This is a genomic window from Collinsella intestinalis DSM 13280 (assembly GCF_000156175.1).
Classification (GTDB): domain Bacteria; phylum Actinomycetota; class Coriobacteriia; order Coriobacteriales; family Coriobacteriaceae; genus Collinsella; species Collinsella intestinalis.
Genome location: NZ_GG692711.1, coordinates 141,399 through 199,069, shown reverse-complemented (window position 1 = coordinate 199,069; position 57,671 = coordinate 141,399). Strand labels below are relative to the sequence as shown.

General features: G+C 63.4%; 42 protein-coding genes, 3 tRNA genes and 1 other RNA gene (2 of these 46 cut by a window edge). 35 read left to right on the top strand and 11 right to left on the bottom strand.

Features of this window, described 5'->3' with window-relative positions:
• Both COLINT_RS07420 and COLINT_RS07415 read left to right on the top strand, forming a co-directional pair.
• Positions 1-883, top strand: the 3' portion of a protein-coding gene (locus tag COLINT_RS07420; protein WP_006723850.1) for an MFS transporter. Its footprint begins 731 nt before the window's first position; 883 of the gene's 1,614 nt are visible here — the last part of the coding sequence; its start codon lies beyond the left edge, outside the window; it ends in the stop codon at positions 881-883.
• Between the two features lie 7 nt (positions 884-890).
• Entirely contained in the window at positions 891-2,504 is a 1,614-nt protein-coding gene (locus tag COLINT_RS07415) for an amidohydrolase (RefSeq protein WP_006723849.1), read from the top strand.
• Between the two features lie 98 nt (positions 2,505-2,602).
• Here the strand turns inward: COLINT_RS07415 and COLINT_RS07410 are convergent, their stop codons facing one another.
• The gene (locus COLINT_RS07410; RefSeq protein ID WP_006723848.1) at positions 2,603-4,438 is read right to left on the bottom strand and encodes a BglG family transcription antiterminator; all 1,836 of its coding nucleotides are present in this window, start codon (positions 4,436-4,438) and stop codon (positions 2,603-2,605) included.
• 163 nt (positions 4,439-4,601) lie between these two features.
• Between COLINT_RS07410 and COLINT_RS07405 the strand changes: the two genes are divergently transcribed.
• Complete coding sequence (locus tag COLINT_RS07405) at positions 4,602-6,236, top strand: MFS transporter (protein WP_233418439.1); 1,635 nt, start codon at positions 4,602-4,604, stop codon at positions 6,234-6,236.
• Positions 6,237-6,281: 45 nt separating this feature from the next.
• On the opposite strand, the gene COLINT_RS07400 is transcribed toward COLINT_RS07405, so the two are convergent.
• Entirely contained in the window at positions 6,282-7,166 is an 885-nt protein-coding gene (locus COLINT_RS07400) for an MBL fold metallo-hydrolase (protein ID WP_006723845.1), read from the bottom strand.
• Positions 7,167-7,278: 112 nt separating this feature from the next.
• On the opposite strand from COLINT_RS07400, the gene tilS reads away from it, so the two are divergent.
• The 6 genes from tilS to COLINT_RS07370 all read left to right on the top strand — a co-directional run bounded on the left by tilS (position 7,279) and on the right by COLINT_RS07370 (position 15,260).
• Positions 7,279-8,844, top strand: a complete 1,566-nt coding sequence (gene tilS / locus COLINT_RS07395; protein ID WP_211204004.1) for a tRNA lysidine(34) synthetase TilS — start codon at positions 7,279-7,281, stop codon at positions 8,842-8,844.
• A 57-nt stretch (positions 8,845-8,901) separates the two neighbouring features.
• Positions 8,902-9,450: a hypoxanthine phosphoribosyltransferase gene (hpt, locus tag COLINT_RS07390; RefSeq protein WP_006723843.1), complete on the top strand. Its 549-nt coding sequence runs from the start codon at positions 8,902-8,904 to the stop codon at positions 9,448-9,450.
• 1 nt (position 9,451) lies between these two features.
• Positions 9,452-11,695 (top strand): ATP-dependent zinc metalloprotease FtsH, encoded by a 2,244-nt coding sequence (gene ftsH / locus COLINT_RS07385; RefSeq protein ID WP_006723842.1) that lies wholly within the window; start codon positions 9,452-9,454, stop codon positions 11,693-11,695.
• A gap of 283 nt (positions 11,696-11,978) precedes the next feature.
• Positions 11,979-12,791: a hypothetical protein gene (locus COLINT_RS07380; protein WP_039910771.1), complete on the top strand. Its 813-nt coding sequence runs from the start codon at positions 11,979-11,981 to the stop codon at positions 12,789-12,791.
• Positions 12,792-12,955: 164 nt separating this feature from the next.
• Positions 12,956-13,759, top strand: coding sequence for a phosphatase (locus tag COLINT_RS07375; protein ID WP_006723839.1), 804 nt, complete (start codon positions 12,956-12,958; stop codon positions 13,757-13,759).
• A gap of 142 nt (positions 13,760-13,901) precedes the next feature.
• Positions 13,902-15,260, top strand: a complete 1,359-nt coding sequence (locus COLINT_RS07370) for a lipase family protein (RefSeq protein ID WP_039910716.1) — start codon at positions 13,902-13,904, stop codon at positions 15,258-15,260.
• Positions 15,261-15,357: 97 nt separating this feature from the next.
• Here COLINT_RS07370 and rlmD read toward each other — a convergent pair whose 3' ends face one another.
• Positions 15,358-16,623 carry a 23S rRNA (uracil(1939)-C(5))-methyltransferase RlmD gene (gene rlmD / locus COLINT_RS07365; protein WP_006723837.1) on the bottom strand — a complete coding sequence of 422 codons (1,266 nt, stop codon included), beginning with the start codon at positions 16,621-16,623 and terminating at the stop codon, positions 15,358-15,360.
• Positions 16,624-16,882: 259 nt separating this feature from the next.
• On the opposite strand from rlmD, the gene COLINT_RS07360 reads away from it, so the two are divergent.
• From COLINT_RS07360 to COLINT_RS07330, 7 genes are all read left to right on the top strand, one after another.
• Entirely contained in the window at positions 16,883-17,830 is a 948-nt protein-coding gene (locus COLINT_RS07360; protein WP_006723836.1) for an amino acid ABC transporter substrate-binding protein, read from the top strand.
• A gap of 90 nt (positions 17,831-17,920) precedes the next feature.
• Positions 17,921-18,574: an amino acid ABC transporter permease gene (locus tag COLINT_RS07355; protein ID WP_039910715.1), complete on the top strand. Its 654-nt coding sequence runs from the start codon at positions 17,921-17,923 to the stop codon at positions 18,572-18,574.
• Between the two features lie 82 nt (positions 18,575-18,656).
• The gene (locus COLINT_RS07350; protein WP_006723834.1) at positions 18,657-19,421 is read left to right on the top strand and encodes an amino acid ABC transporter ATP-binding protein; all 765 of its coding nucleotides are present in this window, start codon (positions 18,657-18,659) and stop codon (positions 19,419-19,421) included.
• Positions 19,422-19,537: 116 nt separating this feature from the next.
• Positions 19,538-21,922: a tetratricopeptide repeat protein gene (locus tag COLINT_RS07345; protein ID WP_006723833.1), complete on the top strand. Its 2,385-nt coding sequence runs from the start codon at positions 19,538-19,540 to the stop codon at positions 21,920-21,922.
• Positions 21,923-22,214: 292 nt separating this feature from the next.
• Positions 22,215-24,281 carry an elongation factor G gene (locus COLINT_RS07340; protein ID WP_006723831.1) on the top strand — a complete coding sequence of 689 codons (2,067 nt, stop codon included), beginning with the start codon at positions 22,215-22,217 and terminating at the stop codon, positions 24,279-24,281.
• Positions 24,282-24,525: 244 nt separating this feature from the next.
• Entirely contained in the window at positions 24,526-27,192 is a 2,667-nt protein-coding gene (locus tag COLINT_RS08215; RefSeq protein ID WP_050750579.1) for a metallophosphoesterase family protein, read from the top strand.
• Between the two features lie 906 nt (positions 27,193-28,098).
• On the top strand, positions 28,099-29,139 hold the full coding sequence (locus tag COLINT_RS07330) for a hypothetical protein (RefSeq protein WP_169302882.1): 1,041 nt from the start codon (positions 28,099-28,101) through the stop codon (positions 29,137-29,139).
• Positions 29,140-29,148: 9 nt separating this feature from the next.
• Here COLINT_RS07330 and COLINT_RS07325 read toward each other — a convergent pair whose 3' ends face one another.
• On the bottom strand, positions 29,149-30,207 hold the full coding sequence (locus COLINT_RS07325; protein WP_006723827.1) for a ribonucleotide-diphosphate reductase subunit beta: 1,059 nt from the start codon (positions 30,205-30,207) through the stop codon (positions 29,149-29,151).
• Between the two features lie 172 nt (positions 30,208-30,379).
• Here COLINT_RS07325 and COLINT_RS07320 point away from each other — a divergent pair, with 172 nt between their 5' ends.
• On the top strand, positions 30,380-33,121 hold the full coding sequence (locus COLINT_RS07320) for a ribonucleoside-diphosphate reductase subunit alpha (RefSeq protein ID WP_006723826.1): 2,742 nt from the start codon (positions 30,380-30,382) through the stop codon (positions 33,119-33,121).
• 350 nt (positions 33,122-33,471) lie between these two features.
• On the top strand, positions 33,472-33,936 hold the full coding sequence (locus tag COLINT_RS07315) for a helix-turn-helix domain-containing protein (protein WP_039910713.1): 465 nt from the start codon (positions 33,472-33,474) through the stop codon (positions 33,934-33,936).
• Between the two features lie 87 nt (positions 33,937-34,023).
• Here the strand turns inward: COLINT_RS07315 and COLINT_RS07310 are convergent, their stop codons facing one another.
• Positions 34,024-35,070: a hypothetical protein gene (locus COLINT_RS07310; RefSeq protein ID WP_006723824.1), complete on the bottom strand. Its 1,047-nt coding sequence runs from the start codon at positions 35,068-35,070 to the stop codon at positions 34,024-34,026.
• Between the two features lie 217 nt (positions 35,071-35,287).
• Here COLINT_RS07310 and COLINT_RS07300 point away from each other — a divergent pair, with 217 nt between their 5' ends.
• Both COLINT_RS07300 and COLINT_RS07295 read left to right on the top strand, forming a co-directional pair.
• Complete coding sequence (locus COLINT_RS07300; RefSeq protein WP_006723822.1) at positions 35,288-36,274, top strand: SPFH domain-containing protein; 987 nt, start codon at positions 35,288-35,290, stop codon at positions 36,272-36,274.
• A gap of 93 nt (positions 36,275-36,367) precedes the next feature.
• A complete protein-coding gene (locus COLINT_RS07295; protein ID WP_233418430.1) occupies positions 36,368-36,769 on the top strand; it encodes a hypothetical protein in 402 nt (133 codons plus the stop codon).
• A 364-nt stretch (positions 36,770-37,133) separates the two neighbouring features.
• Here COLINT_RS07295 and COLINT_RS07290 read toward each other — a convergent pair whose 3' ends face one another.
• The gene (locus COLINT_RS07290; RefSeq protein ID WP_156780381.1) at positions 37,134-38,156 is read right to left on the bottom strand and encodes an acyltransferase family protein; all 1,023 of its coding nucleotides are present in this window, start codon (positions 38,154-38,156) and stop codon (positions 37,134-37,136) included.
• A 141-nt stretch (positions 38,157-38,297) separates the two neighbouring features.
• Here COLINT_RS07290 and proC point away from each other — a divergent pair, with 141 nt between their 5' ends.
• The 7 genes from proC (at position 38,298) to COLINT_RS07255 (ending at position 47,507) form a co-directional block, all read left to right on the top strand.
• On the top strand, positions 38,298-39,086 hold the full coding sequence (gene proC, locus COLINT_RS07285) for a pyrroline-5-carboxylate reductase (RefSeq protein ID WP_006723819.1): 789 nt from the start codon (positions 38,298-38,300) through the stop codon (positions 39,084-39,086).
• A gap of 296 nt (positions 39,087-39,382) precedes the next feature.
• Positions 39,383-41,224 carry a carbon starvation CstA family protein gene (locus COLINT_RS07280; RefSeq protein WP_006723818.1) on the top strand — a complete coding sequence of 614 codons (1,842 nt, stop codon included), beginning with the start codon at positions 39,383-39,385 and terminating at the stop codon, positions 41,222-41,224.
• Positions 41,225-41,430: 206 nt separating this feature from the next.
• On the top strand, positions 41,431-41,811 hold the full coding sequence (locus COLINT_RS07275; protein WP_006723817.1) for a YtxH domain-containing protein: 381 nt from the start codon (positions 41,431-41,433) through the stop codon (positions 41,809-41,811).
• A 43-nt stretch (positions 41,812-41,854) separates the two neighbouring features.
• Complete coding sequence (locus tag COLINT_RS07270) at positions 41,855-42,628, top strand: PRC-barrel domain-containing protein (protein WP_233418428.1); 774 nt, start codon at positions 41,855-41,857, stop codon at positions 42,626-42,628.
• Between the two features lie 45 nt (positions 42,629-42,673).
• Positions 42,674-44,059, top strand: a complete 1,386-nt coding sequence (locus COLINT_RS07265) for a polysaccharide deacetylase family protein (RefSeq protein ID WP_039910710.1) — start codon at positions 42,674-42,676, stop codon at positions 44,057-44,059.
• Positions 44,060-44,369: 310 nt separating this feature from the next.
• Positions 44,370-46,250, top strand: coding sequence for a magnesium transporter (locus tag COLINT_RS07260; RefSeq protein WP_006723814.1), 1,881 nt, complete (start codon positions 44,370-44,372; stop codon positions 46,248-46,250).
• Positions 46,251-46,265: 15 nt separating this feature from the next.
• A complete protein-coding gene (locus tag COLINT_RS07255; protein ID WP_039910709.1) occupies positions 46,266-47,507 on the top strand; it encodes an Nramp family divalent metal transporter in 1,242 nt (413 codons plus the stop codon).
• 30 nt (positions 47,508-47,537) lie between these two features.
• On the opposite strand, the gene COLINT_RS07250 is transcribed toward COLINT_RS07255, so the two are convergent.
• Positions 47,538-49,631 (bottom strand): acyltransferase family protein, encoded by a 2,094-nt coding sequence (locus COLINT_RS07250; protein ID WP_006723812.1) that lies wholly within the window; start codon positions 49,629-49,631, stop codon positions 47,538-47,540.
• A gap of 192 nt (positions 49,632-49,823) precedes the next feature.
• Positions 49,824-50,378, bottom strand: coding sequence for a LemA family protein (locus tag COLINT_RS07245; protein ID WP_006723811.1), 555 nt, complete (start codon positions 50,376-50,378; stop codon positions 49,824-49,826).
• 264 nt (positions 50,379-50,642) lie between these two features.
• Here COLINT_RS07245 and COLINT_RS07240 point away from each other — a divergent pair, with 264 nt between their 5' ends.
• Positions 50,643-51,251 carry a TetR/AcrR family transcriptional regulator gene (locus COLINT_RS07240; RefSeq protein ID WP_006723809.1) on the top strand — a complete coding sequence of 203 codons (609 nt, stop codon included), beginning with the start codon at positions 50,643-50,645 and terminating at the stop codon, positions 51,249-51,251.
• Between the two features lie 220 nt (positions 51,252-51,471).
• On the opposite strand, the gene COLINT_RS07235 is transcribed toward COLINT_RS07240, so the two are convergent.
• Positions 51,472-51,561, bottom strand: a tRNA-Ser gene (locus COLINT_RS07235).
• Positions 51,562-51,679: 118 nt separating this feature from the next.
• Here COLINT_RS07235 and tadA point away from each other — a divergent pair.
• The 5 genes from tadA (at position 51,680) to COLINT_RS07215 (ending at position 54,671) form a co-directional block, all read left to right on the top strand.
• The gene (gene tadA / locus COLINT_RS07230) at positions 51,680-53,545 is read left to right on the top strand and encodes a tRNA adenosine(34) deaminase TadA (protein WP_233418422.1); all 1,866 of its coding nucleotides are present in this window, start codon (positions 51,680-51,682) and stop codon (positions 53,543-53,545) included.
• 89 nt (positions 53,546-53,634) lie between these two features.
• An RNA gene (ffs, locus tag COLINT_RS08385) (signal recognition particle sRNA small type) lies at positions 53,635-53,730 on the top strand.
• Between the two features lie 208 nt (positions 53,731-53,938).
• Positions 53,939-54,286, top strand: coding sequence for a hypothetical protein (locus tag COLINT_RS07225; RefSeq protein WP_233418416.1), 348 nt, complete (start codon positions 53,939-53,941; stop codon positions 54,284-54,286).
• Between the two features lie 93 nt (positions 54,287-54,379).
• A tRNA-Arg gene (locus COLINT_RS07220) sits at positions 54,380-54,456 on the top strand.
• 138 nt (positions 54,457-54,594) lie between these two features.
• Positions 54,595-54,671: transfer RNA gene (locus tag COLINT_RS07215), tRNA-Arg, on the top strand.
• A gap of 169 nt (positions 54,672-54,840) precedes the next feature.
• On the opposite strand, the gene COLINT_RS07210 is transcribed toward COLINT_RS07215, so the two are convergent.
• The gene (locus tag COLINT_RS07210) at positions 54,841-55,815 is read right to left on the bottom strand and encodes a DUF5692 family protein (RefSeq protein ID WP_006723806.1); all 975 of its coding nucleotides are present in this window, start codon (positions 55,813-55,815) and stop codon (positions 54,841-54,843) included.
• A gap of 122 nt (positions 55,816-55,937) precedes the next feature.
• On the bottom strand, positions 55,938-56,537 hold the full coding sequence (locus COLINT_RS07205; protein ID WP_233418414.1) for a TetR/AcrR family transcriptional regulator: 600 nt from the start codon (positions 56,535-56,537) through the stop codon (positions 55,938-55,940).
• A 223-nt stretch (positions 56,538-56,760) separates the two neighbouring features.
• Here COLINT_RS07205 and hypB point away from each other — a divergent pair, with 223 nt between their 5' ends.
• Together hypB and COLINT_RS07195 are read left to right on the top strand one after the other, a co-directional pair.
• Positions 56,761-57,450: a hydrogenase nickel incorporation protein HypB gene (gene hypB / locus COLINT_RS07200; RefSeq protein ID WP_006723804.1), complete on the top strand. Its 690-nt coding sequence runs from the start codon at positions 56,761-56,763 to the stop codon at positions 57,448-57,450.
• A gap of 64 nt (positions 57,451-57,514) precedes the next feature.
• A protein-coding gene (locus COLINT_RS07195; RefSeq protein WP_006723803.1) for an FAD-dependent oxidoreductase crosses the window boundary here: on the top strand, positions 57,515-57,671 show its start. It continues 2,630 nt past the right edge of the window; 157 of the gene's 2,787 nt are visible here — the first part of the coding sequence; it begins with the start codon at positions 57,515-57,517; the stop codon falls past the right edge of the window.

Sequence of the window (57,671 nt, the reverse complement as noted above, 5' to 3'; positions counted from 1 at the left end):
CATTTCCCCGTGCCTGCCCATGGCCGTCCTCGGCCTGGTGATCCTGGCCGTCATGGTCAAGGTCGAGAAGGGCGTCGAGGAGAAGAACGGCTTCGCCCTGCTGCCCCAGTCCTTCCTCAAGACCCCGCAGGTGCTCGCCGGCCTTGCCGCCTCAGCCATCACCTTCTTCTTCATGGGCGTCCAGTCCATCCTGATGGCTCCCTACCTGCAGCTCGTTGCCGGCTGGTCCCCGGCCATCGTCGGCGTCCTCTCCATCGTCGTCGGCATCCCGACCTTCGCCTTCTCCATCGGCATCCCCAAGTGGATGCCCAACGCCAACCCCCGTCGCGTCATCGAGGTCGGCTACATCGTCCTGGCCGCCGCCCTCGCCACCATGGCCTTCTCCGTGACCCTCGACTCTGCCTCCCTGCCCGGCATCGTCGTGGGCTGCATTCTCGCCGGCTCCGGCGCGGGCATTGTCTCCGCCCAGGCCAACAACGTCGTCGCCCTGGCCGTGAACGAGCGCGACGCCGCCCAGTCTGGCGGCATCCAGACCACCATGCGCAACGTGGGCCAGGCCATCGGCATCGCCCTGCTCGGCGCCGTGCTGCTGTTCGGCATCACCAACAACGTCATCGACGGTGCCAAGAACGACGACCGCATCTCCGAGGCCACCGTCGAGGCCATCTCCGAGCGCAACATCGACCTCACCTCCGATGACGCCTTCCGCGCCTCCATCGAGGACATCGAGATGTCCGATTCCGAGCGCGACGCCCTGGTCGAGGTCAACGCCGAGGCCCGCTTCAACTCCACCCGCTTCGCCTACGGCGTCGGCGCGGTCATCATCCTGCTTGGCCTGCTGACTACCCCCGCTATCAAGATCTTCAAGAAGGAAGAGGCGTAAACCCATCATGAAGAAGCTGTACTTCAACGGCGACTTCCTGCCCATGACGAACGAGGGCGACTCCTTCGAGGCCCTCGTCGTCGAGGACGGCGTCATCGCCTTCACCGGCACCCTTGAGGACGCCCGTGCCTTTGCCGCGGACGCCGACCAGATCGACCTCGACGGCGCTTGCCTCATGCCCGGCATCATCGACCCGCACAGCCACATCGCCGGTTCCAACCAGTACGTCGTGGCCGCTCAGCTCGAGAACTGCAAGAGCTTCGATGAGATCGTCGAGGCCATGCGCGCCTTCGGCGAGAAGAACAACATCGGTCCCGATAGCGTGATCATGGGTGTTTCCTACGACCAGAACTCCCTGGCCGAGGGCAAGCATCCCAACCGCCACATCCTGGACCAGGTCTCCACCGAGATCCCCTGCGTGGCGATTCACGCCTCCAGCCACATGCTGGTCGCCAACACGAAGCTCCTCGAGCTGGCCGGCATCAATGCCGAGACGGCCGATCCCGAGGGCGCTCGTTACGGCCGCGAGGCCGATGGCGTGACGCCGGACGGCTTCTGCGAGGAGCCCAACGCCATGTGGCCGGTCTTCGGTCAGGTGCAGCCGCGTCAGAAGTTCGACATGGACAAGATGATCCTGCAGATGCAGGACGTCTACCTGGAGCACGGCATCACCACCTGCCAGGAGGGCGCCACCACCGCCGACTACGCCGCGCTGTTCGCGGGCATGGCCAAGAAGGGCCTGCTCAAGATGGACGTGGTGAGCTACCCGATGCACGGCGAGGACGTCGACAAGATCCTGTCCGACTACGCCGAGTTCGACTCCCATGAGTACACGAACCACTTCCGCTTCGGCGGCCTGAAGATGTTCTTCGACGGTTCTCCCCAGGGCCGCACCGCCTGGATGACCGAGCCCTACGCGCCCGGCGACGAGGGCGAGGGCTACTGCGGCTACGGCACCATCTCCGACGACGATGCCTACGACTACATGCGCAAGGCCATCGACGGCAATCACCAGCTGCTCGCCCACACCAACGGCGACGCCGCCGCCGACCAGTACCTGCGCGTGTACAAGCGCGCGCTCGAGGATTCCCCGAATCCGAACAAGCACGAGCTGCACCCGGTCATGGTCCACTGCCAGACCGCCCGCCGCGACCAGTACGAGCAGATGCCCGAGATCCACATGATCCCGACCATCTTCACCAACCACATCTGGTACTGGGCCGACGTGCACCTGAAGAACTTCGGTCCCGAGCGCGGCGGCCGCGTCTCCGCGGTCCGCGATGCCCTCGACTTCGGCCTGCGCCCGACCTTCCACACCGATTGCCCGGTGCTGCGCCCGAATCTGTTCGAGAGCGTGTGGTGCGCGGTCAAGCGCGTCACCAAGAACGGCGTCCAGCTGGACGAGTCCCAGAAGATTTCCGTCTACGAGGGTCTCGAGTGCATCACCAAGAACGGTGCGTTCCAGTACGGCGAGGAGGACCGCAAGGGCACCCTCGAGGTCGGCAAGCTGGCCGACTTCTGCGTCGTGGAGCACAACCCGCTCAAGGTCGATATCGACGACCTGCGCGATCTCAAGGTCCTCAAGACCATCAAGGAGGGCGAGATCGTCTGGGAGGCCTAATGCCGCCCACGCGCTCGCGCTTTTGAGCTTGTGAGCTCACATGGAAAGACGCCTGGCATGTTGCGTGCCAGGCGTCTTTTTTGTCTCTCTATGAGGCGTTACAGCTCCGCGGGGGCGAGCCCGGCCGCTGCCAGCTTGCGGCGGAAGGTCTGGGAGAGCGCGCCCAGCGCGCGCTCGTCGGAAGTTGACACGGCGAGCACGGCGGCATGGGTGAGCCGCGTCCGGCGGAAGGGGATCTGTGCATCTATGGAGAAGAGCGCGCTTCCCGTGCGTCCCGCCTCGTGCGAGAAATACGTGAGGATAAGCGTGGTGCCGCAGGTGAACGAGCACATCTCGAAGATCTTGCGGAACTCCTCGTCGGTGCCCGCCCACAGGCTCTCCGCGGTGAGCGCGCGATGCAGGGCATCGCGGAGCGATTCGCCCTCCATCTGGGGCAGCTCCCGCACGGGGAGGTCGTCGTCGACGGGCCCGTCGCCCTGCGCGCGATGTTGCGCGATGGCGAGGATGGTGTCGTTGATATAGCGACGGTCGAGCTCGGTGATCGCGCTCGAGATGACCGCGACGGGCAGGGCCGTTTCGATTGGGTCGAATGAAATGAGGAAGTCCAGTCCGTCGAGCGCGGTGCTCCCACCTGCCTCTTCGCTTTCGGGAATCACACGGGCGATGCGGATGAATGGCAGGAAGCGCTCGATGCGGTCGCGCGCGAACAGCACCTGCTCGACGCCGCAGTTCACCACGAGGCCGGCGCGCCAGGTGTCGCTCACCGCGATGCCGTCCATGAAATCGAGCAACAGCATGGCGATGCGCGTGAGGTCGGTTTCGTACAGGTCGACCGAAGAAAGGCTCGGCGTGTCGCGCATGAGCTGCGCGAGGCGCATGAACAGCGTCATATTCTCGAACCTCACGGTCCATGAGATCTCGGGCGGCAGGGCGATCGCTCGATCGAGCTTGCGATGCGTGATGCCTGCCTCGAAGAGCATGGCGAGGGGTTTGCGCAGGTGGGACGCCGGGCGCGTCCCGTATCGGTCGGAGAGCGCGCGGAAGAGGTCGTCGGCGAGGTGGGCCGACTCGCGGTCGGGGGTGTAGGTGTCTTGGAAGTCGGGCGTCCAGCGGCGCGCGGCAACCGAGAACAGCTCGATGGCAACGGCCTTCTCGCCGGATCCCAAGGTTATGCCGTAGTGTTTTTCGATGCGGCCGAGCATGGCGGCAAACGCGGGCGGGATGGCGGTGGCGCGCGCGGGGACGCTCTTGCCCTTGCGGATTCGCAACGTCATGACCTGCAGGTAGATGGCCAGTTCGTGGCGAGCGTTATCGGTGAAGGGGCAGTCGAGGGTGCGTTCCACGGCCTCGATCTCGTCGAAGAGGAACTGCCGGTCCTCGCCGAAGAGCTGGGGCTCGACGCGACGCTTCATGGCGGTGGGGGCGAGCTCGAACAGGCTGTGCGTGACGAAGAAGCGGATGTGCTCTTCGGGCCCCACCACGGTGAGGCGATGCCCGCGCTCGATTCGGGCGCCATAGGGGTAGAGCATATCGTTCCAGGAGCGGATGTCCTCCTGGGCCTGCTGCTTGTTGGTGAGGATGGCGCGGGCGAGGGACTCGACCGTGTAATCGCCGTTGTAGTCGCAAATGAGTAGAAGGATGCCGCGGTAAAACCGGTCGAGCGCTGGGTCCATGGCGAGTGCGCGCTCTTTGACGAGGCCGAGGATGCGCTCGCGTTCCGCGGGGCTCGGGTTGAGCTGGATACCCGTGCCGCGCTTGGAGGCGGTGTGGGCGGCGAGGCCGTTTTGCTCGAGGAAGGCGTTGATGGCCGCGACGTCGTTGCGCACGGTCCGCTCTGAGCACGAGAGCTCTCCGGCGAGGGCCGCGGTGGGTATATAGCTCGTGGTGGACACGAGGGTTTTGAGAAGGTTTGCCTGCCGGCGATTGATGCTCATGGCTTGTGCGTCCCCCGATGGTCGCGACGGTGGTTTCCAATGTCGCGGAATTTGCCGCATATCAGGCAAACTCGCTGCACATAGATGGTAGCGATATTCATATGATGAAGATACCTACTTTTTCGTTATGGCGTGAATAAAGCGCCGTTGGATGGTGATGGACATGAGTTCCACGTGCGCGTGCAAGGAACGGGTCGAGGTGGCGCGGGGGCAGGGCGGTTCCGTCGGCTCCAAGGCCACGATCTCCCTGGCGGTCCTGGCGCTGGCACAGCTGGGCGTTTCCGCCGACAACGGGGCGTTTTCGGTCGCGATGTCCGAGATGATGAGCGTCTTTGGGTGCTCGGTCGCCGACGTGCAGCTGGCAAACACCGTGTATGCACTCATGGCCGGCACCTTCATGCTGGCCAGCGGCCTGCTCGGCCTAATGGTGGGGTGGCGCCGCACGTTCGTGGGCGGCATGGTGCTCATGGTCATCGGCGAGATCGTCACCGCCCTCGCCCCCGTGGTCGAGCTGCTCATCTGGGGCGGTCGCCTTGCGGTCGGTGTCGGTGCGAGCCTGGTGATCCCCTCGGTTCTCGGCATGGTCCCGCTGTTGTTTGAGGGGGATAAGCGCAAGCAGGCCTACGGCGTCATCGCGGGCTCCGCTGCCCTGGCGACCATCGTTCCCATCCCGCTCGGCATGCTCGTGGACAATTTCGGCTTCCGTTTCACGTTCGGTGCGCTCGTCGCCTATTTCGGTGCGCTCGTCGCCGCGAGCCTGGCGCTGCCGGCTTCCCAGCCGCGCGCATCTAAGAAGTTCGACCTTGTGGGCGCGGCCCTCGCCTCGATGGGCCTGTTCGCCGTGATGTTCGGCCTGTCACGCATCTCCGCTTGGGGCGTGGCCGATCCGCTGCCCACCGCACCGTTCACCATCTTCGGCCTCTCACCGGCTCCGCTCATCGTCATCGCGGGCGTGGCGCTGCTCATCGTGCTCGTCCCGGTCGAGTTGTGGATGGAGCGCGCGCACGACGTCGCCATCCTGCCCTCCAGCTTCATCAAAAGCGCGCAGGTTCGCTCCGGTGTCGTGGCGATCGCACTGCCGTTTTTCTACATGGGCGCACAAGGCCTGGTGGCCACGTCCTTCTACCAGCTCGTGGTCGGTCTCGGCGGCACCAGCACGGCGCTTTTGGGCATCGTTTCGGGCGTGCCGATGCTCGTGCTCGCCATGGGTATTCCCCGCAAGTTCCCCCAGGCGAATTCCTGGCTCGTGGTGCGATGCGGTTACATCGCTATCGCCCTCGGCGCGATTATGGCGGCCTTTGGCGTTCGGAGCTCCGAGTTGACTTCCATAATGGTGCTCGGCACGTTGTTGGGCGGAATTGGCGTTGGTATGGTGAACTCGCAGTCGAACAACCTTGTCGCCTCCGCCGTCCCCGCACACGACGCGCAGCAATCGGGCGGCATCCAGGGCGCGGCGCGAAACCTCGGTCTCGCGCTCGGCTCGGCTGCCATGGGCTCGGTCATGCTCATCGCGGTGAACATGGGTCTCGACGCGAGCGTCGAATCGATGGCCGTTCTCGACGAGCCCGTCCGCACGGCGCTCGAGCAGACGGTCTACACCTATGAGGGTGACGCGGCCTTCTCTGCCCGTATGGACGGCATGGGCGTTTCCGATTCCGTCGCCGGCGAGCTGATCACGGCCAACCGCGAGGTCCGCGCCAACGCCGGTGCCATTGCGATGTCGACCGTCGCCGCGCTCGCGGGGCTCTCCCTGTTCACCACGTTTCCAAAAAAATCAAAGGACGCTGCGAGGGGGTAACTGTTGCGCACCGTGCCGTCATGAGTGGCCCGTCGGCCTCGGGTGCTACAGGACGGAGAAGGGGCGGTTCTGACCGGCGGGGCGGATGTGAAGGTCGGCGGTGTCGCCCGGGCGCCAGAGCGTGGCGCTTGAGCCGAGCTCGTTGTCGAGTTCGGCGCCGATGGCCGCAGCGAGCGCTCGCACCGCCAGGCTCGGCCGGTTGTTCTCCTGGGAGATGTGCATGGCCACCACATGCTCCGTGCGCTCGCTCACGAGGGCGGACAGAGCCTCGGCGGCCTGCGCATTGGAGAGGTGCCCGCGGTCGGAGGCGATGCGGTCCTGCAGGTGGCGCGGATAGGGGCCGCAGCGGAGCATCTGCGTGTCGTGATTGCTCTCAAGTGCGAGGATGCGCGCATCCGCCAGCAGCTCCATGGCGCGCGGTGGCAACATGCCCGTATCGGTGGCGTAGCCAATCGCGTCGCCCGCGCATGAGAAGCGGAATCCCACCGGGTTCACCACGTCGTGCGAGGTGGGGAAGGTCTCGATGCGCACGCCTGCGACCTCAAGGGCGTCCCCGGGGGTGAAGGTCTCAAAATCGAGGCAGCTGAGGTACTTGCGTCCATCCACCGTGCCCTCACTGGCAAACAGGAGGCCGTTGAAAATCTTGACCCACACGGATATGCCGCTCACATGGTCGGTGTGCTCGTGCGTGAGGATGAGCGCTCGCACATCGCGCTCGTCGAGTCCCAGCTCGTGCATGCGGTCGAGGACCTTGCAGCGTGCAAAACCATTGTCGATCATGATGAGCCCCTCGGGCCCTTCCACTAGCGCGCAGTTCCCGCGCGAGCCGCTGCCGAGGATGTGCAGGTGCAGGGCGTGCCGACGCTCGCTTTTGGCGTCTGCGCCCGGCGTGCGCTGCTCGGCTGGGGATGCGCTTGTGGAGTGGGTCATGTCTGGTCCAATCAGTACAATACAAGGCGGATGAGATGAGCGTGCCGCACGCGGTGCCGCACGCGTGGAAATGACGGGCAGAATCGTCGCCGCCCGTCGCGAAAGGCGATACATGCCAACGGTTTCACAAAGATATGGGTCCGGGCACGCGCCGCATGCGCGCGCAGCGGGCGAGCGGGGGCAAGCCCTCGCGGCGCCGGTGGTCCTCATGGTATCAGGAGGTGCGGACTCAACGGCGTTGGCCTTGATGGCCTGTACCGGCGAGCTCGACATCGACGACGGGCGCGGCTGCGCCCGTATTGCCCGCGAGCGGCTGCACGTGCTGCATGTGAACCATCATCTTCGGGGTGAAGCCTCCGACGGCGACGAGGCCTTTGTGCGCGATTTGTGCGAGTGCCTGGGGCTGCCCCTGTGCGTGGAGCACGCCCACTTCGCCGATTTGGACGGGCGCAACCTTGAGGCGGCCGCGCGTGATGTGCGCTACGCCGCGGCGCGCCGCTACGTGCGCGAGCTCTCGCGACAATCCGGCACGCCCCGCACCGCGGCGCGCATCCTCACCGCGCACACGGCGAGCGATCGCGCGGAGACGTTCTTCATGAACGCCATCAAGGGTTCGGGCGCCGCGGGTCTTTCGAGCATTCCGCGACGCCGCAACATCATCGTCCGCCCCCTGATGGACCGCACGCACGGCGAGCTTGTGCGCTATCTGCAGGTCGCCGGTCAGCCCTGGCGTGAGGATGAGAGCAATCGAGATACGAGTTACCTGCGCAACTTTGTGCGCCACCGCCTGATGCCGCTCGCCGCCGAGCGCAATCCCGGCGTGGCGCGCAGCGTGGGCGCGGCCTGCGACATCCTGGGCGATGAGGACGCCTTCATGTCCCAGCTCGCGGCGACCGCGCTGCGCAGCTGCACGCGGCGCGAAGGGGCGGGCCTCGTCGTGCTGGACGCCGCCCGCCTCGCCGCGGCAGAGGTTGCCATCGCCCGCCGCATGGTACGCCTGGCGGTGAAAAGGGTCGCGCCTGAGGCCCGTTTGGAGATGCGCCATGTCGAGGCGGTACTCGCCTGCGTGGCGGCGGGGGAGGGTTCGGTCGCCCTGCCCGAGGGCGTCGACGCGCGCATCGAGTTCGGTACGCTCTCCTTCCGCACCCCCACTGAGCGCGAGCGCGCGGCGACCGGTTGGCTGCCCGTTCCCGGCTCCATGGTCGTCGCGGGCGGTCGGGTACTTGAGAGCGCGTTCGTCCGCGTCCCCGAGGGACACGACGCCGTTAGCCTTGCCCGTGGGCTCAGCGCCGAGGCGGGTGGCGGAACGGTGGCCGTGATCGACGCTGCGGCGCTGGGATATGCATCGCGCGACCTGCAACGACTCGCCGAGGACCAGCGTTGGGGAGCTTCGGCAGCCCAGGGAGGGACGGACGGCGTCCGCCTGTGGGTGGACGGCCCGGCGGCGGGCGACGTGATGTGCCCCTTGGGGATGCAAGGGCGTAGCAAGAAGCTCTCCGACCTCATCAACGAGGCTCGCGTCCCGCTTGCCGAGCGCGCGGGCGTCCCGGTTGTGCGCAGCTCTCCGGGGGGCGCGATCGCGTGGGTCGCGGGAGTTCGTGCGGACGAGCGCTTCAAGTGCACCCCTACTAGCTCTATGCTGGTAAAATTAACGATTCGTCCCATTGGCGACGTGTAGCGTCCCCGAATGCGGGTATGCTTCAACCATCTTGTACATGCATGTGAAAGGGAAGTCATGGAAACGATGCATCCTGATGTCGAGAAGGTCCTGTTCTCCGAGGAGGACATTGCGGATATGGTCAAGCGCCTGGGCGCTCAGATCTCCGAGGATTACAAGGGTAAGGATCTGGTCCTCATCGCCGTCCTGCGCGGTGCCGTCGTGTTCATGGGCGACCTGATGCGCGCCATCGACACCGATCTGGCCATCGACTTCATGGCCGTGTCCAGCTACGGCAACGGCACCAAGTCCTCCGGTACCGTCCGCATCATCAAGGACCTCGACATCGACATCAAGGACCGCGACGTCCTGATCGTCGAGGACATCCTCGACTCCGGTCTCACCCTCAAGTATCTCATGGCCAATCTCGCCAGCCGCGGCCCGGCTTCGCTGGAGGTCTGCACCTTCCTGTGGAAGGACGTCGAGGGCAAGCAGGCCGCCATCGATCCCAAGTACGTGGGTACCCACTGCCCGGACGAGTTCGTGGTCGGCTACGGCCTGGACTATGCCGAGCGCTACCGCAACCTGCCGTACGTGGGCATCCTCAAGCCGGAGGTCTACGCGTAGCATGACCGACTGCAACGACGAGTGCATTCTGGGCGCCGCCACCCTCATGGCCGAGGGTGGCGGCGCCGGTTCGAATGGTCAGGGCCCCACGCCTCCCGGTGGCGTGAACGGGGGTCCGGCCGCCGGCGGCCCCAACCGTCCGACTGGCCCGAGCCGCACGAACTACATTTACCTTGCCATCGCCTGCATCCTCGTGGGTTCCCTTTTTTGGAATCTGGGCCGCGGGGCGGGTCTTGGCGACAAGCCCGCCGAGTTGGCCACGAGCGAGTTCGTGGCCGCCGTGGAGGCCAACCGCGTCGACGAGGCGACCTACACGGTGCTCGATGGTACGGTCGAGGGCGCCTATTGGCCCGAGGGCGAGAAAAAGACCGAAGGCAACCTTGAGCGCTTCTCCTCCACCTATGTGGGTTCCGATGCCCTGGCAGAGCTCATGGCCGCCCACCCCAAGACCACGTATAAAGTGGACACCGAGGACCCCGACATGCTGATGAACCTGCTGGTGGCGATTCTGCCCACCGGCCTGCTCATCTTTGTCATGTTCTACTTCATGCGCCAGATGACCGGTGCCAACAACAAGGCGATGCAGTTCGGCAAGACGAACGCCAAGACGACCGAGGCCACGCGTCCCAACGTCAAGTTCAAGGACGTCGCCGGCATCGACGAGGCGGTTGAGGAACTCGAGGAGGTCCGCGACTTTTTGGCCGACCCCGAGCGGTTCCGTAAGCTCGGCGCCAAGATTCCACGCGGCGTGCTGCTGGTCGGTCCCCCCGGCACCGGCAAGACCCTGCTTGCCAAAGCCGTCGCCGGCGAGGCGGGCGTGCCGTTCTTCACCATCTCCGGTTCCGAGTTCGTCGAGATGTTCGTGGGTGTGGGCGCCTCGCGCGTGCGCGACCTCTTCAAGAACGCCAAGGAGCAGTCGCCTTCGATCATCTTCATCGACGAGATCGACGCGGTCGGCCGTCAGCGCGGTGCCGGCCTGGGCGGCGGCCACGACGAGCGCGAGCAGACGCTCAATCAGTTGCTCGTCGAGATGGACGGCTTCGAGGAGAACGAGAGCGTGATCCTCATCGCCGCCACCAACCGCCCCGACGTCCTCGACCCGGCGCTGCTGCGCCCGGGCCGTTTCGACCGTCAGATCACGGTGGACCGTCCCGATGTCCGCGGTCGCGAGCAGATCCTGCGCGTGCATGCCGCGAACAAACCCCTCGACACCGATGTCAGCTTTGAGAAGCTCGCCCAGCTCACCGTGGGCTTTGCCGGCGCCGACCTGGCGAACCTCCTCAACGAGGCCGCGCTACTTACCGCCCGCCGCAACCGCTCCCTCATCTCGATGGACGAGATCGAGGAGTCCATGGAGCGCGTCATGGCGGGCCCGCAGCGCAAGAGCCGCGTGATGACCGAGACCGAGCGCCGCATCATCGCCTACCACGAGAGCGGCCACGCCCTGGTGGGTCATGTGCTCGAGAACTCCGACCCCGTGCACAAGATTTCGATCATCAGCCGCGGCCAGGCGCTCGGGTACACGATGCAGCTGCCCGCCGAGGATCACTTCCTCAAGTCTCGCCGCGAGATGCTCGACGACCTCGCCGTGTTCCTGGGTGGCCGTGTTGCCGAGGAGCTCATGTGCGACGACATCACCTCCGGTGCGAGCAACGATCTGGAGCGCGCCACCAAGATGGCCCGCGAGATGGTCACGCGCTTAGGGATGAGCGATGAGCTCGGTACGCAGGTGTTCGGCGAGGCGCAGCACCAGGTGTTCCTGGGTCGCGATTACGCCGATCATCAGGACTACTCCGAGGAGACGGCGCGCCGCATCGACGCCGAGGTCCAGCGCATCATGCGCGAGGCCCACGAGCGCGCGGTGGAGATCATCTCCGCCCGGCGCGAGCAGATGGACCTCATGGCCCGCGTCCTGCTCGAGCGCGAGACGGTCGAGGGCGATGCCGTGACCGCCCTGCTCGACAATGAGTGGGATGCCTACCTTGAGCGCGAGGGCGATATCGTCGCCGCCAAGGAGGCCCGCAACGACGCCGCCGCCAACGGTGCCGATCCGGCCGTGGTGGATGCCGAGCGCGCCCGTCGCGCCAAGCCGCGCCAGAGCGACGAGGAAATCGCCGCAGAGGCCGCCGCGTTCGCGCAAGCTGCCGTCGCGGGGGATCGAAATCCCGGGGGCGACGAGGATGCCGAGTGTGGTGCGGATGCCGAGTCCGACGAGGGCGCCGAATGTCCCCGGAGCGATTCGTAATTCATCGATGTGACACAATGTGCTGGCGGTGCGATATGTGCTCGCCAGCACATTGCTTTTGCCCGCGGCAAAATGCCCATATCTGCATCCGCATCGTCTGCGATTGCACCGGCTTTCTCCATGGACGGCCTAAATTGCCTATGGGAATCCGATATATGGCGGGTGTCAAAAAGAAGACAAGCATAGGCAAATGCCCTGGTCCATGGATAATGATTCAAGCGAGAGAGTAGATTCGAAGATCGGAGTGCCCGTGGCCGGATTTTTCGCACGTGCGAAGCGGACCATGCGCCAGAAACGTCAAAACGAGCCCATGGTCTTTTACCTGTACTTCATATTGCGCGCCCTCGCGCTCATCACGCTTGTGCGCTCGGCGTTTATCGGCCATTACGAGCATATGATGCTGTGCGTCCTCACCCTTGTGCTTCTGCTGGTGCCGTCCTTCCTTGAGCACACCCTCGATATCGAACTGCCCGACCTGCTCGAGTCGATCATCTTGCTGTTCATCTTCGCCGCGGAGATCTTGGGCGAGATTGACGCCTTTTATATCAGCATCCCGTTTTGGGACACGATCTTGCATACGACCTGGGGATTCATGTGCGCGGGTATCGGCTTTGCGCTGTTTGACATCCTGAACCGCAGCGAGAATTCCAGCATCCACCTCACGCCGCTGTATATGGCGGTTTCGGCGGTGGCGTTCTCCATGTGCATCGGTGCGTGCTGGGAGATCTTCGAGTATTTCGCCGACTGCTTCATCGGCGTCGACATGCAGAAGGACACGCTGGTCCAGGCCATCAACACCGTGTGGCTCGACCCTACCAACTCCAACGTGACCATCCCGGTGCGCGACATCGTCTCATCGCAGATCACGCTCGCTTCGGGCGAGGTCATCTCGATTCCCGGTGGCTACCTCGACATCGGTATTCACGACACCATGGCCGACCTGATCGTGAACCTCATCGGTGCGCTCGTGTTCGCCGTGCTTGGCTTCGCGTACGTGAAGACGCGCGACAACAACTCTTTTGCGGCGCGTTTCATCCCGCGCGTGCGCAAGCGCGTGTCCGAGGCTGTGGGCAAGGCCGGCTCCTCGGCGGAATAGGCTGCTCTATGATCAACGAGGCCATTCATCGTGCCCTCCGATGACTTCGGTGTCGGTGGCTGGGTGCGCGTGGGGTATTGTGTGGGGTATGAGACCGTCGTGGATTCGCTGCCTGCCGGGCAGTCGCTGATGGACGAATACCGGAGTTGAGAGAGGGGACCGTGATGGGTTATACGATTTTGGGCGATGTGCATACGCATACGCTGTACTCGCGCCACGCCTATTCGACGATCGAGGAGAACGTCCGCGCCGCTGCTGAGGCGGGTTTGGAGATCCTCGGCTCGGCCGATCACTTCAGCGGCATGCTCTATCCCGAGCAGCACCTGCGCAACTTCCAGTACTTGATCAACATGGGCGTGTGGCCGCGCACCTGGCACGGGGTCACGGTCCTGCATGGCTGCGAGGCCGACGTGGTGGGCCTCGACGGGTCGCTGTTCGGTCAGGATATCGTGGTGCATTGCGATATCACGGGGCGTGACCTGGGCGTGGAGCGCACGTTGTTCGACCGCGCCACAGGCGATGCGGATTACGTGATTGCGAGCGTGCACGATGGGTCGTTCGCCGAGGGGGCGTCGGTGTCCCAGGTGACCGATATGTACGTCGCCGCTCTGGAGCAAGAGAAGGTGTTCATCCTCGGCCACACGGGCCGCTCGGGCCTGCCCTACGATATCGACACGGTGCTGACCTGCGCCAAGGAGCGCCACAAGCTCATCGAGATAAATGAGCATTCTCTCGAGGTGGGCGATCGCTATCACGGCGTGTGCCGCACGATCGCGGAGCGTTGCGCCGAGCTCGGTGTGGGCGTGGTGGTGTCAAGTGATGCGCACGTGGCTCCGCGTATCGGACAGTTCCCCACGGTCGAGCGCATGCTCGAGGAGATCCACTTCCCCGAGGAGCTCATCATGAACCGCGGCCGCGAGCCGTTCCTGCGCGAGCTGGCCGCTGCCGGCGTGCGGGATTTGAGGTAGTGCCGGGGGCTTGCGCGCGGCTGTGATCGCCGATCCGGTTCGAGGCTTCCATCACAGAAACGTAAGGGTTTCGTCACATGCGCATCGCGCTCCGTTGGTATTCTTGGGCGAACGATTCTGCCCGAGGAGGGGAGGGGTGCGCATGGATGGACGGAGAGATTGCCGTAGGTCGGTGCTGCGGCGTATGCTGCGGCGGCTGCCGTGCGCCCTGCTTGCCTTGGGCCTGACGGCGACGCTCGGGTCTGCCGGGGTCCTCGCCACCCGTCGCGCGCAAGAGCTCACGGGGCGCGGCGCCATGGAGCAGCCCAGTTTGAATGCTGCGTATGCGCAGGGGAGTGAGGGTCCGGCGCCCGAGGCCGAGACCGCGCATCCCGCGCGCTTTGCAACCAATCTTACCTACACGAGTCTTGACGCCCCAGACGACGGTTCGGCGGTCGCCCGCGTGACGTGGGATGATGCGTGGTTTTCCGCCGATGAGGGCGACTACAATCATGAGCTCGCCCAAACATCGTCGGTACTTGCCGCGCTCGCTTACTCGGAGTCGGGTTATTACCAGGCGCGTGAGAACCACCCGCCGTATATGGAGAACGCCCTTGCCTCGCTGGGGTTTGGCGAGGTTTCCACCGAGTCGTACCGCTATCGCAGCAAGGTTGTCGACGAGGTGCTTGACCTGGCGACGGGCGATGCCGATGGTGCGGCGTACACGATCGCCCGCAAGCGTCTGGGTTCCGGGCACGACGGTCCTTCGCGCGACCTCATCCTGGTGAGTACGCGGGGCAGCTACGGCTCGGAATGGCTGAGCAACCTCGATCTGTCTCGGGACGAGGCCGGCGACCATGGCGGCTACGTGCGCGCTGCGCGCGAGATCGGGGCGGAGGTCGTCTCCTGGGCCGAGGAGTCGCGCGCGCTTGGCGCAGAGGTGTCGGTTCTGCTGGTGGGCCATAGCCGTGGCGGCGCCATAGCGAACCTCGTAGCTGCCGAGCTCGACGATCTTCGTGCACGGGCGGGTGACGCGGCGCCCTTCGGCCCCGTGTATGCTTACACGTTCGCCGCCCCGGCGACCACTCTCACCTCAGATGCGCGCTCGGAGCGCTACGGCAACATCTTCAATATCGCCAACCCTTCGGACCTCATGCCCTACCTGCCGCTATCGGCCTGGGGATACGAGCGTTACGGCGTCGATCTCGAGCTTCCGAGTGCTGGCTGTGCGGATTTCGATCGCCTCGAGGACGAGATGCGCGCCGTGTATCGCGAGTCGGTTGGGGTGGAATGTTCCGCCGATGCCGCCGACGTGCTCATTGCCCGCACGGTTTGCGACAACATTGCCGCGGCGGTGGGTTCTGCCGAAGAGCTCGTTACCCCTGTTGGCGCGCTCACGACATTCCGATTGCTGGCAACGCACGTCGATCCAGTGCGGATCCTCTACAGCCATTATCCCAGCACGTACATCGCATGGATGTCCGTCACCGACGAGTCTCAATTGGGGACAGGCACAAATTGAGACATTTCTGGGCGGTGTGGTCGGAATAGCCCGAAATCGCCCGAGGTACCAGCCCCTCTCGCAATGTCTCAATTTGTACCTGTCCCCAATTGAGACATCAGGGGCGTGTGAGGATGGCGACGGTTTCGACGTGCTCGGTGTGGGGGAACAGGTCCACGGGCGTCAGGCGTTCAAGGCGGTAGCCAGTGCGTCCGAGATGCTCGAGATCGCGCACCTGCGTGTGGGGGTTGCAGCTGATGTAGACGATGCGTCGCGGTGCGAGTGAGGATGCCGCGTCGAGGAACTCGGGCGTCGACCCGGCGCGCGGCGGGTCCATCACCAACACGTCGACATGGTCGCCTCGATGAGCTGCTTCGAGCATGTATTCCGTGGCGTCCCGAGCGATGAAAGACGAGGTCGCATCCAGGTCGTTGAGCTCGGCATTGCGCACGGCGTCCCGTACGCCCTCGGGATTGCGCTCGACGCCGGTCAGGGCGATGTCGAACCCCTGCTTGCGCGCCGCCGCCGCTGCAGCAAGGCCGATGGTGCCGCTGCCGCAATAGGTGTCGAGGACGGCGTCGGAGCCGGTGAGATCCATGCCGTCGATTGCGAGCTGGTAGAGCACCTCGGTCTGTTGTGGGTTGACCTGGTAAAACGAGACGGGTGAGATTTCGAACGTGCAGTCGAGGAGACGATCGGTCATGCGCTCGCGGCCCGCAAGGATACGTGTCTGACCGCCGAGGATGGCGTTGGTGACACGGGGATTGACGTTTTGCGCCACGGTCACGAGTTCGGGATGGGATTCGATCAGGCGGCACGCAAGTTCGTCGAGGCGGTCAACCTCGAGGCTGCGCGTGACGAGCGTGAGCATCGATTCGTCCGTGCGCCAGCCGCAGCGGAGCACAGCGTAGCGGAGCTGACCGCAGCGGCGGTCTTCGTCATATGCGGGGATGCCGAGTTCGGTGGCCAGATGTGCCACGTCATTGAGCAGTTCGCGTGCCCCAGGCGCCTCGACGGCGCATGCGGGACAGTCGACGATATCGTGCGTACCGCGGGCGAAAAACCCTCCGCGCACCGAGCCGTCCGCGGCGGGTGCAAAGGGGGTGGCTGCCTTGTGGCGGAACGCCCGCGGTGCGGCGAGCGGGGTGTCGGTTACGGTCACGGGCCCGCTTTCGCGCGAAGATCCCATGCCGAGCACCGGCTCGACCCTCGCATCCCAGTCGAATTGCGCGATAAGCGGTTCGAAGAGCTCGCGCATGGCCGTATGCTTGCGCGCAAGTTGCTTGCGGTAGGGCAGACCGAGCCATGTGCAACCGCCGCAGCTGTGCATGATGGGGCACGGGGCCCCGGCGTCGGGGCGCTTGGCGGTGGCTTTCTTGGGCATGGCGGGGTCCTTCGCTCGGGGTGTTCTGCTCGCTATGGTACCCGAGCTGCGAACGCACGGCTTGGCTGGCTCGCCCAAACCATATATCTCCGATTTGGGCGATCGGGGGAGCACCGCTTTGAATTGCCCTGTCGCCGCATGTCGAAACATCCGGGAAATCTCATGGTGATCGGTTGCACTCCATCAAACTAAAGTGCTATCCTTCCAATCGCCGACAATGGCACTTTAGTTAAGTAAAGTGAAATGAAGGGAACAGATCATGAAGAAGAACGAGCAGAACATGCAGGGCAACCTCGCGAGCATCTCCGGCGCTATGCCCGAGGCGGGCGCCGTCGGGTCCGGGACCCCGCGAAAATGCGGCATGACGCGGCGGTCGCTGGTAGCCGGCGCGGCGTCCGCCGTCATGGCGCTGGCGCTGCTCGCGGGATGCGGCGCAACTCCCAAGGCGACCGACGCCGGGTCCGCCCCCAAGACGGCGGAGGACACCTCCGCCGCAGCGACATCCAAGCTGATCGTCGGTTTCGACCAGGCGTATCCGCCCTACGGCTATGTGGGTGACGACGGCGAGTACACCGGCTTCGACCTCGACCTCGCGAAAGCGGTGGCCGAGAAGCTCGACTGGGAGGTCGAGCTCGAGCCGATAGACTGGGAGGCCAAGGACGCCCTCATGGACTCCGGGGCCATCAACTGCATTTGGAACGGCTTCACCATGGAGGGTCGTGAGGACGACTACACCTTCTCCGACCCGTATATGCTGAACGCTCAGGTCATCGTGGTTCGCGCCGACGACGGCATCGCCGCCCAGGCAGATTTGGCCGGGAAGACCGTGGTGACGCAGATCGACTCCGCCGCCGAGGAAGTGCTCGAGGGCGACGCCGCCGACCTCGCTGCCACGTTCGCCTCGCTCGAGACCATCGGTGAGTACAACACCGCGTTCATGCAGCTCGAGTCGGGCGCCGTGGATGCCGTGGCCTGCGATTTGTCCATTGCCCGCTATCAGATGTCCGCAAAGCCCGATGCGTATCTCATGCTTGACGAGTATCTCTCCGAGGAGAACTACGCCGTCGGCTTCAAGAAGGGCGACACCGCCACGGCCAAGAAGGTGGCCGAGGCGCTGAAGAAGCTGTACAAGGACGGCACGGTTGAGCAGATTGCGGCCAAGTACGCCGATCAGGGCCTGACCATGGACAACTGGCAGATCAAGTAAGTGGTGCTCAGCATGGCGCGCCCGAGGTGCATGTGCCCGGGCGCGCCTTTTGCGCGCGTGCCAGGCCCGTTGGGAAAGGACGATATTCAGGTGGATATCACGACCATGATGCAGATGCTGGGCGAGGGTTTCATCACCAGCTTGCAGATCTTCGCGCTCACGCTCGTCGGCGCCTTGCCGCTCGGTGTCGTGGTGGTGGCACTGCGCATGTGCCGATTCGCGCCGGTGCGCCTCATCGCGCGGGCCTACATTTCGGTGATGCGAGGCACGCCCCTCATGCTCCAGATGTTCGCCATCTATTTCATGCCGTTCTACGTCTTTGGCGTCCAACTCACGCCGTCGTCGAAGTGGCAAGCGGCGGTCTTCGCGTTCATCGTGAACTACGCCGCGTATTTCGCCGAGATTTATCGCTCCGGCCTGCAGTCCGTCCCGCGTGGGCAGTATGAGGCCGCCGAGGTCCTGGGGTACTCCAAATTCCAGACGCTCGTGCACATCGTCGTGCCGCAGGTGGTCAAGCGAATCATGCCGGCCATCGGCAACGAGGTGATCACGCTGGTCAAGGACACGTCGCTCGCCTTCGCCATCGGTGTCGGGGAGATGTTCTCCACGGCAAAGGCGCTTGTCGCCTCGCAGGTGAGCATGGTTCCGTTCGTCATCGCGGCTGCCATCTACTGGGCGTTCAACTTCGCGGTGGAACTCGTGCTCGGCTCCATCGAGAAGCGCCTCGCTTACTATCGCGATTAGCGGGTAAGCCCGTAATTGCTGTTCACCGCGGTATGCGGCTCCGTGCAGCTGACGCCGTGCATCTATTTGAAGGGTGGCTCTCATGCCCGCTGTCGTTTCAATCAAGAACGCGCGCAAGTCCTTTGGGGAGGTTGAGGTCCTGCGCGATATCTCTCTGGAGGTCGCTCGTGGCGAGGTCGTCGCGGTCATCGGGCCGTCGGGCGGTGGTAAGTCGACGCTTCTGCGCTGTATGACGCTGCTCGAGACGCTCGACGCCGGTGGGCTGTCGTACGGCGAGGTGGATGCGGCGGTGCCGGGGGAGGACGGCGCGAGCGTGTACGCGAAGGGCGATGCGCTCAAGCGCGCCCGGGGCAGGTTCGGCCTGGTGTTTCAGAACTACAACCTGTTTCCGCATTTCACGGTGATGCGCAATATCGTGGACGCGCCGATTCGCGTGCAGCGTCGTGACCGCGCCGAGGTGGAGCAGCGGGCCCGGGAGCTGATCGAGCGCATGGGCCTCGAGGGTTGTGAGGACAAGGTCCCCTGCCAGCTTTCCGGCGGGCAGCAGCAGCGCGTGGCAATTGCCCGGGCCTTGGCCATGGACCCCGAGGTCATCTTCTTCGACGAGCCCACCAGCGCGCTGGACCCCGAGCTCACTGCCGGGGTGCTGCGGGTGATCCGCGGGCTCGCGGCCGAGGACATGACGATGGTCGTCGTCACACATGAGATGGACTTTGCGCGCGAGGTCGCCGACCGCGTGGTGTTCATGGACGGCGGTGTGATTGTGGAGGAGGGGCCGGCGGAGCAAGTGCTCGACAATCCGCGTGAGGATCGTACCCGCGCATTCCTCGCCCGCATCGAGAAGTGACGAAAACCGGTCCCCCCGGTCCGCTCACGGGAGTGGGCGGTTGGGTCCGCGCGCTTTGGTAGCATGGGGAAAGCCGAAAAGCCCGCCCGTGCGGCGGGAGATTGGGAGTGTGGACCATGTCGGACAAGCTTTTCAAGTTGCCCCTCTTCGCCAAGACGCAGCAGCTCCAGTCCATACCCGGTGAGGATGCCAAGCGCGTGTTCATGATCACCGAGGCGATCAAGCCCCAGCCCGAAAAGAGCATGGGCTACCTGGTTGAACAGGTGAGTGGTCGCCAGGTGAGGATCCATGCGTGGCTCGCCATCGGCGGCGCCATCTTCACATGTGACGAGCCGATCGCGGCGCGCCCCGAGCGCAACCCCGATGCCGGTATGGCCAAGGACGATGACGGTGGCATTTTCTTCTTTGCCCGCGCCGAGGGCAGGCCCGTGAAGGCCGCCCACTTCACGCAGCGCGAGAAGGACGGGCGCCTCACCGTTTCCAGCAGCATGAACGACCTTGGGCCCTACGGAACGGGGGCGCACGACATCGACGTGATGGGCGCCGCCTGCTATCTGACGCAGTGGATGCTCCCGCGCGAGCACGGCGAATCGATGCCGACCCTGACCGTCGCCGATATCCTGGACACCCTGCTCGAATCCTCTTATCCCGACGCGCTCGACGCCCTGGTCTATCGTGGGGGCAAGGAGGGCGCGAGCGGCTTCGAGCGGTATGCCTCGCGCTCCCTGGCACAGGCCGGTGCCGAGCTCGTACGCCCTATCGCGGCGACGCACGACATCGATATTCGCCGCCTGAGCTCGACGGGGCTGTTCTGGACGGGATGTGACAAACGCGAGCTCACCGATGAACAGATCGATACCATCCAAGCCGTGGAGGGTGCGCTCAACCGCCTGGTGTTCGCGGAGCACTACCTGGGCGAAGATTCGTCGCCGATGGTGGGAGGCCTGACCGAGGGCGCGTGCGAGCGTGCCGCACTTTCATCGTTGTGCTCGTTTGCATCGGTTGCGGAACGCCTGATGCGCGGATGCGACCGCAAGAGCGACTATATGGAGCTCGCCGGTGCCCAGGCGAGCCGTGGCGGTGAGTGGGACCTGCGCACGCGCTTCGCGGTGGCGGCAGAGGGCCTGCGTGCGCCCTTCAACTTCGATTACGCCTTCAACTGCGACGCCGCCTCCGGCGTGTTCGCGGTTCAGGCGACTGTCCCCGTGGCCGGGGCGTTCCCCTTCCAAAGCGAAGCGGAACGCAACGACGCACGCGCCGCGTATTCACTGCGTCTTGCCATGGCGCTTGCGGCGGTGGCCTTCGGTGCGGGCGTCGGGGTGGTGCGCGCTATCGTGACGGTGCGCGAGCGCAACATCGACGGGCCCGCGATCATCTCGCTCGAGTTCAGCCGCCAATTGTTCACCATGCAGCTCATGCCCGCCCTGCAGTCCGGCGCCATTCTCGAGGCTTCACTTTCGCCGGGGGAGCTTATCGAGGCCTTCTCGCCTCGTACACTGCACATGGAGACGGGCGAGCTGGGCGCGCTGCTGCCCGTCGAGCCGATCGAGGCGCCCCTGCCCGATCGCTCGATCAAGATGGCCGAGGACCCGCGCCCGTTGCCTGCCTCCCTGGTCGAGCCCCTGCGTGCGGACCTCGTGTGCGATCTCGATATCTTCGATACGGGTGACGACCCGCTGCGCGATCGCTATCGCGAGATCTCCGACCGCGTCCGCGAGGCCTCGGCGCCCGAGGAGGAGGCGCCCGTCTCCACCGAGCTGGCCGACCTGATCGCCGCCTACGATGCCGCCGAGATGCTCGAGGAGAGCGCGGCCAGGCCGCTGTATTGCGTGAACATGATCTCGCGCATTATCGTGAGCGAGCATGACGGTGGCCCGCAGGCGCGCTTCCGCAAGATTCCCGATACCATGTTCGACGCGCGTTCGATGCTGTGCCGCATATATCGCGAGCAGGGCAACCTCGAAGATGCGATTCGTTTGGGCGAGGAGCTCGTCCGCCTTGCCCCGACCTCCTTCACGGCTTACCATTCGCTGGCCCTCGCCCTGCGCGAGGCCGATCGCATGGGGGACGCGGTGCGCGCGCTCCTGGATGGCCTGACCGTCGCCGCCGACCCCACCGATATCGCCTGCGCGTATTACCGCCTGGGCTTCTACTTCTGGCAGGGCGGCGACCCCTCGCTCGGCTTGGCCTGCTACGCCATGGTGAAGCCCGGCACGTATTTCTACGGTGAGGCGCAGTCCGAGATGCAGGAGCTCATGCAGCAGAGCCACCTGAGCCGTCGTCCGGACCTTGACGAGGCCCGGGCCCTTCTTCGCGCCGACGGCGTCCCGGTGGCGCCCGTGCCGCAGCTGGGGGAGATGGCCGCCAAGGCTGGCATCGCCCTGGTCGACGCCGGTATGTTTGACGCGGCGCATTCGCTCGTGCACTTTCTCTCGAGTTTGGATGTCGCGCCCAACAGCTTCGACGTGCTCGCCTCGGTCCGCCGCTCCCTCGTGCAATAGTCCCAATTGGGGACAGGTACAAATTGAGTCATTTCGCCACGGCAACGCCGGCCGCCCAGATGACGGGCGGCCGGCGTCGTGTTGTTGGCAGGCGTAATTCGCGTCTGTCCCCAAGCGAGGCGTTTCCACGCAAGCCGCCCGCGGCGCCCGTGCCCACGCTTGCCGATGGGCGTGCAATTGCATCCCCGCGCGGGGGTAGGCTCAGGCCATACGGCTGTCGTGCGGGGATGCACAAGGCGCCTCGCACGCATTTTCGGCGCGAATATCTCGCGCTGGGAAAGGGAGGTGTCCCATGGGTGCACCCAAGACTGGCAATGTGAGGAACGTGGTGCTCGTAGGCCAAGGCGGGGTGGGCAAGACCTCGCTCGCGGAGGCCATGCTCCACCTTTCCGGTAAGACCGCCCGCCTGGGCGGCCACGACGGCACCAAGCCCACGCTCGACTACGACGCCGAAGAGGTCAAGCGCGAGTTCTCGATCTCGACTGCCATCGCCCCGATCGACTGGAAGGGCGCGCGCATCAACGTGCTCGACGCCCCCTGCTATCCCGATTTCATCGGCGATGCCTACGCGGCCATGAGCGTGTGCGAGACCGCCCTGTTCGTGGTCGATGCCGCCGAGGGCCCGCAGCCCACCACCGTCAAGCTTTGGTACGCCGCCGAGGACCTGCGTCTCGCCCGCGCCGTGTTCGTGAATCGCGTGGACAAGGAGAACGCCGACTTCGATATGTGCCTCGACATGCTCCGCGAACGCTTTGGAATGCGCCTGGGAGCCGTCACGCTGCCCTGGGGCACCGGCGAGGATTTCAACGGCATCATCGACCTCGTCCGCATGAAGGCCCGTCATTGCGACGGCACCAAGCAGACCGAGACCGAGATCCCCGAGGAGTACCGCGCTGCCGCCGAGGCCGCGCATGAGACGCTTTGCGAACTCGTGGCTGAGGCCGACGACGAGCTCATGGAGAAGTACCTCGAGGGCGAGTCCCTCACCCAGGAGGAGGTCGAGGGCCTGCTCGCCAAGGCCATCGCGCACCGTCTGTTCGTCCCCGTGTTCGCCGGTTCCTGCGTGAAGGAGCAAGGCGTGAACTCCCTCATGGACGACGTTGCCACCTACTTCCCCGCGCCCACCGACTACGGCGAGATGCCGCTCATCGACGGTGACACCCTCAAGATCTCCTCCGAGGACGATCGCCCCGTGGTCTTCGACTTCAAGACCCTGAACGACGCCCAGCAGGGCCGCCTGTCCTTCCTCAAGGTGCTCACCGGCACCATCGAGCCGGGCATGGAGCTCGTCAACGCCCGTACCCGCAAGGGCGAGCGCCTGGCGCACCTGTACGTGATGTGCGGCCGCGAGATGACCGAGGTCGGCCATGCCTATGCGGGCGATATCGTGGTCGTTCCCAAGATGTCCGCCGAGACCGGCGACACCCTCTCCGTGACCGGCAAGGTCGAGGCCGCCGCGTTCAAGTTCCCCAACTCCCAGTACCGCATCGCCATCGAGGCCGAGAATCGCTCCGACGAGGATAAGCTGTTCACCTTCATCGAGAAGGCCTGCGAGGCCGACCCGACCATGAGCATCGACCGCGACGAGGAGACGGCCCAGACCATCATCTCCGCAGTGGGCGAGGCCCAGGTGTCCGTGCTGCTCAATCGTCTTGAGGATCGCACCAAGGTCGCCGCGCACATCGTGCCGCTGCGCATTCCGTATCGCGAGACCATCCGACGCGTGGCCTCCGCCCAGGGCCGTCATAAGAAGCAGACCGGCGGTGCCGGCCAGTTCGGCGATTGCTACCTGCGCGTCGAGCCTCTGCTCGACGGCACCGAGTACGAGTTCGTCGACGAGGTCGTGGGCGGTCGCATCCCACGCGCACTCATCCCCGCCGTGGATAAGGGCGTCCAGGAGACCATGAAGGACGGCGTGATCGCGGGCTACCCGCTCACCGGCATCCGCGTGGCTTGCTACGACGGCTCTTATCATCCGGTCGATTCTAACGAGATGGCCTTCCGCACGGCCGCGCGCATCGGCCTCAAGAAGGCATGCGAGGACGCCGATCCCGTGGTGCTCGAACCCATGGAGAACATCACGGTGACGATTCCCGAGAGTTACGCCGGTGCGGTGATGGGCGATGTGTCCGCCAGCCGCGGGCGCGTGACCGGCATGGATTCCAATGACCGCGGAGAGACCGTGGTAACCGCCACGGTGCCCTACGCCGAGCTCGTCGACTACGCCACGCGCCTGCGCTCGCTCACGCGCGGCACGGGTGACTTCACGATGGAGCCGGCCGGCTACGAGCAGGTCCCCTACGATGTGCAGCAAAAGCTCGTCGAGATCTTCGAGCACAACCGCGCTCAGGGTAGGTAGATCACGTTCGGAGCGAGCGGATCGCGCCTCGTCTTTCGCATTGGGCGCGGCTCGCCCGAGGTTTGATGTGTAAAGCCCGGTATGTCGAAAGGCGTACCGGGCCTTTACATGCGGGGCGGTTGTTTATTGTCCGCCTATTCAGTTCCTTACACGGTTTCGCATGAGTCTGACGCGGTCGTTGCGGCCCTCTGATGCGTGTGCCCGAGGATTAATGGGGCATATGTACACGAATGGATGGAGCAGCATGCCGCATTCTCACAGCACCGACCGCACCGGAATCTCGCGCCGCGGGTTCGTGACCCTCTCGATCGCCGGCGCGGGTGTGACCGCCGCCGCCATGGCCACGCCCGAGGCCGCCTACGCCGACGAGCCCGCCTTGGCGCCCGTGGTCGCGGATTACCCGAACCAGATCAAGATCGCTCACCTCTCCGACACGCACTTCTTCTCCAGGCGCCTGTACTCGGACTGCCCGGACTTCACAATCGCCGAGCATTCCGATCGCAAGATGTTCCGTGAGTCCGGCGACATCATCAAAAAGGCCATGGATGAGATCGTAGCCTACCAGCCCGACCTGGTGATCCTTTCCGGCGACCTTACCAAGGACGGTGAGCTCGCCTGCCATCAGGACATTCACGCGATGCTCTCCGACGCCAAAAAGCGGCTCAAGGCCGCGGGCAAGGAGACCCAATTCGCCGTCATCAACGGCAACCACGACATCAACAACGATCTGAACGGCCGCGACTTTTCCGGCGGGTTTGCCGAGCATACCGACCTGGTCGACCCCCTTGCATTCAAGGATCTCTACGCCGACTGCGGCTATGACGACGCCATCGCCATGTTCGACCAGGGCGGCTCCAAGGGCGGCAGCCTCTCCTACGTGCTCCGCCCCGTCAAGGGCGTGACCCTCATCGCCGTCGACTCCTGCAAGTACTCCACCGACCAGAACGGCCTTGATGTGGACGAGCACGTCACGTCGGGCGTGGTGGGCGAGAAGCTCCTGCAGTGGATCGAGAGCCAAGCCAAGCAGGCTCGTGCCGCCGGTGACATCGTCTTTGTGACCCAGCACCACGGTGTGGTCCCGCACTTCTCCATGGAGCCGACGCTCATGGGCGAGTATCTGGTCGACAATTACGAGGAGTGCCAGCGCCGCTACGCCGATGCCGGCGTCTCTGCGGTGTTCACTGGCCATATGCACGCCAACGACATCGCCAGCATCACCACCGAGGCGGGCAACACCCTCTTCGACATCGAGACCTGTGCCACCGTGACCTATCCGAGCGATATCCGCTTCGCGACGCTCGGTTGGGAGCGCGAGAAGGGCTCCGCGAATGTGCGTGCCACGCTTGCGCTCGAGAGCCATCCGCTTGGCTCCGTCGATTACACCGACTTCGACAGCGGCTCCGTGACCCGTATTCCCAACATCGAGGAGTACGGTCATGAGCGCCTGCTCACAGTCGACGTGGTGAAGACCATGATCGCCGATGCCTTGGTTGCCCCGATGCTCGATCAGGCCGCGGCCAACGGCGGTGTGAAACCGCTCTTGGCTCAGCTCGCCGGTGGCCTCGGTATCGGTGACGGCACCGCTGCCGCACTTGACGGTGCGCTGTTCGGCGCCGTTTTTGGCATGCTGCCCCAGAGCGCCGACGAGGCGTTCATCGTTGAGATCCCGATTCTCGGGAGTGCGGGCATTTGGGCGAACCCCGAGAACCAGCGCGTGATGGTCCAGAAGATGGAGGCGAAGGCCGGTGTGGAGCCTTATGCGCTCACGTTCGACGCCAGCGCCATGGCTGCTGTCCAGAGCGCTCTCGTGAGCGAGCCCATGGCAGCTGCCGCAGGCTGGTCCTACTACATCAGCGCCGAGTCGCTCGCCAAGTTCCTTGTCCCCGTCTATGCGGGCCTCGACTCTCTGCTGGTTTCCGGCGGTGGAGACCAGGTCCTCGACCTGCTGCGCACCCTGGTTGAGACCCTGGTCAACCAGAAGGTCGCCGACGGGGCCAACAGCCTCTTCGACCTCATCAAGTTCGCCTACGGCGACCATCTGCACGGCGACGAGACCTGTCCCGAGTGGGTCGAGACCGCGACCGCCCAGATCAAGCTCACCGGCGACGACGCCGAGGGCAACCCTGCGGCTGACGGTTCGCTTACCAGCTTCCTGCGCGCGACCATCAACGACGAGGTGGTCCTGGATAAGCTCAACGCGCTGCTGAAGGGAATCAAGATCAACCTCAAGGACCTGCTGGTCAAGGAGAAGGGCAACATCGCGATCGATATCGCGCTCGGCGCCATCAAGGACCTCGGTGCGATCTTTGGCCTGCTGGGAGGGACCCCTGGCAACATGATCCCCAATATCCCGACGCTTGCCGAGTTGGCGCACGGCGCGCTGTATTCCCTCACGCACGACGAGAATCAGCTCGGTGACCGCGTGAATACGCTGGCGACCGGCTTAGTCGATCCCGATTGGAAGCCCGGCGGCGGCTCCACGGGCGGTGACGGCTCCGGCAATGGTGGCGGCAACGGTGGCAACGGCGGTAATGGCGGCAATGGGGCCGGTGGCAGCGGCAACGGCGACAGCACCGGTGGCAACGGCACCGGAGGCTCCACCGGCGGTTCTGGCAACGGTGGTTCCACCGGAGGCAGCGGTTCCACCGGTGGCGTTGGCGGCAGCGGCACAACCGGCGGCAACGGTGGCTCGAGCGGTAATGGCTTCGGCACGGGCAACGGACCCACCAGCGGCAACGGTGATTCTGCCGATGCGATCACCGGCTCCGGTAAGCCCTCCTCGGGCAAGCTTCCCCAGACCGGCGACACCAATACCTTCGCCGCGGCTGCCCTGATGGGCCTGAGCGCTCTCGCCGCCGCTATCCATGCTGGTTCTCGCAATAAGGCGCTCGATTCCCAGGACACCGAGTAGCTCTAGGCAAAGCGCGCTCAGGTGCAAGCTCCGTCATCCATATCGGTTTCCGCGGCAAGGGGGCTTATCGCGAATGCTGAGGATTTTGGCCTGGTGAGCTGCGAGATGTGCGTCGCGCTTGGCTTATCCCGGGACGCCGAGGGCCTTGTACCCGGTGAGCCGGGGGGGGGTGTACTCCGCGCTCGGTCTACCCCCAGGGTGCTGAAAGCCCTGTGCTTGGCGAGTTGCGAGATATGCTCCGCAATCGGCTTGCTTCGGACACCGAGGAGCCTGGGCCAGTGTTGAGTTTATGCGCGATTGGAGGCTGTGCACGATTTATTTGCCGCTGTAGGAGCTTGTGAACGATTCGTTCACAAGCTCCATTTTGTCGATGCTTCTACCTGCGGAAATGATGGACCGCCAACACCCCAAATTTCGAAACCGTGCATAAGCTCCAATCGCGCATAGCCTCCAACCGCACGCGGCCTATCATCCGTGGGGTTACCGCGCACGGCCTCCAGCCTTGCACGCCCATCATCCACGGGCCCGCCGCGTATGGCCTCCAACCGCACGCGGCCTATCATCCATGGGGTCGCCGCGCATAACCTCCGTCCGCATGCCACCCATCGTTTACAATCTCCAGCCACGTGCAGCCTCCAGTCACGTGCAACCTCCAACTCCACGATGCCTGCCTTCTGCGGGGCCGCCGCGTATGGCCTCTGAATCGACAGGTCTTGCAGGGAGGGTGGGCTGTCTTTTGTTCACCGCGCGGGCGGGCGGAGGGTTTGGGCACGGTGGTTTTCCATAGGCCTTGCCTGGAACTGGCCTGAATCTGGTCTTCGTCTGCCCACGCTGGATAGATTGAGAACGGCTGCAAGCACAGGTCACGCGGCGCTTTCCAAAATTGTCTCCAACGATACGAGGCTCGTGATTGAAGATGCAGACATGAGCCTCGTGTTGTCACATAGAACTGCCTGGGCGCTACATCAGACGCCCTTGAACCCGCGTGATGTACGTGGCTCGCTGCCTGCTGAGTTCCAGACATTGGCACCGGGGCCGGTCGATATGTACCTGGTTGAGCGGGCGCGAAGGCTTCTCGTCGCGCGCGGTATCCCGCACGAGCATCTGGACAGGATGGACGTCTCGGTTCTTCGCGCGTGTGATCGAAGGTCCGGTCATGGCGTCTCAGCGCATGTTTGGTCGCATCCGATACCGCCCGGCGGGTTGCTCCGACTCGATAAGGGGATCTTTGTCGTTTCGCCGTTGCTGTGCTTGCAGCAGTTGGCAGGATCGATTCCCAGGCATGAGCTCGCCGAATGCCTGATGGAGGCGTGTGGGCGCTACGCGGTGCCGCCGAATGGTGACGCCATGGTTTCGCGTGAGCCGCTCGTCTGCGTCGACGATGTGCGTCGGCTTTGCGCGGATGCCGTGGGTCAGCGGGGTGTGAACAACCTGCGGCGGACGCTCAGATTTGTGCGTGATGGGGCGCGTTCTCCGATGGAGACAGCGTTTTTTCTGATGCTCCTGTTTCCCAGGAGGTTTGGGGGTGAGGGGATTGAGAGCCTTGAGATGGCTTATCGCATCGAGGTGGCGGGGGAGGCGCGCCTGCTGACAAGGCGTTCGCACTTCGAATGCGACGCGTATCTTCCGCAAGCGAAGGTCGATTTGGAATACAACGGAATTCTGCATGAGGAAGAGGGTCAAATCGCAGTTGATGTCGAGAGGGCGAACGCTCTGGAGGCTATGGGGTATCGAATGATGACGATCACTCGTCAGTCATTTTTTGATGGGGAGGCCTTTGGAAGACTGATGAGGGCTATCGAGCGTAGGTCGGGGCATCGGCAGGTACGCGTGGACTCGGACTTCTTGAAGCGGCAGGAGGAGCTGCGGCGGTTCATGCTCAGGAGGTATTTGGCCGAAAGCGGAGTCGCGGACGATGAGGCTGGCGCGCTTGAGGAGATGGCTTGAGCTCAGCTCTTACAGATCGTCCACCAAGGCGGTGCTTTTGGCGTAGGCGGTGCTCTTGGCTTCGAAGAAGTCGGTCTTCACCATGTTGGCGTTAGAGTACTGGCTTACCCATGCCATGTCTGCGGGTTCAGTGCGATACCCCTCGTAGAGTTGGCCGAATCCCAACGAGCTCCAACGAAGATTGCCCAGGTACTTGATATAGCCTTCGACCATGTCGCCCGTGAGGCCGGGAATCGCATCTCCCAGCACGTACCTGCCCCAGGCGATTTCCTGGCGCACGCCCTCCTCGAGCATCTCGCGCAGCATCGTCACGTTCTCGTTGGAAAATAGTTGCGGCTCTTCTTTCTGCAGCTCCAGGATGATGCTGCGGAACAGCCACAGATGCGTGTTCTCGTCACGGTTGATGTAGCGGATCTCCTGCGCGCTACCGGGCATCTTGCCCATGCGCGCGAGGTTGTAGAAGAACATGAAGCCGGAGTAGAAGTACACGCCCTCGAGAATGTAATTGGCCATGAGGACGCGCAGGAACGTGCGGGCATCGCGGTGCTCTTGAAACTCGTTGTACAAATCGCCGATGAACGTGTTGCGCGCAAGCAGATGCTTGTCGGTCTTCCACTGGTAGAGGATCTCGTTGCGCTTGGCCGGGTCGCAGATGGTGTCAAGCATGTAGGAGTAGCTCTGCGAGTGCACGCTTTCCTGAAACGCCTGGATGGACAGGCAGAGGTTCACCTCGTTGGCGGTGATGTACTCGGCGATGTTGGGCAGGTTGGCCGACTGCAGCGAGTCGAGGAATACCAGGAAGGAGAGGATCTTGTCGTACGCGGCGCGCTCGGCTTCGCTCAGGCGCGGATAGTCCTTGACGTCTTGGGTGAGATTGATTTCCTCGGGAATCCAAAAGTTGTTCATGGCCTGGCGGTACCAGCTGGACACCCAGGGGTACTTCATGTTGTTGAAGTCGTTGAGGTTCGTAGTGTTGCCGCCGATCATGCGGCGGTCGCGCACGTCGAGGTCGCCGTTGGGGTTGAAGAGAGGCTTTTTGACGAGGGTTTGGTTGTCGGTGAGGGTCATGATATCGCCCTTTCAGGACGGGGTGGATCGGTCTGCAGGCGTGTCTTTGGGCTTTTAGTATACGATACAAAACAAGAAACAGTTAGGCTATGCTAACCATCAACATATCGGTATAGAAGCCGAGAGAAACACCAGATATTGCGTTTGCGCACACAGATAGCAGGGAGAGGCAATGACGGAGACCGGCACCCCGGATGTGGGATTCATAAAGAAGCGGGACGGCCGCAGCGAGCGCTTCGATGGGGCGAAGATCGTCGAGGCGATGAGGCGCGCTTTCGAAGACGTGGCTGACGAGCAGGCCGCTGCCCGTGGCCTGATTGCGGGGCATGGGGCGTCTGCGCCGGCGGTGTCTGCCGACGAGCTGGAGGCACTTCTCGCCAGCATTGAACAGGCCATGGATCGTGATGCCGTCGATTGCGTCGAGGGGGTTCAAGACCTGGTTGAGCGCGCGCTCATGGAGCGCGGTCATTTCGAGGTGGCGAAAAGCTACATCCTCTACCGCCATGAGCGGGCCGAAAAGCGCGCGGTTCGTGTCGAGCTCGCGCGTGCCGTTGCGGGCTTGGACGGGGAAATCGCATGCGAAGAGGGCCGCGCGGCGGCCGGTGTCCCGTCCGCCGCGGATGACGACACTGCTGCCGCGCCGAAGGACCACCTCGCCGTGGAGCTCGACCGCACCCTCGCCCGTATCCAGCGCGACTTTGACGATCCGGCCTACGACTTGGCCATGCTCTCTGCTCGATTCCGCGCCCTCACGGGCGCCGGCCAGGATGCCGACGCGCGCCTCGGCGCGCTCATCCGTGCGGCCGTTGAACTCACCAGTCAGGAGGCCCCACGTTGGGAGATGATCGCCGCGCGCCTTCTGGACCTTTCGTTTATGCGCCATCTTGCCGCCACACGTCGCGAGCTGGGCATCGCATCGTTCGGGGAGCTGGTGCGCTACCTTACCGAGCGCGGTCTGTACGGCGATTATATCCTTGCCTCCTATTCCGTCTCGGAGCTTGAGGAGGCGGCGGCCTTCATGGTGTCCGAGCGCGATGAGCTGTTCGCATACTCCGGCCTCGACCTGCTTATCAGCCGTTACGTAATCCGCGCGCACGACCATACGCCCCTGGAGAGTCCGCAGGAGATGTTCCTCGGCATCGCGTTGCACCTCGCCATGAATGAGGAGCCGACGCAGCGTCTTGCGTGGGTCAAGCGGTTCTACGATATGCTCAGCAAGCTTGAAGTGACCATGGCCACGCCCACGCTGAGCAATGCCCGCAAGCCCGATCATCAGCTCTCGAGCTGTTTTATCGATACGGTGCCGGACAGCCTCGTGGGCATTTACCGCAGTATCGACAATTTTGCCCAGGTGAGCAAATATGGCGGCGGCATGGGTATGTACCTGGGCAAGGTTCGCGCGACCGGCGGGTCCATCCGTGGCTTCGAGGGCGTTGCGGGCGGCGTGATTCGCTGGATCCGCGTGATCAACGACACCGCCGTGGCGGTCGATCAGCTGGGTATGCGCCAGGGCGCTGTGGCGGTGTATTTGGATGCCTGGCACCGCGACTTGCCCGAGTTTCTCAACTTGCGTACCAACAACGGTGACGACCGTATGAAGGCGCACGACGTCTTTCCGGCCGTGTGCTATCCGGACCTGTTTTGGCGCATGGCCGAGGAGAGCCTCGACCAGGACTGGCACCTCATGTGCCCGCACGACATCTTGCAGGTCAAAGGGTATGCGCTCGAAGATTTCTATGGCGATGAGTGGGAGCGCCGCTACCGCGATTGCGTGGCCGACCCCCGCATCTCCAAGCGCCGCATTCTCATCAAGGACCTGGTGCGCCTCATTCTCAAGAGTGCCGTGGAGACCGGCACCCCGTTCGCTTTTATGCGCGACACCGTGAACCGCGCGAACCCCAATGGGCATGAGGGCGTGATCTACTGCTCGAACCTCTGCACCGAGATCGCGCAGAATACAAGCGCGATCGAGGAGGTGACGCGCGAGGTTGTGACCGAGGACGGCGATACCGTCGTGGTGACCACCACACGCCCGGGCGATTTCGTGGTGTGCAATCTCGCGAGCCTCTCGCTCGGACGTCTTCCCGTCGAGGACGACGAGGTCATGGGCCACGTGATCGAGACCGCGGTCCGCGCGCTCGATAATGTTATCGACCTGAATTTCTACGCGCTGCCCTATGCGCGCATCACCAACCATCGCTATCGCTCGATCGGCCTGGGCGTTTCGGGCTACCACCACATGCTTGCCCGTCGCGGGATCTCGTGGGAGAGCGAAGATCACCTGGCTTTTGCCGACGAGGTGTTTGAGCGCATCAACTACCATGCGATTCGCGCTAGCGAGCGCCTGGCGGAGGAGCGTGGGGCCTACGGGCTGTTTGAGGGCAGCGATTGGCAGACGGGTGCATATTTTGCCAAGCGCGGGTATTGCTCCTCTTCCGGTGAGGTTGCCGAGGTGCGCGAGGGTGCGATGGGTTCCGAGCGTTGGGGCGAGTTGGCCGAGGCGGTGGCGCGCAATGGCGTGCGCAACGCCTATCTTCTGGCGATTGCGCCCACGAGCTCGACTTCGATTCTCTCGGGAACCACGCCGGGCATCGACCCGATCATGCGCAAGTTCTTCTTGGAGGAGAAGAAAGGTTCGATGTTGCCGCGCGTGGCGCCGGAGCTTTCGCCGCGTACGTATTGGTACTACAAGCCGGCGCACTATATCGAGCAGACATGGAGCGTGCGCGCCGCGGGCGTGCGTCAGCGCCATATCGACCAAGCGCAGTCGATGAACCTCTACATCACGAATGACTACACGTTGCGTCAGGTGCTCAGGCTCTATCTCGAGGCATGGCGTCGCGGCGTGAAGACAATTTATTACGTGCGCAGCAAATCCCTGGAAGTGGAGGAGTGCGAGTCCTGTTCGGCATAGAGCCTCCATGTATCGCATGAGCGCGCTCGACCCCCGCGGGCCCATGTCCGGCCCCGCGGGGGTTACGCGTATCGATAGGGGGTTTATATGGAGCGGTCGGTAGCGTGCACGGCCCAGCCCGTACCGGGGTAGATATCAAGTGTGTGTTTGTCAAGTATCCGTATGCGCGTCAATCGGAAATGGGTAACATGCGTCTAAAAAATGACGCCCATACTAACTATGTGCGGTTTTCGATATACCTGTTTTACAGGTAGGATTTTTGTTCTAACGGCTATACTGTGCGAGATTGCCGAGCAGGGCTGTGGTTAAGAGCTGTGCCGAGGTTGTGAGCACGTCGAGAGGTGAGATTCGTGGCCGAGCAGAAAACAGGGCGCGCGTATGACGCCAAGGTACGCCGACAGGCAGTAAAGGTTCTTGCAACCGGTGCGGGGCATCGTGCCCTTGCATCGAAGCTCGGTATCCCCGACGCCACGGCACGTCAGTGGGCACGCTCCTATGCGGCCGGCGGCAAGGTCGCGGTGATGAATGCGGGGGCCACGCATCGCGTGTATCCGTTCGAGCTCAAGCTTTCTGCGGTCAAGGACCGTTTGGAGAACGGCATGAGCGTGCGTGAAGTGATGATCAAGCACGGCATCCCCAGCGAGTCGTCGGTTAAGACCTGGTGTCGTCAGTACCGTGCCCATGGTGAGGAAGCCCTGGTCAACAAGCCGCGCGGCGTCAAGCCGCGTCATGTGCGCGAGCAGCTGGAGCGCGAGCGTGCCGAGGCTGAGCGCGCCGAGCGCGAACGGGCTCAGGGCGGTCAGGCCGAGGAGTAGGTCGAGGGCCCGGAGGCGGTCCGGATGCGCCAGATTTCAAGGGCGGGCATCCTTTGGGGTGCTCGCCCTTTTTCGTGTGCGCCGGTTCTAGTACCCCAAGGGGATGCCAAGTTGGTATTGCGCCTGTTCGAGGTCGAGGACCCAGGTGCCGTCTTCAAAGGCCAGCTGGAACCCGAGGAAGGATTCGGAGTCCATTTCGGCGTTCTCGATTGCCTCGGCAAACAGCTCGCGCACATGCGCCTGTTCGTTCTCGGCGAGGGGCCGCTTGGCTCCCGCCTCGTCAGTGTCCAGCTCGCTCATATAGCTGTAGACGCTCTGCCGCAGCGTGGCGCGCATGTCGAGGAGGTCGGGTCCCCAGGTGTAGAGGTATAAGCTCGCGGTGCCCTCGTCGGTGTGTGCGTAGCAGGAGTCGATCCGGTAGCTGAAATTGGAGAGCGCCCAATCCGCATAGGCGTTCGCATCGATGCCAAGTTCCTCGCAGGTGTAGCCGGTGGTTTCCATCATGCTCTGATTAAGGCCATCGATGACCGCCGTGCGTTCGGGGCTCTGCTCGCTGGCGATGGCCTGCAGGTAGGCCTCGCAAATCTGCACGCAGGTGCGTTCGTCGTCATCCAGGGAGTCCATGTCGATTCCGGGGCTCGGGTCGTGACCGTCGTACGAGGGTGCTTTCGGCTCGATGAGTTCGGGGGAGCCTGTCTCGGATGTTAGGTCCGAGAAGAGGCCGCCTATGCCGTAGAACAAGGCGGGCAGCACGTTCGCCAAGACGACGAAGATGGCGATCGCCCGCACAGTCTTGCCCAGCGGTGAAGGTCCCCGCTTGTCTTTGGGTGCGGCTTTGGCGGCCCGTCGCGCGGCGGTGCGCTCCGCCTGCATCTGCCGCTTTCGCTCGCGCGCTTCGGAGGGGCTGGGGGATTGTTCGCGCCGGGAGTGATCGGCGGTGTCGTCTGCGGAGGGGGCCTCGTAATCGTCGCGCGTCTTGGTGGGGCCGTCGTAGGGGCTCCCGTCAAGGATACAGGTCTCCGGCTCGATGCCGTTGAACAGCCCGTCGAAAACGCCCGGTTCGTCCCATGGGAGGGTCGGTTCACCGGCGGTGAACGGATCGACCTGGGCGTCGTGCTCTTTGCGTCGTGCCATGGTGCCTCCCTTATTCTTCGCGGTGCCGGGGCTCCTCGCGTCTTGGGCGATGGAGTTTGCGGGCCTCGTGCGCGTGGGTGTATCGGCACAGTATATCTTGCGTTCTCGCCGCTTCGCGGCCACCGACCGTTTGCGGGAAACAGGCGGTATCTCGCGGCGGGTTGAACGGCAAGTGGGTATGATGCATCCAACGAAAACCACGTTCTAAGGACCGAACATGTTCTTCCTCTTCGATCTTGTGGGCGGCCTCTTTGGCTTGGCGATTATCTTCGTGATCGTTGGCCTGGTCACGGGCAACCTGTTCTTCGTGGTTAAGCAGCAGCATGCGGTGATCATCGAACGTCTGGGAAAGTTCCATCGCATCGTGGGCGCCGGCTTTCACGTCAAGATCCCCTTCATCGACCGCAAGGCCGCAACGGTGAGCCTGCGCACCATGAAGAACGGCTTCGATATCGACGTGAAGACGCAGGACAACGTGACCATCGGCCTGGAGGTCTCGGCCCAGTATCACGTGAGCTACGAGATGGGCACGCGGCCTTCCGAGTCCGGCGTGTACAAGAGCTACTACATGCTCCAGCAGCCCGTGGCGCAGATGCGCGACTTCATCACCGACGCCCTGCGCTCTTCGATTCCCGTCTACACCCTCGACGAGGTCTTTGCCAAGAAGGACGACATCGCCAAGGACGTGAACGCCACCGTGTCCGAGCAGATGGATGCCTACGGTTTCACCTTGGTGAGCACGTTGATCACCAAGATCGCGCTGCCCGCCGAGGTCGAGGACTCCATGAACCAGATCAACGCCGCGCAGCGCACCAAGGCTGCCGCGCAGGACCTCGCCGAGGCCGATCGCATCCGCCGCGTCACCGAGGCGCGCGCTGAGGCCGAGGCCATGGAGAAGGCCGGTGAGGGCATTGCCAACCAGCGCAAGGCCATCGCCATCGGCATCAAGGATTCGCTCGAGACCATCCAGGAGACGGGCGTGGGCAATGCCGAGGCCAACCAGCTGTTCATGTTCACCCAGTGGACGGAGATGATGAACGAGTTCGCCAAGAGCGGTCGTGCGAGCACCGTGGTGCTGCCCACCGATTTTACGCAGAGTGCGGGCATGTTCGAGCAGATGCTCGCTGCGAGCCAGGCGGTCGACGCCGCGCCTGTGTCCCAGGCGCCCCCGGTCCCGCCGGTGAACTCGCGCTTGGACGTGTAAACTGGGTATATAGCAACCGAAATGCAACGAGGGGGCCGCGGGAAACGGCCCCCTCTCCTGAGGAGAGGGGAAGCGATGAGCAGCTCGAGAAAGATGTTGAAGATTATCGCCATGGTGTCCGCTATCACGGGCCTTGCCATGCTGACGTTTGGCCTGGCTGTTGCCGGCGCGGGTCTGTTCGGCGGCACCGCGATTTCGGGTACGGACGCGGCGTCCCTGTACATGGGCGTTTCCGGCGTGTCGGGCCTGTGCTTTGTGGTGATGGGCCTCATGGGCATGCGCGCGTCGAACGTGCCGTCGCGTAGCGGCACCGCGGTCGCGACCTCGCTCGGCTGCCTTGCAGTCACTGCCGTGGCGGTGCTGTTCTGGTCGTGGCAGGGCTTTGTGAAGATTGACGTGCCGAATGCGATCCTGCTGGTAGTGGGCGCGGTTGAGGCGCTCGCCGTCCTGATGCTCGCACGCAAGGTCAAGAAAGAGCACGCTACCTGGCACTAGTCGCACTTGGGGTTATCCCGTTCGTTCGGGTGCGATCCTTGGACGCCTCCGGCTTGGGTGCGGCTCCTACCGGCCCCCGCGGGGTGCGGCGTCTGCCTGCCCCCCGCAGGGTGCGTGAGCTTATGAACGATTTTGATGGCAGAAAATGGAGCTTGTGAACGATTCGTTCACAAGCTCCATTTTTGTACGCATATCTACCTGCGGAAACAATATCGCCAAAATGAACAGTAGGGGGTTAATCGTTCATATCCTATCTTTGCCTATTTCCCATGCACCCGACTCGCGCGTTCAATGCGTCCGCGCGCGATCTGCCCGCCCGCACCGGGTCTGCACCAGGCCCGCCCGCGCGCACCAGACCCGCGCGCTACTGGCCTGCCCGCACTGGGCGCACGAACACCTTCGTCCAGCGGAATTTGAGCGCCCGTGCGAACGGGCGCTCAAAGACGGGCGCGGCGCACACGAGCGTGACCGCGGCTGCTACGGCGGTGACGGCAAGCGCGCCGGGCACCGCCTCGGCCATCCATGGGAAGTCGTAGAGCGGCGTGTGGAAGGTGAGCCATGCGCGGATTAGGCGATGCAGCACGTAGACTTGAAGCGTACGGCGACCGAGGGTGGTGAGCGCGCCTCGATGCTCGGGCGCCAGGCGGATCAGGGTGACGGAGAATAGCGCGCCTATCCCGAGCGCGGTGAGCTTTTGCAGCACTCCCATAAGAAGGCCATGCTCATAGGGGTTGTCGCCATAGACCATGGGAAAGAACCACTCGTGCGCATCGGGGTCGATCACGCGTATGGCGGCAATCGCGAGAGCGATCGCAACTGCGCACGCTGCTCCTCGCCAGTTGCGAATGCGCAGGATGTCCTGCGGTTTTAGGTAGTACCCGAGCGCGAAGTACGGCAAAAACGCGATGGTTCGGCTGATGGCGAGCAAGCCGCTCGAGAGATCGACCATGCCCCACAGCAACGATGCAGCGAACGCGAGTGCCAGGCCTCGTTGAGGGCCCAGATGTGAGAGTGCCGGGGTCAGTGCGTACCAACATGCCATGGAGACCAGATACCACGGCGCTGACGTGAACGAGAGGATGCGCGCGGGCGTGAGCGCGGCGCCGTTGACGAGCGCGAGCGCTACCTGGAATCCAAAACCGAGAACGAGAAAACTCAAAATGCGGTCGACGTTGAGCTTGCCTCCACGGTACGCGCCCTTTGCGAACAGGCCGGACATGAACACAAATAACGGCATGTGGAATAGGTAGATGGTGTCGAAGACTGCGCTGAGGACGGGATTCTCGTTGTGGATGGGGTGCGCTATGTGGCCGAGGACCACCAGGATGATGAGGATACCCTTGATGTTGTCGAACAGGGCGATTCTTTCGCCCCCGCGTTTTTCCACGCCCAACCCCTTTCGTTGCGCACGAAGCTCTCATGCTAACAAGACGGAAGCGCCTGCATCGTTGCCGTAAGATATCTGCATATATGACGTAAGCGGTCGGGCTCGTCGCATGCGGTCCGTCCTTGGGCGAGAGGGGCTTTTGTGAACCTGGATACAGTGAAGGTCGGCTTCATCGGATTTGGCAATATGGCGAGCGCCATGGCGGATGGCTGGATTGCCAGCGGTGCGGTTTTGGCGGAGAACATGTTCGCCTGCGCCGGCCGTTTCGATGCGCTCAAGAGCCGCTGCGAGGAACGCGGTATGCACGCGTTCGAGGATGCGGCCGCAGTGGTCGAGGCCGTCGACGTGGTGATTGTTGCGGTTAAGCCCTACATGATCGAGCGCGTGCTGGGTCCGGTGGCGCAGTTCCTCGCAGACAAGGTGGTGCTTTCGGTCGCGGCTGGTTGGGACTGCGAGGCGTATGAGCGCGTCATTCCGGGGACGCGTCATCTCTCGACGGTGCCCAATACCCCGGTCGCCATCAACGAGGGCGTGATTGCCTGTGAGAAAGCCTCCACGCTCACCGAGGCCGACCATGACCTCGTCTTCGCCCTGCTCGATCTGCTCGGTACGCCGGTTGAGGTCGAGACGCGCCTGCTCTCCGTCGCCGGAACGGTGGGAGGCTGCTCTCCGGCGTTCATAGCCATGGTTATCGAGGCCCTTGCGGATGCCGCGGTCAAGCACGGTATTCCGCGTGCCACGGCCTACCCCATGGTGAGCCAGATGATGGTTGGAACCGCCAAATTGCAGCTTGCGACTGGCATGCACCCCGGTGCGATGAAAGATGCCGTTTGCTCTCCCGGCGGCACCACGATCCGCGGCGTGGCGGAGCTCGAGGCGGCGGGCATGCGCTCGGCTTTTATCCGCGCTATCGACGCGATCGAGGGGTAGATTTTTGCAAGACGAAACACGGATGAAATCTTGTTGACTGCATTCCGCTAAAGCGCGATACTGCAACAGTCCACTTTAGTAGACGGGAGCGCATCCCGCGCGAACGTCGGAATCACAAAGGGTTTTAAAGTCATGCGTCATCTTTGCCTAAACATTCTCAGCATTATTAGCTAGCACGGGTTGGCAAGATGTGTCGCCCGTGCGTTCACGGGCGGCTGATAGCTGATGGGGGCCGTCGTATTGTATCGACGGCCCCCATTTTTTTCTGACTTTGACACTCAAGAGGGGGAGGAACTATGAACGGAGTCGTATTGATGGTGGTTGCCGCGGCAGTTTTGGCCGCAGGTTACCTGGGTTACGGAAGGTGGCTCGCGAGTAAATGGGGCGTCGACCGAGAGGCCCTCACGCCGGCGTGCCGCATGGAGGATGGCAAGAGCTTCTCGCCGGCGTCCGCCTTCACCGTCTTCTCGCACCAGTTCAGCTCGATCTGCGGCGCGGGCCCCGTCACGGGCACCATCGTCGCCATGGCGTTCGGTTGGCTTCCGGTCGTACTGTGGGTTCTCGTGGGCGGCATCTTCTTTGGCGCGGTGCATGATTTCGGCGCGCTGTACGCCTCGATGAAGAACAACGGCAAGTCCCTCGCCCAGCTCATCGAGAAGTACATCGGCCGCACGGGGCGTCGTCTGTTCCTGCTGTTCTGCTGGTTGTTTTGCCTGATCGTGATCGCGGCGTTCACCTCTATGGTCGCCGGCACCTTCAAGTTCACGCCTGATGCCGCGGGCGCGGTCGATTTTGCCAAGTCCTATGCCGCCGGCTGCGCGGGCACGATCTCGATCCTGTTCACCTTCGTCGCCATGGCCTTCGGTTGGGCCTGTCGCAAGTTCAACCTCACGGGCGCCAAGCAGTTCGCTACGGGCGTCGTCCTCATGGTCGCCATGTTCGCTGTTGGCATGCAGTTCCCCGTCTACCTCGACCTTAATGGCTGGATCGCAGTCGTCATGGTGTACCTGGTGTTTGCCGGTGCCATGCCTATCCAGACCCTCAAGCAGCCGCGCGACTACCTGACTTCCATCATGATGATCGTCATGATCGTGTGCGCCGTCCTCGGCATCGTGGTGCTCGGCGCCAAGGGCCAGGCCATCATCACCGCCCCGGTGTTCACGGGCTTTACCTCCGCTTCCGGCATGATGTTCCCGGTCCTGTTCGTCTCCGTCGCTTGCGGTGCGCTTTCCGGCTTCCATAGCCTGGTGTCCTCGGGCACGTCCTCCAAGATGGTCGAGAACGAGGCCGATGCGGTGAAGGTCGGTTACGGCGCTATGGTCGTGGAGTCCTTCGTGGGCATCCTCGCCATCATCATCGCCGGCATCATGTTCTCCGATATGAACACTGCCGGCACGGGTGCCCTCAACGGCGGCGTTGCCTCCACCCCGTTCGCGATCTTTGCCACCGGCATCGCCCGCGGTATGCAGGCGTTCGGCATCGACGGCACCGTGGCCACGGTGTTCATGACCATGAACGTCTCCGCCCTCGCCCTGACCTCCCTCGACGCGGTTGCCCGCATCGGCCGCACCTCCTTCTCCGAGTTCTTCGCCGCGAGCAACGACGCTCTGGCCGTTGAGAGCGAGAAGGCCGGCGCCATGAAGGTCCTCGGAAACCCCTGGTTCGCCACCGTGGTGACCCTGCTGCCCGGCTTGGCCCTCACCTTTGGCGGTTACCTCAACATCTGGCCGCTCTTCGGCGCCTCCAACCAGCTGCTCGGAGGCATGACCATGATCACCTTGGCCGTGTTCTGCAAGTGCACCGGTCGTAAGGGCCTGATGCTCTACGTGCCCGTTGCGTTCCTGCTCGTGTGCACCTTCACCTCGCTCGGCATGAGCATCGCCGGCTGCGTGACGGCGCTGCAGACGGGTGGCATGGCCGTTATGGCCACCTCTGGCCTGCAGCTCGTGTTCGCCGTGCTCTTGGTTGCGCTCGGCCTGATCGTCACCGGCAATTGCCTGAAGGAGCTGCGCGGCAAGGAGTTCGGCTCCATGCCCGACGAGGAACCCGAGTGGTCCGAGATGGGCGCCCGCGACTACCGCGCCGGCAAGTTCTCCGGTAAGGGAGAGGTTCCCGAGGGCGTGGCCGTTGAGGCGTAAAACCGCTTGACGGGGGCTTCCCGCGCGTGGAAGTTCGCATCATGACGGGTCGGTCGCAGTTGCGGTCGACCCGTTTTGTCTTGTCGGAGACATTGCCACGGTGTGAAGCGGGTGTCCGCCGCGATACGCTCGCCGCGCCCGCTGGGTATAATGGTTCAACATCGAATTGACCCGACTTGGACCGACGGTCCTACTAAGGAGTAATCATGGGCAAGGGTATGAGTTTTGTCGCTGGCGTTGCCGTGGGCGCTGCCGCGGGTGCCGTCCTGGGCGTCATGTTCGCCCCGCGCTCCGGTTCCGAGACCCGCGCCATGGCCGCCGATATGGCCAACGACGCCTGGGATTCCGCGCGCGATATGTATGAGCAGGGCGTTGACCAGGCCCGTTCCGCCATGGGCGACTTCGGCCCCACCATGGACGCCGCGACCGACGAGCTGCGCGCCAAGGTCGACCTCGCTCGTGAGCGCATGGACCAGCTGCGTGAGCAGCTCAATGTTGCTGTCGCCTCCGGCACCGTGACCCCTGCCGCCGACGTGGTGGTGGAGACGGTCGCTCCCGAGGCCCCGCTCGACCCCGCCCAGGCCTAAGCGCCCCTTCGCCACGCATATGCTGGCAGGTGATTTCGCGGGAATGAAGCTGTACAGGCTTCCCGCGCAGGACAAGAAACTCAAAAAGGACGGCACGCCGCGCGATCCCAAGAAGATGGGCAAGTTCCACTGCCCGGTGTTCACGCCGGATGGGACGCAAGTCGTGGGCTTCATGCTCAAGATGCCCGACATCGCGGGCATGATCAAGCAACCCGACCGCTTCGTCGCCTACGACGCAATCGCCGCCGGTGCCGAGGAGATCGTCGTCAAGGAGGATCGCGCCGCGTTCGACACTGCGGCAGCCAAGCGCTTGGGCATTGATCTGGACGCGTGTCTCATCTGGACGGGAATGGATGTGCGCACCGTTTCGGGGGAGCGCGTGGGCTACTGCGCCGACGCCGACTTCAACCTCCGCACCGGAAAGGTCAACGCTTTTATCCTCACCGAGGGTGGGGCCTCCAACGCGCTCGTCGGCCATAGGGAGATGCCCGCGAGCATGCTCAAGGGCTACCGCGACGGCGCGATGATCGTCGAAGACGCTGCGGCGAATCTCGAGTTCTCGGGCGGTGCCGCAGCCAAGGCAGCCGAGGCGAGCGTAAAGGTTGCCGCAAAGGCGTCTGAGGTGACCGCCAAGGCCAAGGTCCAGGCAAAGAAGGGCGCCGCCGTCATCGACGAGAAGGGCTCAAAGGCCCTCGATAAGGGCAGCCGCGCCTTGGGCAAGCAGCTCGGAAAGACGAAGGGCATGTTCGGCGCCTTCGTGAGCGAGTACAAAAAGGCCGCGGGGACCCCCGCCAAGGGATCGGGGAAGAAGTCCTAACCGCCGCCGTTGCACATATATGACATTCGATGGACGGGAGAACCATTGCCTAACTACACCACCTCCTATTCCACCAAGAACAAACCTCGCTATCGCAAGAACACGAACGGGCGTCTTTCCGGCGCCCGTAAACCGCCGCGTCGCCGCGACGCACAGTACCTGCGTCGGACGCAGGGCTTTGGCGGGCGTCGTCGCTCCGGCCACGGCTATGGTGGAAATGACCGCCGCCCTTACGCGATCATCGTGGTGGGCTGTGCCTTTCTGCTCTTTGTGGCGAGCATCGTGTGGTACGCAAATCGCGGCGTCGAGATAACGCTGAACGGCGAGGCCGCAAAGGTCCGCATCAATTCCTCCATCGAGCGCGTCATCCGCGAGAAGGAGCTCGAGCCGCGCCCGGGCAATTTGCTCGCCGTCGACGAATCCGTTCTTGAGAAAGGCGGCGGCACCGCCTGCACCGTCGAGCTGAATGGCAAGGCCATCGACAACGATCGCCTGGGCGAGGTCGAGCTTGCGGGCGGCGAGAAGCTTGAGGTCGGTGACGGCAAGGACATCTACGAGAAGCACGACGTCGAGGCGACCGCCATCGAGCCCACGCTCACCATCGACGGGACGGGTCCCCTGCGTTTCGTGCAGACATGGGGCGTGCCCGGTCGTTCCGAGGTCTGGACCGGCAAAAAGACCGGCATCGTGGCCGATAAGGGCGTTGTTGAGGATGTGGTGAACGCCGAGGTGACCTGCACCACGATCACGCCGGACACTAAGGGGAAGAAGTACATCGCTCTGACATTCGACGAGGGCCCCAGCTCGCGTACATCCGAGATATTGGACATCCTCAAAGAGAAAGATGCCAAGGCGACGTTCTTCGTCTCCGGCGATAAGGTGGCTGCGGCGCCCGCTGCGGTCAGGGCGATCGCCGAGTCGGGCAATGAGCTTGGCACCAATGCGTATTCCGACGTCAACCTGGGCGAGCTTTCTGCCTCCGACCTGCGCTCGCAGCTTTCCGACAGCTTTGCCGCCGTGAAGAAGGCGGGCGGCGGAAAGGTCTCGCTCGTGCGCCCGCCGTTCGGAGAGTTCTCCGAGCAGAACTGGGCCGATGCCATGGATATGGTGAGCGCGGTTGTTTCCTGGAACGTCGACTCGGGCGACTGGCTGCTGCCGGGCGCCGCGACCGTTGCCGATACCGTGGTCGGCTCCGTTCGCAACGGCAGTATCGTCCTGCTCACCGACAACGAGACAACCTGCGCCCAAACCGTGGAGGCGCTGCCGCAGATCATCGACCGTCTTCAGGCCGAAGGATACGAGTTCGTCACCCTGTCCGAGATGATCGCCACCGATGACGACCTCAAGGACCTGGTGGACCTCTCAAAGGTGAGGATGCCCAAGAAGGCGAGCCTGCCCGTGGTGCAGCAGGACTCCGAGCAGGGTGAGTGATCGTTTGGGAGCTTCCTCGAGCCCGGTTTGTTCGAGGTCCCGCTGCCTATGGGCGAGGTGTGCCCTACGAGGTGCGTTTACCATCTGCTGATAATGGACGTGCCGTCACAAGCGGACGGCATGGTATAGTAAATGCGGCTGTGCCCACGGGGCCGGCCGCATATTTTTTGCAGTTTGAGGGTCACGAGAAAGGCCTGAGGTGAAACCTAAACCCCGACCACACAGTCGCTGACCCCTGCGAGTGACTCCTTCGCGCACAGCGCGGCAGATGAGCGCCCGCCGGGGTGCATCTGCATATTGAAGGAGCACTATGAACTACTTTTCCGAAATGCTCAGACTCCCGGTCGTGGATGCGGCTGGCGAGAAAATCGGTGTCGTGAACGACTTGGGCATCGCCACGGGCGAGGTCTTCCCCCGCGTCACCGCGTTGGCCTTCCAGGGTCCGGGCAAGACGCCCTTCATGATCTCGTGGCGCAAGTACGTCGAGCGCTTTGACGAGGACGGCGTGTACCTCAAGTATCCCGCCACCGACATCCGCTTCTCCTACCTCCAGCCCGACGAGGTTCTCCTCGCGCGCGACATCATGAACAAGCAGATCGTCGACACGCAGGGCATGAAGGTCGTGCGAGTGAACGACATCAAACTGTCGGCCACCGGCGACAACCAGTTGCGCCTGCTCGGCGCCGAGGTGGGCGCCCGAGGCCTTTTGCGCGCCATCCACCCGCTGTTCGAGCGCGTGAGCGTGAAGGTGGCGCAGATGCTCGGCAAGCCGCTCGCCGAGGACATCATCGCCTGGTCCTATATGGACCTGCTCGAGCGTTCCACCAAGCAGATCAAGCTCTCCGTTTCGCACAAGACTCTCTCCGAGCTCCATCCTGCCGACATCGCCGACATCATCGAGCAGCTCGATCCGCGCTTGCGCACGCAAGTGTTCGCCCAGCTCGACACCGAGCAGGCGGCCGAGGCCATTACCGAGCTCGACGACGATGAGCTCATGACCGAGATGCTCGAGGGCCTGTCCGACCGCGAGGCGTCTACGATGCTCGCCACGATGGATCCCGATGACGCTGCGGCGCTCATCGAGGAGCTCGATTATGAGAAGGCCGAGAAGCTCCTGCGCCTTATGGGCGTCAAGGAGGAGAAGGCCATTCGTAACCTGCTCGGATACGAGGAGGATACCGCCGGCCGTATCATGACCAACCAGTTCGTGGCGCTTCCCGCCACGGCCACGGTCCAGGATGCCATCGACGCCCTCCGCGGTCTCGACGAGGACTTCGAGAGCATCTATTACGTCTACACCACCGATGTCGAGGGTGCGCTGACGGGCGTGCTCTCCATGCGCTCACTCGTGGTGGCCGAGCACACCGACCGCCTCAAGGACTTGGCGTATCGCGATGTGGTGTGGGTTGCCCCGGACCTCGATCAGGAGCTCGTGGCCGACGAGATGACCAAGTACGACCTCGTGGCGATTCCCGTTTGCGATGAGAACCGCCATATCCTGGGCATCGTCACGGTCGACGACGCCCTCGACGTTATTGCCGAGGAGCACGCCGAGGACCTGCAGATCGCCGGTGTCTCCGTGAGCGAGAACAACGCGGGCGAGTCTACGCACGCGTTCTCCTGGTTCGCCCAGCGTCAGTACTGGGTCCTGGTGTGGGCTATCGCCGCCTGCGCCATCGCGGCCATCGTGGTGACGCCGTTCGAGAGCCTGGGCCACATGGGCGAGGCGGGCGCCCGCGAGATCGTTACGGGCCAGGGCATGATGGCCCTCATGCCCATCGCCATCATGCCAGTGGTCCTGCTGGCGTCCATGCGCATGGTGTCTTTTGTGAAGAACAGCTACCTCGAGTACGACGAGCGCGACGACGAGCCCAAGCCCTATCTTGGGTTCTTCCTCAAGACCGCGTTCATCGGCATCGTGTTGGCCGCCGTCGTGTTCTTGTGCGGTGAGCTCATAGCGACGACTCTGTTCGCCGAGGCCAACCCCTGGGCGGCGAGCGCGCTGCTCGACTGCTTCAAGGGTGCCGCGGCGGTCATCGTCGCGACGTACGCCAGCGCCGTCATTTATTTCTTCGTTCTGTTCCGCAGCGACGAGAAGGACCAGAACATCTCCGGCACTTCGCTCACGTTCGCAGCGGTTCTGCTTTCCGCCCTCGCCTACACCGTGCTCGGCGCGGTGCCGCTTCTGTAGGGTGTGATCGAGGGCATGGAACAAGCAACTAAGAAGAAACTGACTGTCGCGGCCGTGCTGGGTGCCATGGGCCCCGGCCTGCTCGCCGCGCTTTCCGGCAACGACGCTGGCGGTATCGCAACCTATTCGAGTGCGGGCGCGAGCTACGGTTACGCCACGTTGTGGATGCTTCCCGTGATGGCGCTGCTGCTCATCGTCGTGCAGGAGACGGCGGCTCGTTGCGGCTGCGTCACGGGCAAGGGCTTCGCCTCGCTTATCCGCGAGAAGTTCGGCGCGCGCAAGACGGCGCTCGCCATGGTGGCGCTCCTCATCGCCAACACCGCGGTCACCATCTCCGAGTTCGCGGGCATTGCGAGCGGCCTTGCGCTGTTTGGCATTCCCAAGACGGTGTCGGTGCCGCTTATGGGCCTGCTCATCTGGCTGCTCACCATGAGTGGCAGTTTCCGCCGGATTGAGAAGATCCTGCTGCTCGTGAGCTGCGTCTTCGTGACCTATGTGGTCGCTGCGTTTTTGGCTGGCCCCAACTGGGGTGAGGTGGCGCTTTCCACGGTGACGCCGCATCTGATCCCTGAGCCGAGCTACGTCTCGCTGCTCGTCGCTACGATCGGTACCACCATCGCGCCGTGGATGATCTTCCTGGCGCAGAACAACGTGGTCGATAAGAACGCGGACGAGTCCGATATCGTCCTGCAGCGCATCGACACCACCACCGGTTCCGTCATTGCCTGCGCCATCGCATGGTTCATCATCATCACGACCGGCGCGGTGCTGTATCCCGCCGGCATCGAGGTCGCCGACGCCGCCGACGCCGCTCTCGCGCTGGAGCCCATCGCCGGTGAGTTCGCCACGGTGCTGTTCGCCGCGGGTCTTGTCGCGGCGAGCTTCCTTGCCGCCTGCGTGCTGCCCGGCGTGACATCCTCCGCGGTTTGCGAGGCGTTCGGTTGGGAGCGCGGCGCCGACCGCAGCTGGAATGAGGCGCCGGTGTACCGCGGCATCATCACGGTGATTATCGTGGCGTCTGCCGCGCTTGTGATCATGCCCGGCGTGGACCTATTCCAGATCATGATGAGCGCCCAGGTCATCAACGGCGTGTTGCTGCCCATCCTGCTTGTGTTCCTCGTCTTCATCGCCAGTGACAAGCACATCATGGGCCGCTTCAAGAACAGCCGTCTGTGGAACGTGCTCACCTGGGCGACCATCGTCCTCATTACGGTCCTCACCGTCGTGATGTTCGTCCTTCAGGCGCTGGGATACTAGCACGGAGGGAACCTGCGGCGCGGGGCACGGCTACTTCGATGGCATCTCAATCGGCTTCAGGTCGAGCGTGCATGCCGCCTTCAGGCTGTCCAGGGTGCGCTGGGCAACCATGAGACGCTCGTCGTCACCGTCTTCCAGGTGGACGGGCAGGTAGCGCGCGACTTGATCGTCGATGAGCTGAACGTATTCGGCCGCACCGGCGTTTGAGAGGTGAATGCCGTCGCCGTCGAACAGTTCGTTGCGGTTGGCGCTATAGGCAAACCAATCGATGAGAATCACGTTGTCATAGCGCTCGGCCGCGTCGGAGAGCACGCGGTTGTTCGGCTCGCACCAGGGGCGGGCGGCGCGATTGTTCACGAACGCCACGATGCGCTTGTCGCCGGCCAGCTTCATGAGCGTGTCGACATCCTGCGCGGAGAAGGGACCGTTCGTACCCAGGGCAAATACGGCGATGCGCCCGGCGAGTCCCTGGTCGACGAGACTGCGATACACATCGATGCCCGCGGTGAACTGACGGTTCATGGCGGCGTCGATGTGGCCGTGGGGGAACATCTGCGTGAAGGTCTCAACGGCGCGCAGGGAGACAGAGTCGCCGACCATCGTGATGTCGTAGGCGCCCTCGGGAACCGCGTTGCCAGGTTCGCTCGCGCCGTCCTGCGCAGGCGCATCGGTGCTCGGCTTGCCGGCGTCGTTCGAGCCCTGCAGGAGGGCGGCGCCGTCCTCGCTCAGCGCGGAGGTGGCGGGGACGAACACGATGCCGCCAAGTGCCACGAGGCCCGTGATGCCGGCGAGCGCCAGCGGGATCGCCTTCGCGCGAACCCAAGTGGGCATTGTTTCCTTGTTGCGCAGCTCTGCGAGGATGCGGCCTGCGGCGCCATGGCGAAACGGCGTCTCGATAAAGCGGTAGCACAGCTCGGAGACTCCGACCACGACGGCGACCTGGCAGAGGTAGACCCACCAGGGCTTGGCGCTCACGTCGCTGGCCGGGTTCATAAGCAGGAGCAGCGGGTAGTGCCACAGGTAGATGCTATAGGAGCGCTGTCCGAGCCAAACGAGGGGCTTGGCCGAGAACAGCTTGGCCAGGCGGCTATGCGCCTGCGCGCACGCGGCGACGACCATCAGCGTGAATAGCGATGCGAGCAGGATGCCGCCGCGGTAGGGGAAGGCGGTATAGCCGTTGCTGAAGACGACGAGCAGCAGCAGGCCGACAAGGCCGAGGGCTCCGAGTGCGTCGAGCGGGCCCGCGCCGAGATGCTTGGGCGCCTCGCGGTTGAGTTTGTGCGCGGCGGCCCGCCATGCTCCCTGTGCGACCTGCGTGAGCCGCGCGTTGGGGACAAACGCAAGCCAGGCGCCGAGAAGCAGGGAAAACGCGCGCGTGTCCGTTCCGTAGTAGATGCGGCTCGGATCGGCTCCGGGATTGTAGAGGACCGCCATCTCGATGGCGGAGACCGCGGCGAGGGCGAGGGCGGCGCGTCCGATGCGGCGCTGCGGCTGGCCTGCACGTAGGGCGAACATGAGGGCGACGGGCCAAACGAGGTAGAACTGCATCTCGATGGCCAGGGACCAGAAGTGGGTGAGCGGCGAGGGGTCGCCCACGGCGTTGAAGTAGGACTGCTGGTTGAAGATCTGCCACCAGTTGTTGAGGAAAAGCGCCGAGGGGATGATGTCGGGTCGCATCTTGGTAAGCATGACGTGGTTGAACAGCGTGCACAGCGCCGCGCTCGCCACAATGACCGTGACGATCGCCGGGATGAGTCGGCGTAGGCGACGCTGCCAGAATCCCTTGAGGTCGATGCGCCCCGTGCCGTCGTATTCGGAGAGCAGCAAGCGCGTGATCAGGTAGCCCGAGAGGACGAAGAAGATTGTGACGCCCTGCATACCGCCGGGTGCCAGGTTGGGGCTGAGATGGTAGAGCACGACGGCGGCGACGGCGAGCGTGCGGATCCCGTCGAGCGCCGGGATGTACGCCATGCGCCCGGGACGGGGTTCGGATTCGATGGGCGCTTTCGCGCCGTGACCAGCGGGGTCGTGAATCGCCTCGGCGTTGTCCGCGGCGGTGTGGCGGGGCCCTCGTGCGCCCTCGTGCGCGGATGTCTCGGGGGAATGGGTGTGTTTGGATGACATGACCAAGGTGGAGTCTTTCTCATGAGTTCGTTTGCTGGTCTACCGCGATTCTAGCGCGTATCCGTGTGCGTGAATCGCATGCGCAGTGACTGTTCTGTAAGCGTGGCGGTCACGTTTGGCGGACGGGTCAAAACGCAAACGCCCCGCTGGCCAAAGGGCTCGCGGGGCGCTGGTTCGGTCTGCTGGAGGTCGTTAGAACTTGACCTGCGGCACCTCGCGGGACGCCTCTGCGGCCTCGAAGCCCGAGCGCTGCTTGAACTGGAAGATGCCGGCGAAGATGTTGCCGGGGAACGTCTGGATGCCGTTGTTGTAGTTGAGCACGCAGTCGTTGTAGCTCTGACGGGCGTAGGAGATCTTGTTCTCGGTGTCCTCAAGCGAAGCCTGGAGCTGCGTGAAGTTGGCGTTGGCCTTGAGATCGGGGTAGGCTTCGGCAACCATGAGCAGCTGGCGCAGCGCCCCGGTGAGGGCGTTGTCCGCGGCCATCTTCTCTTCGGGAGTGGCGGCGGTGGTCGCGGCAGTGCGGGCCTGGGTCACGGCGTCGAGCGTCTCCTGCTCATGGGCGGCGTAGCCCTTGACGGTTTCCACGAGGTTGGGGATGAGGTCGTTCCTACGCTGCAGCTGCGTATCGATGTTCTGCCATGCGTTGTCGACGCGGTTGCGCAGGGTGACGAGGTTGTTGTAGATGCCGGCGATGCCCATGACGATGGCCACGACGACGATGACGCCGATGATGAACGGGAGTCCCATGTGTGCCCCATTTCCGTGATGGCGCTTAGGCGCCGAGCTTGTTGTTCGTGGTCCAGTATACCCGTCGCGTCAAGGTGCATCCTCGAGCGCTCTGCCAGCGGTTGGCAACATTCGTTCATCAAACCTGATAAGCGGTGGGCAAATTGTTGAAGGGCCCTTGCGATATTCACATTGCGTACTAGGATAGGTGACAGATATCACTTATCTATCTATCTAACGAGACGAGGATAGATAGCGTACGGATGAACAACGGAGACGGTGGACATGGACCTGCGCATTCAGAAAACGTATCGCTCGCTTCTGACGGCATTTACCAAGCTGCTCGAAAAGCACCGCTACGAGGACGTGAGCGTTGCCATGCTGTGCGAAGAGGCGATGATCCGCCGCACGACGTTTTACAAGCACTTTGCCGATAAATCCGAGTTCTTCAGCTTCTTTGTGGACAGCCTTCGCATCGAACTGGTCAAGTATGGCGAGGCCAGGGCAGAGGAGCTGCGTCTGGCGAAGGGCGAATCGGCGGAGGACGATCCCCTTGTCGTGAATGTCGAGGAGGGCATTGCGATTCTGCGGGCTTTGGTCGATTTCCTGCTCGAGCACGCCCAGCTCGTCGACAACATCCTGGACAGCTCCATGAGCGGAATGATGCTGCTCATGATCGAGGACCGCGTGGCAGAGATCCTGCGCGAGCGCTACCATGCTCACTCCAAGGCGCGCGGGGAGGATCCACTCGCGTTCGCCTCCGCCTCCGAGTTCGCCGCCGGCGGCATCGTGCGTCTGTTCGGTAAGTGGTGGATGCGCGGCCATGATCCACAGACCGAGGACGATTTGGTGAACACCGCGGAGACCATGGTCCTGCGCGTCTTGAGTCGGTAATGACAAAAGCGAGCCTTTCCGGGCTCGCTTTTTTAATCAGCTTGGCGAGAGAGGGATTCGCCGGGCGGCTTGGCCGCCCTCGGCCCGCTGCGCGCCTGCGGCGCTTGCGGGCTTCGCTGGAAAACGCTCCGCGTTTCCTCAGCTCCGCACCCTTGCGGGTTCGAATCCCTATGCGGCCAACAAAAAAGCGAGCCGTTCGGGCCCGCTTCTGCAATCAACCTGGCGGAGAGAGAGGGATTCGAACCCTCGGAACACTTGCGTGCTCAACGGTTTTCAAGACCGCCGCATTCAACCGCTCTGCCATCTCTCCGGCGCGTTGGGTAATGATAGCATCGAACGCGATGTGACGTGCGCGGGGTTTGCCCGCGCGGTGCGAGAGGTACGGGGTTGCCGGGATGAAGCCAGCCGATGAGATGCCGAGGCCAGCGGTGTCGCGCGAAGATGACGAGCGCTTCATGCGCGAGGCGCTCGCCGAGGCGCGTGCTGCCGCTGAGGTTGGCGAGGTGCCGATCGGCGCGGTTGTGGTCCACAAGGGCACGATCATCGCCCGAGCCCACAATAGGCGCGAGCTGGACGAAGACCCCTCGGCGCACGCCGAGTTCCTCGCCATGATGCAGGCGGCGCGCACGCTTGGAAGGTGGCGCCTGAGTGGCTGCACCGTCTACGTCACGCTTGAGCCTTGTCTCATGTGCTCGGGCCTCATGGTCAACGCGCGCATCGACCGGTGCGTATACGGTGCGACCGACCCCAAGGGCGGCGCGCTCGGAACGCTCTACGACGTGAGTGCCGACCCTCGCCTGAACCATGCGTTCCCGGTTGTCTCGGGCATTCTGGAAGACGAGTGCGCAGCGGAATTGCGTTCGTTTTTCCGCAGGTTGCGGGGTGCGCATCGCGAGGAGGGGGCCGAGGGCCCGCATGACGTTTCGCGCCTGGAGGCCCTGGAGGACGCTCTGGGCGGCGATTACGGGAAAACGCCCATGCCGACCCCGATGAAAGCTTCCGCGGCCGTATGCCGTCCGCCCATGCGCTCCCATCGCCCGACGGCTCCGGCGCGCAAAGGTGAGATGCGGGGCCCCCTCAATGTGGTGCTCGCCATCGATTCGTTCAAGGGGTGCGCTACGAGCTCGCAGGTCGAAATGTGGCTTGCCGAGGGCATGCACCGCGCGGGCGATGACGTGCGCGTTGCGGAGATTCCCGTGGCAGATGGGGGAGAGGGCACCGTCGAGGCCCTGCGGCACCCGCTCGGCGGCGAGATGCGCAGCATGTCTGTGCCCGCGCCGGTTGCCGGGCATGTCGATGCATCCTACCTGCTTTTCGATGATGCCCAGGGTCGTAGCGCCGTGATAGAGATGGCCCAGGCTGCTGGAATCGGCCTGTCCCCCCGGAGTCATGAGGCGGCATGTGCCGCAACGACCCGCGGCGTGGGGGAGCTGATTGCCGATGCGGTATCGCGGGGCGCCGAGACGGTGTATGTCGGCCTCGGCGGCAGCGCCACCGTGGATGGCGGTGTTGGGATGCTGCAAGCGCTGGGGGCGCGCGTGCTCGATGCGTCGGGCGGGCAGGTCGTCCACGGGCTTGATGGCGTTCGCGACATCGATGCAATCGACTTGGCCCCCGCACGGGCTGCGCTCGCCGGTGTGCGGCTTGTCGCGCTGTCGGACGTGAAGAGCCCACTCGTGGGTCCACGCGGCGCCGCGCGCATGTTCGGCCCCCAGAAGGGCTTGGGCGTCGGCCTTTCCGAGGCTGAGCGCGATGAGGTGCTCGCGGCATGCGACGGTTGGATGGCTGCGTACGGGGCACGCCTTACGGCGGCGCGCGATGCGCTTGACGGGAGTGCCGAGCAGGTGGGGCGCCCCGGCGCTCGGCCCAAGTCCCTACTCGGCGTCCCCGGCTCCGGTGCTGCGGGCGGCCTGGGGGCCGCACTGCTCGCGCTTGGCGCCGAGCTCGTGCCCGGCATCGAGGCCGTGCTCGGCATGGCCGGGTTTGACGACGCTGTTCGCGCTGCCGATCTGGTGGTTACGGGCGAGGGCGCCGTCGACGCGCAGACCGCCCAGGGCAAGGTCCCCGTGGGAGTGGCCCGCCGTGCGAAGCATCTGCGTCCCGACGTGCCTGTGATTGCGGTATGCGGCTCTCGCGAAGATGAGCTCGAGGCAGTGTATGCCGCGGGTGTCGATGCGGTGCTTCCCGTGGGGGCGGCTCCGCAGGCGCTCGATGAGGCCCTGGACCCCGATTGTGCTCGCAGGAACCTTCGGATGGCGGGTGAGACCGTCTACCGCCTGGCGACAATGACGTAAGGTATCCGCACTCGGGGTGTGGGCTCGCCGTGTTGGAGCTGGACGAGTCGCGCCCGAGCGGCTACTATAGTCAAGCACGCCTCGCGCGTTCGATGGGTTCGGGTGACGATATGTTCCGAACCTGGTCAGGTCCGGAAGGAAGCAGCCATAAGGAGCCTCTGACGGGCACCCGTTCCCATCGAGCACACGGGGCGTTTTTCTGTGCCGATGCCCCCTGGGGCAGCCGATACCCCTCCCAGAGCAATAGATGCGATGGCGTTCCTGGAGCGCCTATCATGCCGTGCGGACAAAATTGCCCGCACGGTTGAGTTTCTCGACAGTATATACACGAACATACGTTCTATTTTTGGGTATACTGATTGCACGGAGACAGGCGAGAGAAAGGGGATGGCGATGGATGTATTCGACAGCGGTGCGGTGTTGTTCGCGAGCGAGGAGGAGGGGGAGCACCTGAGGATCGAGTGCACGGTCACGTCAGAGGGGTCGCTTCGTATCGTGCAGGAAAGTTCAGGTCCATTGACGCAGTGGAGCTTCAGGGAGAGTCCTCATACGGTCGAGGCGATGATAGATCCGGCGGGCGTCGGCGAGCTTTTGGGCTATTTCCATCTGGATGCCGCGCATCAACTGCCCGCGGTATTGCGTTTGGAGTACACGGGTTATGAGTGCTTCTCAAACCTATGCGACCTGATGAAGCGCCTCGGTATCCCGTATGAGATCAGGGAGGCTGCGATCGTGAGATAGTTGTCAGTCTTGATGTGAGATTACAATAATTGGAAAAAATGCTAATTTTTCCTTGACGCGATGCATCACTGATGGCAATATATACCACACGTTGCGGCGTTACCTCAGCTGGATAGAGGGTCTGACTACGAATCAGAACGTCACAGGTTCGAATCCTGTACGCCGCACCAGTCGAATTTGAGAGCCCCCGGAAACGGGGGCTTTTCTCTTGCCGAGCCATCGGCTTTTGGCTCTGACCTCCTGCCAGAAAAAAATTGAAATTGTGGGTTGACGCCACTGGGGTGCAATGGCAATATATACCACGCGTTGCGGCGTTACCTCAGCTGGATAGAGGGTCTGACTACGAATCAGAACGTCACAGGTTCGAATCCTGTACGCCGCACCAGTCGAATTTGAGAGCCCCCGGAAACGGGGGCTTTTCTTTTGTAGCGCCTCTTTACAGCACGAATTCGTTGCAGAGTGAATTTGAATGCGAGAAGTAAAACGCCCATCCGGATCGAACCGGATGGGCGTTTCGCGTTCCTCGGTCAGGGGCGCATGGAGATGGCGCCAGCTTATGCAGCGCGAGCCATGGCCTGGTCGAAATCGCGGGTCCCCTTGAAGACCTCGTGCTTAAAGGGGCTCACGCCGAGCTTCTTGGCGCGGCGCATGATGTAGGCGAATGCAACGACGTTCACGATGAGAGCGATAAGGGAGACGATGAGGTTGACGCTCGGGTTGTTCACGGAGCTGACGGAGAAGACGCTGTAATCCTGGAACATGGGGAACACCTGGGCGAACATGCACCACAGAGCAAGGGTGTTCGCGCGGTTCTGAATCCAGCCGCCCTTGTTCCAGAAGAAGTTGGCGACGGTGGGCGCGAGCAGCAGGGCAAGGCCGCAGTACCACGCATGCGTGGGGAGGCAATTGTAGGTGTAGCAGAAGTTCCACAGGTCATAGGCGAGGATGTAGACCCAGGTCATATCGGGCCAGAGCATGTCGTCGCCCTTCTTGGAGCGGTAGATGCCCCACCAGCCGGTCATGCAAAAGATGTTGATGAGGCCGGCAATGCCGTTGAAGACATTGTGCCATCCGCCCATGAGGACGACGCCCTCGGTGGACACCCAGGTGGTGCCGAAGGCACGCATGGCGCTCTCGAAATCAGAGGCAACCGCGATGAGGATGTTGATGGCGACGATGGCAAAGGGGAACACCTTGAAAGCCTCGCTGCGGCCGAGTTTGCCCCAGCCGTACTTGAGCATCATGAAGCCGATGCAGCCGGCGGTCGCGGCGTAGAGTTTGGCATAGTGGAACCAGCTGCCCATGTGCAGATACGTGGGATTGTTGAGAGCCCACTCCATGCCCATGCCGGCGCACACATAAATCGCGATGAAGTACACCGTGAGCACGGCGGGAATGCCGAGGAAACACACGATGCCGCCGGTTTTCGAGCGGCGTGCGACTTCGTTGGCGGCGATCAGGCTCACGAAGACCATGATCCAGCCAAGCCATTGATACATGGCGTTTTCGCCATACACCTGGAACAACATAGGTTCCCCTTTCTATACAAAGCCCCCTATGGGCCTGTTGACAAAGTGTCAAAGTTTACGGCATGAAGGAATGCGCGGGGCGGTGCCTTGGATGCGTCCGGCCCCATGCGAAAATGGGTGGGCTACCGCTCGGGGCGGCGCTCCGGATATTTCGCGGTGTAACCCTCGATATGCAGGGTGCTTGCGATGATGTCTTTGATGGTGCCCTCCGGCGCATCGGGATGGGTGCGCACAAACATGATGAGTCCGGTGATGAGGACGTAGAACGTCTCATAGAGGTGGTCGATCTGCACTTCATGATGCGCGGCGAAGTCGACCACGGTCGACGAGCACATGTATCGGGCGAGACGGTCGGCCGCGCGATGGACGAACGAGGCATACAGGGCGGCATTGCCGCTGTGGACGACCGATTGCGACATGACGTCGCCCTTTTTCACGATCATGTTCTTGAGCATATGAGCGACGGAGTCCAGAGACCCCTCGATATCCCCGCTGACACGCGATTCGTTCCACGCAGTGAGTTGCTCGACAAACGAATCGATGCTCAGGTCGAGAACGGCCTGCAGTGCGTCTTCCTTGGTGGGGAAGTAGTGGTAAAACAGCGATCTTGTGCATCCCGCGCGCGATGCGACGGCCGAGATCGACAGACGGCTCAGCCCATCTTCGACCACGGTTTGGCGTACGGCCGCGAGGATCTCGTCACGACGGTCGTCGTGCGTCAAACGTTCGTGATGTCTGTTCGCATCGGAAGCCATGGGGCCCCTCTCCGTCAAAGTCGCTCATTTACCGATTACAGTCTTGACCTCTGTTGACAAAACGTCAATATGTAATTTGACGAAGTGTCAACAAGTTTCGCCGAGCGGTGCGAGGCGATTGCGGGGAGTGCATGTGCGCTGGCGACCAGAGGGGTTGTTGAGCGGAGCTTCCGGAATAGGGGGAGGACCCATGAGCGATGTCCGCGTGATCGAGGTCAAAGAGAGCGTGTTCGCCGACAATGACCGCAAGGCCGATGAGCTGCGAGAGGAGTTGCGCGAGAGGGGGACCTTCCTGCTGAATCTGATGTCGAGTCCGGGTTCCGGCAAGACGACCACGCTTTCGCGCACGATCGCAGCGCTCAAGGACGAAATGTCCATTGCGGTGATGGAGGCCGACATCGATTCCGACGTCGATACGCGCACCATCTTGGGTACGGGTGCACGCGCCATCCAGTTGCACACCGGTGGCATGTGCCACCTAGATGCCTATATGACCGAGCAGGGTCTCAATGAACTGTTCTGCGATGAGGACGGGGCGGGCCGTACGGATCTGGCCATTCTCGAGAACGTGGGCAATCTCGTATGCCCCGCCGAGTTCGATACCGGCGCATCGGCCAACGCGATGATTCTGTCCGTGCCCGAGGGCGATGACAAGCCGCTCAAGTATCCGCTCATGTTTAGCGTCTGCGACGTGGTGCTTGTGAATAAGATCGACGCTCTGCCCGTGTTCGACACGTTCAGCATGGAGCGCGTGCGCGAGAACATCCTCATGCGAAATCCTAACGCGACCATCATCCCCATGAGCGCCAAGACGGGCGAGGGCATCGATGTCTGGGCGGACTGGCTGCGCGCGCGCGTCGCCGCCTGGAAGCAGGCCTAGCAAACCTCAATTTAGGGACAGTCCCTAAATTGAGACACCTTCGAACCCCAGGAAAGGAATCCACATGATCGTCAACGGCCCTGGCATCTCGTTCACCGAGCCGGATATCGGCTCCGAGTTCGTCCCGCCGATCCCCGAGAACCCGCGTCCCAAAATCGTGGCGCTGTGCGAGCACTGCACCAACCGCCTGTTGGGGCGCAAGGAGCTCAAGCCTTTTGAGT

What these genes read in the sequence shown, in the direction of transcription:
- COLINT_RS07415 (WP_006723849.1), top strand. Translation starts at nt 891, where the DNA reads ATGAAGAAGCTGTACTTCAACGGCGACTTCCTGCCCATGACGAACGAG.
- COLINT_RS07410 (WP_006723848.1), bottom strand. Translation starts at nt 4,438, where the DNA reads ATGAGCATCAATCGCCGGCAGGCAAACCTTCTCAAAACCCTCGTGTCC.
- COLINT_RS07405 (WP_233418439.1), top strand. Translation starts at nt 4,602, where the DNA reads ATGAGTTCCACGTGCGCGTGCAAGGAACGGGTCGAGGTGGCGCGGGGG.
- COLINT_RS07400 (WP_006723845.1), bottom strand. Translation starts at nt 7,166, where the DNA reads ATGACCCACTCCACAAGCGCATCCCCAGCCGAGCAGCGCACGCCGGGC.
- tilS (WP_211204004.1), top strand. Translation starts at nt 7,279, where the DNA reads ATGCCAACGGTTTCACAAAGATATGGGTCCGGGCACGCGCCGCATGCG.
- hpt (WP_006723843.1), top strand. Translation starts at nt 8,902, where the DNA reads ATGGAAACGATGCATCCTGATGTCGAGAAGGTCCTGTTCTCCGAGGAG.
- ftsH (WP_006723842.1), top strand. Translation starts at nt 9,452, where the DNA reads ATGACCGACTGCAACGACGAGTGCATTCTGGGCGCCGCCACCCTCATG.
- COLINT_RS07380 (WP_039910771.1), top strand. Translation starts at nt 11,979, where the DNA reads ATGCGCCAGAAACGTCAAAACGAGCCCATGGTCTTTTACCTGTACTTC.
- COLINT_RS07375 (WP_006723839.1), top strand. Translation starts at nt 12,956, where the DNA reads ATGGGTTATACGATTTTGGGCGATGTGCATACGCATACGCTGTACTCG.
- COLINT_RS07370 (WP_039910716.1), top strand. Translation starts at nt 13,902, where the DNA reads ATGGATGGACGGAGAGATTGCCGTAGGTCGGTGCTGCGGCGTATGCTG.
- rlmD (WP_006723837.1), bottom strand. Translation starts at nt 16,623, where the DNA reads ATGCCCAAGAAAGCCACCGCCAAGCGCCCCGACGCCGGGGCCCCGTGC.
- COLINT_RS07360 (WP_006723836.1), top strand. Translation starts at nt 16,883, where the DNA reads ATGAAGAAGAACGAGCAGAACATGCAGGGCAACCTCGCGAGCATCTCC.
- COLINT_RS07350 (WP_006723834.1), top strand. Translation starts at nt 18,657, where the DNA reads ATGCCCGCTGTCGTTTCAATCAAGAACGCGCGCAAGTCCTTTGGGGAG.
- COLINT_RS07345 (WP_006723833.1), top strand. Translation starts at nt 19,538, where the DNA reads ATGTCGGACAAGCTTTTCAAGTTGCCCCTCTTCGCCAAGACGCAGCAG.
- COLINT_RS07340 (WP_006723831.1), top strand. Translation starts at nt 22,215, where the DNA reads ATGGGTGCACCCAAGACTGGCAATGTGAGGAACGTGGTGCTCGTAGGC.
- COLINT_RS08215 (WP_050750579.1), top strand. Translation starts at nt 24,526, where the DNA reads ATGCCGCATTCTCACAGCACCGACCGCACCGGAATCTCGCGCCGCGGG.
- COLINT_RS07325 (WP_006723827.1), bottom strand. Translation starts at nt 30,207, where the DNA reads ATGACCCTCACCGACAACCAAACCCTCGTCAAAAAGCCTCTCTTCAAC.
- COLINT_RS07320 (WP_006723826.1), top strand. Translation starts at nt 30,380, where the DNA reads ATGACGGAGACCGGCACCCCGGATGTGGGATTCATAAAGAAGCGGGAC.
- COLINT_RS07310 (WP_006723824.1), bottom strand. Translation starts at nt 35,070, where the DNA reads ATGGCACGACGCAAAGAGCACGACGCCCAGGTCGATCCGTTCACCGCC.
- COLINT_RS07300 (WP_006723822.1), top strand. Translation starts at nt 35,288, where the DNA reads ATGTTCTTCCTCTTCGATCTTGTGGGCGGCCTCTTTGGCTTGGCGATT.
- COLINT_RS07295 (WP_233418430.1), top strand. Translation starts at nt 36,368, where the DNA reads ATGTTGAAGATTATCGCCATGGTGTCCGCTATCACGGGCCTTGCCATG.
- COLINT_RS07280 (WP_006723818.1), top strand. Translation starts at nt 39,383, where the DNA reads ATGAACGGAGTCGTATTGATGGTGGTTGCCGCGGCAGTTTTGGCCGCA.
- COLINT_RS07275 (WP_006723817.1), top strand. Translation starts at nt 41,431, where the DNA reads ATGGGCAAGGGTATGAGTTTTGTCGCTGGCGTTGCCGTGGGCGCTGCC.
- COLINT_RS07270 (WP_233418428.1), top strand. Translation starts at nt 41,855, where the DNA reads ATGAAGCTGTACAGGCTTCCCGCGCAGGACAAGAAACTCAAAAAGGAC.
- COLINT_RS07260 (WP_006723814.1), top strand. Translation starts at nt 44,370, where the DNA reads ATGAACTACTTTTCCGAAATGCTCAGACTCCCGGTCGTGGATGCGGCT.
- COLINT_RS07255 (WP_039910709.1), top strand. Translation starts at nt 46,266, where the DNA reads ATGGAACAAGCAACTAAGAAGAAACTGACTGTCGCGGCCGTGCTGGGT.
- COLINT_RS07250 (WP_006723812.1), bottom strand. Translation starts at nt 49,631, where the DNA reads ATGTCATCCAAACACACCCATTCCCCCGAGACATCCGCGCACGAGGGC.
- COLINT_RS07245 (WP_006723811.1), bottom strand. Translation starts at nt 50,378, where the DNA reads ATGGGACTCCCGTTCATCATCGGCGTCATCGTCGTCGTGGCCATCGTC.
- COLINT_RS07240 (WP_006723809.1), top strand. Translation starts at nt 50,643, where the DNA reads ATGGACCTGCGCATTCAGAAAACGTATCGCTCGCTTCTGACGGCATTT.
- COLINT_RS07225 (WP_233418416.1), top strand. Translation starts at nt 53,939, where the DNA reads ATGGATGTATTCGACAGCGGTGCGGTGTTGTTCGCGAGCGAGGAGGAG.
- COLINT_RS07210 (WP_006723806.1), bottom strand. Translation starts at nt 55,815, where the DNA reads ATGTTGTTCCAGGTGTATGGCGAAAACGCCATGTATCAATGGCTTGGC.
- hypB (WP_006723804.1), top strand. Translation starts at nt 56,761, where the DNA reads ATGAGCGATGTCCGCGTGATCGAGGTCAAAGAGAGCGTGTTCGCCGAC.